The 52482-nt window shown below is 54.6% G+C and carries 53 protein-coding genes and 1 tRNA gene; 30 read left to right on the top strand and 24 right to left on the bottom strand.

Annotation, left to right across the window (positions count from 1 at the left end):
- From fabI to ACKVOS_RS04670, 4 genes are all read right to left on the bottom strand, one after another.
- Positions 1-821, bottom strand: an 821-nt coding sequence (fabI, locus tag ACKVOS_RS04685; protein WP_409210854.1) for an enoyl-ACP reductase FabI, incomplete at its 3' end; no start/stop codon positions are given.
- Position 822: 1 nt separating this feature from the next.
- On the bottom strand, positions 823-1785 hold the full coding sequence (locus tag ACKVOS_RS04680) for a YihY/virulence factor BrkB family protein (protein WP_409210853.1): 963 nt from the start codon (positions 1783-1785) through the stop codon (positions 823-825).
- Entirely contained in the window at positions 1778-2704 is a 927-nt protein-coding gene (locus ACKVOS_RS04675; RefSeq protein ID WP_409210852.1) for a DnaJ C-terminal domain-containing protein, read from the bottom strand. Before ACKVOS_RS04675 ends, ACKVOS_RS04680 begins: the two co-directional genes overlap by 8 nt.
- Positions 2705-2758: 54 nt before the next feature.
- Complete coding sequence (locus ACKVOS_RS04670; RefSeq protein WP_409210851.1) at positions 2759-3226, bottom strand: ABA4-like family protein; 468 nt, start codon at positions 3224-3226, stop codon at positions 2759-2761.
- 51 nt (positions 3227-3277) lie between these two features.
- Between ACKVOS_RS04670 and pdxH the strand changes: the two genes are divergently transcribed.
- Genes pdxH through ACKVOS_RS04650 form a run of 4 tightly spaced genes read left to right on the top strand, consistent with a single transcriptional unit; the run spans position 3278 to position 5938 of the window.
- The gene (gene pdxH / locus ACKVOS_RS04665) at positions 3278-3874 is read left to right on the top strand and encodes a pyridoxamine 5'-phosphate oxidase (protein WP_409210850.1); all 597 of its coding nucleotides are present in this window, start codon (positions 3278-3280) and stop codon (positions 3872-3874) included.
- Positions 3871-4824 (top strand): cation diffusion facilitator family transporter, encoded by a 954-nt coding sequence (locus ACKVOS_RS04660; RefSeq protein WP_409210849.1) that lies wholly within the window; start codon positions 3871-3873, stop codon positions 4822-4824. The genes pdxH and ACKVOS_RS04660 overlap by 4 nt, the downstream gene beginning before the upstream one ends.
- Complete coding sequence (locus tag ACKVOS_RS04655) at positions 4817-5614, top strand: PhzF family phenazine biosynthesis protein (RefSeq protein WP_409210848.1); 798 nt, start codon at positions 4817-4819, stop codon at positions 5612-5614. Before ACKVOS_RS04660 ends, ACKVOS_RS04655 begins: the two co-directional genes overlap by 8 nt.
- 36 nt (positions 5615-5650) lie before the next feature.
- The gene (locus ACKVOS_RS04650) at positions 5651-5938 is read left to right on the top strand and encodes a hypothetical protein (protein WP_409210847.1); all 288 of its coding nucleotides are present in this window, start codon (positions 5651-5653) and stop codon (positions 5936-5938) included.
- Positions 5939-6009: 71 nt separating this feature from the next.
- Here the strand turns inward: ACKVOS_RS04650 and ACKVOS_RS04645 are convergent, their stop codons facing one another.
- The gene (locus tag ACKVOS_RS04645) at positions 6010-6459 is read right to left on the bottom strand and encodes a peptidylprolyl isomerase (protein WP_409210846.1); all 450 of its coding nucleotides are present in this window, start codon (positions 6457-6459) and stop codon (positions 6010-6012) included.
- Between the two features lie 137 nt (positions 6460-6596).
- Between ACKVOS_RS04645 and mgtE the strand changes: the two genes are divergently transcribed.
- On the top strand, positions 6597-8006 hold the full coding sequence (mgtE, locus tag ACKVOS_RS04640) for a magnesium transporter (protein ID WP_409210845.1): 1410 nt from the start codon (positions 6597-6599) through the stop codon (positions 8004-8006).
- Positions 8007-8030: 24 nt separating this feature from the next.
- The gene (locus ACKVOS_RS04635; protein WP_409210844.1) at positions 8031-8435 is read left to right on the top strand and encodes a DUF1489 family protein; all 405 of its coding nucleotides are present in this window, start codon (positions 8031-8033) and stop codon (positions 8433-8435) included.
- Positions 8436-8508: 73 nt separating this feature from the next.
- Here the strand turns inward: ACKVOS_RS04635 and ACKVOS_RS04630 are convergent, their stop codons facing one another.
- From ACKVOS_RS04630 to ACKVOS_RS04615, 4 genes are read right to left on the bottom strand one after another with little or no spacing between them, the layout of a single operon-like run.
- A complete protein-coding gene (locus ACKVOS_RS04630; protein WP_409210843.1) occupies positions 8509-9186 on the bottom strand; it encodes a DsbA family oxidoreductase in 678 nt (225 codons plus the stop codon).
- A complete protein-coding gene (gene nudC / locus ACKVOS_RS04625) occupies positions 9183-10052 on the bottom strand; it encodes an NAD(+) diphosphatase (protein WP_409210842.1) in 870 nt (289 codons plus the stop codon). The genes ACKVOS_RS04630 and nudC overlap by 4 nt, the downstream gene beginning before the upstream one ends.
- A 4-nt stretch (positions 10053-10056) precedes the next feature.
- A complete protein-coding gene (locus ACKVOS_RS04620) occupies positions 10057-11358 on the bottom strand; it encodes a serine hydrolase domain-containing protein (RefSeq protein WP_409210841.1) in 1302 nt (433 codons plus the stop codon).
- Entirely contained in the window at positions 11358-12431 is a 1074-nt protein-coding gene (locus tag ACKVOS_RS04615; protein ID WP_409210840.1) for an A/G-specific adenine glycosylase, read from the bottom strand. Before ACKVOS_RS04615 ends, ACKVOS_RS04620 begins: the two co-directional genes overlap by 1 nt.
- Positions 12432-12441: 10 nt before the next feature.
- Here ACKVOS_RS04615 and ACKVOS_RS04610 point away from each other — a divergent pair, with 10 nt between their 5' ends.
- The 5 genes from ACKVOS_RS04610 to ACKVOS_RS04590 are packed head-to-tail and all read left to right on the top strand — an operon-like array spanning position 12442 to position 18809.
- Positions 12442-12987, top strand: a complete 546-nt coding sequence (locus ACKVOS_RS04610) for a DUF721 domain-containing protein (protein WP_409210839.1) — start codon at positions 12442-12444, stop codon at positions 12985-12987.
- Between the two features lie 6 nt (positions 12988-12993).
- The gene (locus ACKVOS_RS04605; RefSeq protein WP_409210838.1) at positions 12994-13713 is read left to right on the top strand and encodes a thioredoxin domain-containing protein; all 720 of its coding nucleotides are present in this window, start codon (positions 12994-12996) and stop codon (positions 13711-13713) included.
- A 29-nt stretch (positions 13714-13742) separates the two neighbouring features.
- Positions 13743-14480 (top strand): thioredoxin domain-containing protein, encoded by a 738-nt coding sequence (locus ACKVOS_RS04600; protein ID WP_409210837.1) that lies wholly within the window; start codon positions 13743-13745, stop codon positions 14478-14480.
- A gap of 49 nt (positions 14481-14529) precedes the next feature.
- Positions 14530-17943, top strand: coding sequence for a chromosome segregation SMC family protein (locus ACKVOS_RS04595; RefSeq protein ID WP_409210836.1), 3414 nt, complete (start codon positions 14530-14532; stop codon positions 17941-17943).
- Complete coding sequence (locus ACKVOS_RS04590) at positions 17940-18809, top strand: alpha/beta fold hydrolase (RefSeq protein ID WP_409210835.1); 870 nt, start codon at positions 17940-17942, stop codon at positions 18807-18809. Before ACKVOS_RS04595 ends, ACKVOS_RS04590 begins: the two co-directional genes overlap by 4 nt.
- On the opposite strand, the gene ACKVOS_RS04585 is transcribed toward ACKVOS_RS04590, so the two are convergent.
- On the bottom strand, positions 18806-20944 hold the full coding sequence (locus ACKVOS_RS04585) for an alpha-galactosidase (RefSeq protein ID WP_409210834.1): 2139 nt from the start codon (positions 20942-20944) through the stop codon (positions 18806-18808). The two genes, ACKVOS_RS04590 and ACKVOS_RS04585, sit on opposite strands and share 4 nt — an antisense overlap.
- 139 nt (positions 20945-21083) lie before the next feature.
- On the opposite strand from ACKVOS_RS04585, the gene ACKVOS_RS04580 reads away from it, so the two are divergent.
- From ACKVOS_RS04580 to dapE, 4 genes are all read left to right on the top strand, one after another.
- Complete coding sequence (locus ACKVOS_RS04580) at positions 21084-22610, top strand: sodium:solute symporter family transporter (RefSeq protein WP_409210833.1); 1527 nt, start codon at positions 21084-21086, stop codon at positions 22608-22610.
- The gene (locus ACKVOS_RS04575; protein ID WP_409210832.1) at positions 22607-24073 is read left to right on the top strand and encodes a glycerol kinase; all 1467 of its coding nucleotides are present in this window, start codon (positions 22607-22609) and stop codon (positions 24071-24073) included. The genes ACKVOS_RS04580 and ACKVOS_RS04575 overlap by 4 nt, the downstream gene beginning before the upstream one ends.
- 96 nt (positions 24074-24169) lie before the next feature.
- A complete protein-coding gene (locus ACKVOS_RS04570; RefSeq protein ID WP_409210831.1) occupies positions 24170-25498 on the top strand; it encodes a hypothetical protein in 1329 nt (442 codons plus the stop codon).
- Between the two features lie 39 nt (positions 25499-25537).
- Positions 25538-26674 carry a succinyl-diaminopimelate desuccinylase gene (dapE, locus tag ACKVOS_RS04565; RefSeq protein WP_409210830.1) on the top strand — a complete coding sequence of 379 codons (1137 nt, stop codon included), beginning with the start codon at positions 25538-25540 and terminating at the stop codon, positions 26672-26674.
- Positions 26675-26685: 11 nt separating this feature from the next.
- Here dapE and ACKVOS_RS04560 read toward each other — a convergent pair whose 3' ends face one another.
- Genes ACKVOS_RS04560 through ACKVOS_RS04550 form a run of 3 tightly spaced genes read right to left on the bottom strand, consistent with a single transcriptional unit; the run spans position 26686 to position 29153 of the window.
- Complete coding sequence (locus ACKVOS_RS04560) at positions 26686-27240, bottom strand: Smr/MutS family protein (protein ID WP_409210829.1); 555 nt, start codon at positions 27238-27240, stop codon at positions 26686-26688.
- Positions 27241-27248: 8 nt separating this feature from the next.
- Positions 27249-28484: a murein transglycosylase A gene (locus ACKVOS_RS04555; protein ID WP_409210828.1), complete on the bottom strand. Its 1236-nt coding sequence runs from the start codon at positions 28482-28484 to the stop codon at positions 27249-27251.
- A 12-nt stretch (positions 28485-28496) separates the two neighbouring features.
- Positions 28497-29153 (bottom strand): Tim44/TimA family putative adaptor protein, encoded by a 657-nt coding sequence (locus tag ACKVOS_RS04550; protein ID WP_409210827.1) that lies wholly within the window; start codon positions 29151-29153, stop codon positions 28497-28499.
- Positions 29154-29413: 260 nt separating this feature from the next.
- Between ACKVOS_RS04550 and secB the strand changes: the two genes are divergently transcribed.
- From secB to ACKVOS_RS04530, 4 genes are all read left to right on the top strand, one after another.
- Positions 29414-29923, top strand: coding sequence for a protein-export chaperone SecB (gene secB, locus ACKVOS_RS04545; RefSeq protein WP_409210826.1), 510 nt, complete (start codon positions 29414-29416; stop codon positions 29921-29923).
- A 33-nt stretch (positions 29924-29956) separates the two neighbouring features.
- Positions 29957-31531, top strand: coding sequence for a murein biosynthesis integral membrane protein MurJ (gene murJ / locus ACKVOS_RS04540; protein WP_409210825.1), 1575 nt, complete (start codon positions 29957-29959; stop codon positions 31529-31531).
- 9 nt (positions 31532-31540) lie between these two features.
- Positions 31541-32539, top strand: a complete 999-nt coding sequence (gene trpS, locus ACKVOS_RS04535) for a tryptophan--tRNA ligase (RefSeq protein WP_409210824.1) — start codon at positions 31541-31543, stop codon at positions 32537-32539.
- A gap of 82 nt (positions 32540-32621) precedes the next feature.
- Entirely contained in the window at positions 32622-33287 is a 666-nt protein-coding gene (locus ACKVOS_RS04530) for a DUF4136 domain-containing protein (protein ID WP_409210823.1), read from the top strand.
- 36 nt (positions 33288-33323) lie between these two features.
- On the opposite strand, the gene ACKVOS_RS04525 is transcribed toward ACKVOS_RS04530, so the two are convergent.
- From ACKVOS_RS04525 to mutM, 4 genes are all read right to left on the bottom strand, one after another.
- On the bottom strand, positions 33324-34352 hold the full coding sequence (locus tag ACKVOS_RS04525; protein ID WP_409210822.1) for a hypothetical protein: 1029 nt from the start codon (positions 34350-34352) through the stop codon (positions 33324-33326).
- A 388-nt stretch (positions 34353-34740) separates the two neighbouring features.
- Positions 34741-36099: a chromosomal replication initiator protein DnaA gene (gene dnaA / locus ACKVOS_RS04520; protein WP_409210856.1), complete on the bottom strand. Its 1359-nt coding sequence runs from the start codon at positions 36097-36099 to the stop codon at positions 34741-34743.
- Positions 36100-36618: 519 nt separating this feature from the next.
- Positions 36619-36882, bottom strand: a complete 264-nt coding sequence (rpsT, locus tag ACKVOS_RS04515; RefSeq protein ID WP_409210821.1) for a 30S ribosomal protein S20 — start codon at positions 36880-36882, stop codon at positions 36619-36621.
- 119 nt (positions 36883-37001) lie between these two features.
- Positions 37002-37814 carry a bifunctional DNA-formamidopyrimidine glycosylase/DNA-(apurinic or apyrimidinic site) lyase gene (mutM, locus tag ACKVOS_RS04510; RefSeq protein ID WP_409210820.1) on the bottom strand — a complete coding sequence of 271 codons (813 nt, stop codon included), beginning with the start codon at positions 37812-37814 and terminating at the stop codon, positions 37002-37004.
- Positions 37815-37860: 46 nt separating this feature from the next.
- Between mutM and ACKVOS_RS04505 the strand changes: the two genes are divergently transcribed.
- The 7 genes from ACKVOS_RS04505 to ACKVOS_RS04475 are packed head-to-tail and all read left to right on the top strand — an operon-like array spanning position 37861 to position 43241.
- A complete protein-coding gene (locus ACKVOS_RS04505) occupies positions 37861-38592 on the top strand; it encodes a class I SAM-dependent methyltransferase (protein WP_409210819.1) in 732 nt (243 codons plus the stop codon).
- A 52-nt stretch (positions 38593-38644) separates the two neighbouring features.
- Entirely contained in the window at positions 38645-40195 is a 1551-nt protein-coding gene (ubiB, locus tag ACKVOS_RS04500; protein WP_409210818.1) for a 2-polyprenylphenol 6-hydroxylase, read from the top strand.
- Between the two features lie 48 nt (positions 40196-40243).
- The gene (locus tag ACKVOS_RS04495; RefSeq protein WP_409210817.1) at positions 40244-40489 is read left to right on the top strand and encodes a type II toxin-antitoxin system CcdA family antitoxin; all 246 of its coding nucleotides are present in this window, start codon (positions 40244-40246) and stop codon (positions 40487-40489) included.
- Complete coding sequence (locus ACKVOS_RS04490) at positions 40489-40785, top strand: CcdB family protein (RefSeq protein ID WP_409210816.1); 297 nt, start codon at positions 40489-40491, stop codon at positions 40783-40785. Before ACKVOS_RS04495 ends, ACKVOS_RS04490 begins: the two co-directional genes overlap by 1 nt.
- A complete protein-coding gene (locus ACKVOS_RS04485) occupies positions 40785-42050 on the top strand; it encodes a bifunctional phosphopantothenoylcysteine decarboxylase/phosphopantothenate synthase (protein WP_409210815.1) in 1266 nt (421 codons plus the stop codon). Before ACKVOS_RS04490 ends, ACKVOS_RS04485 begins: the two co-directional genes overlap by 1 nt.
- On the top strand, positions 42031-42480 hold the full coding sequence (dut, locus tag ACKVOS_RS04480) for a dUTP diphosphatase (protein WP_409210814.1): 450 nt from the start codon (positions 42031-42033) through the stop codon (positions 42478-42480). Before ACKVOS_RS04485 ends, dut begins: the two co-directional genes overlap by 20 nt.
- Positions 42477-43241 (top strand): HesA/MoeB/ThiF family protein, encoded by a 765-nt coding sequence (locus ACKVOS_RS04475; protein WP_409210813.1) that lies wholly within the window; start codon positions 42477-42479, stop codon positions 43239-43241. The genes dut and ACKVOS_RS04475 overlap by 4 nt, the downstream gene beginning before the upstream one ends.
- Here the strand turns inward: ACKVOS_RS04475 and ACKVOS_RS04470 are convergent.
- Positions 43238-43951 carry an NAD-dependent deacylase gene (locus ACKVOS_RS04470; protein WP_409210812.1) on the bottom strand — a complete coding sequence of 238 codons (714 nt, stop codon included), beginning with the start codon at positions 43949-43951 and terminating at the stop codon, positions 43238-43240. The genes ACKVOS_RS04475 and ACKVOS_RS04470 overlap by 4 nt on opposite strands.
- Positions 43952-44050: 99 nt before the next feature.
- On the opposite strand from ACKVOS_RS04470, the gene dapB reads away from it, so the two are divergent.
- Positions 44051-44776 carry a 4-hydroxy-tetrahydrodipicolinate reductase gene (dapB, locus tag ACKVOS_RS04465; RefSeq protein WP_409210811.1) on the top strand — a complete coding sequence of 242 codons (726 nt, stop codon included), beginning with the start codon at positions 44051-44053 and terminating at the stop codon, positions 44774-44776.
- A 5-nt stretch (positions 44777-44781) separates the two neighbouring features.
- Here dapB and ACKVOS_RS04460 read toward each other — a convergent pair whose 3' ends face one another.
- On the bottom strand, positions 44782-45219 hold the full coding sequence (locus ACKVOS_RS04460; RefSeq protein WP_409210810.1) for a type II toxin-antitoxin system HicB family antitoxin: 438 nt from the start codon (positions 45217-45219) through the stop codon (positions 44782-44784).
- Positions 45195-45386, bottom strand: a complete 192-nt coding sequence (locus ACKVOS_RS04455) for a type II toxin-antitoxin system HicA family toxin (RefSeq protein WP_409210855.1) — start codon at positions 45384-45386, stop codon at positions 45195-45197. Before ACKVOS_RS04455 ends, ACKVOS_RS04460 begins: the two co-directional genes overlap by 25 nt.
- 165 nt (positions 45387-45551) lie before the next feature.
- Between ACKVOS_RS04455 and nth the strand changes: the two genes are divergently transcribed.
- Positions 45552-46220 (top strand): endonuclease III, encoded by a 669-nt coding sequence (gene nth, locus ACKVOS_RS04450; protein WP_409210809.1) that lies wholly within the window; start codon positions 45552-45554, stop codon positions 46218-46220.
- 43 nt (positions 46221-46263) lie between these two features.
- A complete protein-coding gene (locus ACKVOS_RS04445) occupies positions 46264-46653 on the top strand; it encodes a hypothetical protein (RefSeq protein ID WP_409210808.1) in 390 nt (129 codons plus the stop codon).
- A 19-nt stretch (positions 46654-46672) separates the two neighbouring features.
- On the opposite strand, the gene ACKVOS_RS04440 is transcribed toward ACKVOS_RS04445, so the two are convergent.
- The 3 genes from ACKVOS_RS04440 to ACKVOS_RS04430 are packed head-to-tail and all read right to left on the bottom strand — an operon-like array spanning position 46673 to position 49634.
- A complete protein-coding gene (locus ACKVOS_RS04440; RefSeq protein ID WP_409210807.1) occupies positions 46673-47446 on the bottom strand; it encodes an enoyl-CoA hydratase in 774 nt (257 codons plus the stop codon).
- Positions 47443-48492, bottom strand: a complete 1050-nt coding sequence (locus tag ACKVOS_RS04435; protein ID WP_409210806.1) for an enoyl-CoA hydratase/isomerase family protein — start codon at positions 48490-48492, stop codon at positions 47443-47445. Before ACKVOS_RS04435 ends, ACKVOS_RS04440 begins: the two co-directional genes overlap by 4 nt.
- Positions 48489-49634 (bottom strand): acyl-CoA dehydrogenase family protein, encoded by a 1146-nt coding sequence (locus ACKVOS_RS04430; RefSeq protein WP_409210805.1) that lies wholly within the window; start codon positions 49632-49634, stop codon positions 48489-48491. Before ACKVOS_RS04430 ends, ACKVOS_RS04435 begins: the two co-directional genes overlap by 4 nt.
- A 167-nt stretch (positions 49635-49801) precedes the next feature.
- Between ACKVOS_RS04430 and ACKVOS_RS04425 the strand changes: the two genes are divergently transcribed.
- Positions 49802-49878 (top strand) — tRNA-Arg (locus tag ACKVOS_RS04425).
- Positions 49879-50061: 183 nt separating this feature from the next.
- Here the strand turns inward: ACKVOS_RS04425 and ACKVOS_RS04420 are convergent.
- On the bottom strand, positions 50062-52482 hold a 2421-nt coding region (locus tag ACKVOS_RS04420), incomplete at its 5' end, for a hypothetical protein (RefSeq protein WP_409210804.1).

Raw genomic sequence — 52482 nt, 5'->3', positions numbered from 1 at the left:
AGGGCGATATCAGGAGCATCCTCCTGCTTCATGCCGACGGTGTGATAGCCTGCATCCACATGATGCGTCTCGCCTGTCACGCCCTTGGACAGGTCGGACAGGAAATAGAGCGCGGATGCACCCACATCGTCGATGGTCACATTACGGCGCAGGGGCGAGTTATACTCGTTCCATTTCAGGATATAGCGGAAGTCACCGATACCCGAGGCCGCCAATGTCTTGATGGGACCGGCCGAAATCGCATTCACGCGAATGCCGTCGGGTCCCACATCATTGGCCAGATATTTGACCGATGTTTCCAAAGCCGCCTTTGCAACACCCATGACGTTATAATGCGGGACGACCTTTTCCGCGCCATAATAGCTGAGCGTCAGCATGGAACCGCCGCCCTCGCCGGTTTCCGGATCAAAGGGCTTCATCAAGGCAGCGGCGCGCTTGGCAACCGCGGTGAAGCTGTAGACGCTGATGTTCATGGTCATGAGAAAATCGTCGAGACGGACATCGAAATATTTGCCGCGCAGCGCTTCCTTGTTGGTAAATCCGATGGCGTGCACGACGAAATCGATGGTCGGCCATGTATCGGCGAGCGTTGCGAAAGCGCGGTCAAGATTTACCATATCGGAAACGTCGCAATCGATCAGGAAATCGCATCCCAATTGCTCCGCCAGCGGGCGAACCCGCTTTTCCATCACTTCACCCTGATAGCTGAACGCCAATTCGGCCCCTTCTGCCTTCAATCGTTGGGCGATCCCCCAAGCCAGCGATTTGTCGTTCGCAAGGCCCATTATCAGCCCGCGTTTGCCAGCCATCAATCCGGTCATATCATCCTCTTATTTTAACAGGGTCAGTTTGGCCGCCTCTTAATCCATTTTCATGCGCGTTGGCCAGTGCCGCGTTCAATTGCGCGCCGGTAACCATGCCCAAACCAATCAGATAGAAGAAAATGAGTGCAACCATGACGCCGGCAAGGCTGCCATAGGTTACATCATAATTGGTAATGGTGGACAAAAACCATGGCAGCACCGCGGTACAGCCAAGCCACCACAGGCTGACCAGCGCCGCACCCGGCCATTTGGGATAAACCCGTCCGCGATATTTCAGCGGCGTCAGACCGCGGAAAATAAGATAGATGGCGGCAAATAATATGAGAAAGGGCACAAAGCGGCCCAACGCAAAATAGCCAGCGACATTTTGCGCCGAAGGGACAAAGCGATACACAAGATCTTCGATGGCGGTAACAAGCACCTGCGCGCTGAACGCCGCCATTGCCAGAAAGACTGAGACGACCACCGTGCCCAACGAACTTAACCGGTATTTCCAGAAATGAAGATGCGGTTGGGTGCCATAAGACCGGTGCATCACGTCACGGATGGTTTCTATCAGGCTGGCGGTGGTCCAAAGGCTTACAGCTCCACCGAACCATAAAAGCGGGCCCGATCGAGCCGCCATCGCGCTTTCAACAGGACTGCGCAGGGCTTCGGCAACGCCCGGCGGTACCGTCAGAAAAAATGCATTGATTAACGCATGACCCGATTGTGTCTGCCCGAAAGCTCCTGCGATTGCTGCCGCAACAATGCAAAAAGAAAACAGCACGACCAGAGAGAGATACGCGAAGTTGCCAGCATGGACAAATCCTTCGCTATACACACCAACAAAGACGCGTTTCAGCACTTCCCATATCTGTTGCGGCGTATTGAGATGGGAAAACCATCTCGCTTCACTCTCGTCATGCGGCGTCGCAATTTTGGCCCGAGCCTCCGGAGAGAGGGGGGATTGTTCAGACACTCATGTTTACCCGCACGGGCTGGTCGGAAAGGCATTCATTCAATTTGGCCAATTCTGTGGGATCTTGGGGCAGATGAATCATCAGGCTGACCAATTGATCGCCGCGCTCCCCCAGTTTGTCCGTGAAGCCACGGCCCTTGATCCGCAAAGTAGCCCCTGAATTCGTCCGCGGCGGAACGGTGAGCAATATGGGGCCATCGACCGTTGGCACTTTCACTTTGCCGCCTGCCACTGCTTCTTTCAGAGAAATCGGCAGGTCGATACGGATATTATCCCCATCACGCGAAAGATATGGATGTTTGCCGATCTTCAAGGTCACCATCGCATCGCCATGCCCCGCTGGGCCGGGCTGGCCTTTGCCCGGAATTCTTATCTGCTGCCCTGACACGACGCCCTTGGGCAGTTTGAATTCAACGGTTTTGCCGTCGCGCAACGTAATGCGTTGCGGAGCCAAGGTTGCGGCATCGGTAAAGGATACCAGATGTTCATAAGCAATATTGGCGCCCTTGGCCAAAGGCGGCTGTTGCGGACGCGGCCCCGGATTTGGACGGGCACCGGCTGTACCACCGCCCCCGAAAATGCCGTCAAATATATCTCCAAGGTCAATACCGCTGCCTGCAAAATCGAAATTGGCGCTATTGGGGGTTTGGCCACCCCCGCCAAAGCCGCCGCCGCCATATCCATAAGCCGCGCGCGCCTGCCCGTTTTCATCAATTTCGCCACGATCATATTGCCCGCGCTTTTTGGCGTCGGACAACAAATCATAGGCACGGGTCACCTCGCTGAAACGGTCTGCAGCCTTGGGATTGTCGGTATTTTTGTCGGGGTGCAGTTCCTTGGCAAGCTTGCGATAGGCGGTCTTTATCGCCTTCTCGTCCGCGCCTTTTGATACGCCCAAAATCGAATATGGATCGGCCATTCTTTTCCCTGTGTTAGCACTCTACCACTCTAAATCGGGATTGTTGCACATAAGTCAACTCGGTAGCGTTGAATTTTCGGGTTTTCCCTTAGTTGTTGTTCGCAAAATCAGGTATAAAAGCAGCCCGATGGGACCGAGCATGAAGACAAAAAACAAAATCGGTACCTGCACAATGCGAAGATAGCCATGCCGGTCGGCGTTGCGTGCCACCCAGATTCCGACAAACAGATCAAACGCCAGATAATGAATCCATCCGATTGTCGCGCCGCCGGGGCTCGCGAACAGGGACATGACACCCGACAGTTTTGTAAAATCTGCCGGCGCTCGACCAACGGGACCGCCATCGTCAATCCATCCCGCCATCAACGGCAGGATAAGTGATGCATAAGTGAGCGCCAAGACCCCGCATCCCAGATAAAAAACATAAGGAAGAACCCGGTCCCGATGCGGTGCAAATGCCAAAATAAGCCAGCACACCAAGGCCCAGCTGTTCGTCCAGGTAAAGATGTTTTCCCAAGGCATAAAAATGTCTTCCCTCTTTCAACTGACGCCAGTCTAGCCTATCGCGGCGATATGGAAAGACCCGATCCCTTTGTTCTGTTCGACGACTGGTATGCCGAAGCGCGGGCCAGCGAAATCAATGATTCCAACGCAATGGCGCTTGCGACAACGGGGGCGGATGAACAGCCGTCGGTTCGCATGGTCTTGCTGAAGGGGCATGGCGCAAATTTGGGTTCGCACGGCGGATTCATTTTCTACACCAATTTCGAAAGCCGCAAAGCCGGACAACTGATCGAAAACCCGCATGTCGCGCTTCTGTTTCACTGGAAATCGCTGCGCCGCCAAATCCGGATCGAAGGGGCAGCAAGCCCTGTCGAAGACGCCGTCGCCGACGCCTATTTCGCCACCCGTTCGCGTAATTCGCAATTGGGCGCTTGGGCGTCTGACCAATCACGTCCTTTGGCAGATCGCGGGACATTCGAAGGACGCTTTGCCGAAGTTGAGGCGCGATTTTCCGGGCAGGATGTCCCGCGTCCGCCGCATTGGTCAGGCTGGCTGATATCCCCCACCCGCATCGAATTCTGGCAAGACCGCGAATTCCGTCTGCACGAACGCTGGCTTTATGAACGGACGTCCGACGGTTGGTCCTGCGGAATGCTTTATCCGTGAGCCTTGCCCACAACCATCATCACGAAACGCATGGATCGCTGACCACAAGGGCAGCGATTGCGAGCGTTTCGATGGCGCTATTCCTTTTGGCATTGAAGCTGTTTGCCGCCGCTGAAACCGGTTCGGTTGCGCTTCTCGGATCTCTGGCCGATACCGGATTTGATGTGCTCGCGTCTTTGTTGACGTTGTTCAGCGTGCGCTACGCGGCCCGTCCGGCGGATGACAGTCACCGCTTCGGGCACGGCAAGGCTGAAGCGCTTTCGGCCCTGATTCAAGTTGTTCTGATCATCGTATCAGCGATATTGATCGGTTGGCGTGCGATGTTGCGGCTTGGTTCGGGCGAAACGACAGCGCACCCCGAATATGGCATCGGGGTATCGATTATTGCGATTGTCGCAACATTGGCGCTGCTCGCTTATCAGCGACAAATTGTCCGCAAAACAGGTTCGGTCGCCATCCATGCGGACCATGTCCATTACCAGTCCGATCTGCTGCTCAACATTGCCGTCATTGTTGCGATCCTGTGCGAGACCGTGCTGCGTATCCGCGGTGCTGACCCCGTTTTCGGGATCGGCATTGCGCTGTGGTTGTTGTGGGGTGCATTTCGTGCCGCCCAGATGGCGCTTGACCAATTGCTTGACCGAGAATGGCCGGAGGAAAAACGGAAGCAGTTTATCGAGGTCGCGATGCGCCATCCCCAATTGCGCGGTATCCACGATATGCGAACACGGTCGAGCGGCGTGCATGATTTCTGTCAGTTCCATGTCTGGGTCGATCCCGACATGACCATATTGCAGGCGCATCGCATCATGGATGAGGTAGAAGAAGCCTTGATGCAGGAATTCCCCGGGGTCGAGGTGCTCATCCACCCTGATCCGGAAGGCCATAAGGATGAACTGGGCTATGTCCCGTCCGAAACAATTGAACATCAGGATCACAACCATGACTGAATTACCCTATTTCCATGTTGATGCCTTTGCAGACCGGCCGTTTACGGGTAATCAGGCGGCGGTCATGCCGTTGGACGCGTGGCTTGATGATGCCGTGATGCAAGCGATTGGCGAAGAAAATAACTTTGCCGAAACCGCGTTTACAGTGCCTGACGCAACAGGCGCGGCAGATTTTGAATTGCGCTGGTTTACACCGGCCGTCGAAATCCGGTTATGCGGCCATGCGACATTGGCGAGCGGGCATATTTTGCTGGAACAATTTCCAGATAAAGACCGCGTTACCTTTCGCACACGTAAAGCCGGAATATTGGAAGTCCGCCGTGAAGGCGATGGCTATGCGGTGGCGCTTCCCGCTATTTCCACCGATGCCGTCGCTATCCCTGAAATGATGGCAGCTATGGGGGGCAAGCCATTGTCGATGCGGCGCAATCCGGATCACTACAATCTGTTCCGTTATGAAAGCGCGGCCGAAATTCTCGCGCTGAAACCTGATATGAAGGCATTGACCGCCTTTGGCGATGACAGCTTCACCGCCACAGCGCCGGGAACCGACACCGATGTGGTCAGCCGTGTTTTCGTACCCGGCGCAGGCGTGGATGAAGACAGCGTCACCGGCAGCGCGCACGCCGTCCTTACCCCTTATTGGGCCGAAGAACTAGGGCGCGACACGTTCACCGCGCATCAGGCATCCGCACGCGGCGGTTATCTTGGTTGCCGCATGGATGGCGATAAGGTCTGGCTATCGGGAAAATGCGTCACGGTTGTAAAGGGCACATTCAGCCTCGCGTGATCAAAAGACACATCTCACCAAAATGAAGGATATCATATGCTGAAATCAATCACCATCGGCGCGGCGTTGCTGTGCACAACCGCCGCGTTCGCGCAGCAGCCGCCTGCACCGCCAGCCGGCGGCATGCCGAGCCCGGAGCAGATATTTGGATTTCTGGACGCCGACAAAGACGGCTTCATCGCCAAAACCGAGGCGCAGGGCCCGATGGTCCAGCATTTCGATTTCATCGATTCCGACAAGGACGGCAAAATCTCCGTCGCCGAGCTGAAGACCGCCATGGAAGCCATGCGCCCGCCAGAACCGCCAAAGAGTGACGCTGAGTAAGGATAGGCGCTGGGGACAGTCCCCGGCGCAGTTCTACGGGGACAGTCCCTTTAGGGACTGTCCCCAACAGCTTAGCCAATAGTCGCCTTACGGATTACGCCGGGATTTGCCGGTGGCTCGCCCTTGGGCAGCGCGTCGACATGTTCCATACCGCTGATGACCTGACCCCAGACGGTATATTGCCGATCGAGAAAAGTCGCATCGTCAAAGCAGATGAAGAACTGGCTGTTGGCGGTATTTGGATCATTGGTCCGCGCCATCGAACATACGCCGCGCACATGCGGTTCGGCGTTGAATTCCTGCACCAGATTTGGCTTCGACGACCCGCCCATGCCGGTGCCATTCGGGCATCCGCCCTGCGCCATGAAGCCGGGGATGACGCGGTGGAATTTCACGCCGTCGTAAAAGCCTTCGCCAACCAGTTCCTTGATACGTGCAACGTGATTTGGTGCCAGATCGGCACGCAATTTGATAACAACATCGCCGTCATCAAGGCTTAGGGTAAGGGTTTCATCTGACATAGCGTGCTCCTTCTGGAATGAATGCCGCAAGCCCTAGGGCAAGCAAAGGCTATGGCCAAGCCAAAATCATTGCATTTTGAACTTGGACGCTTAGGAGGATGCCAACCTGCATCCAACGTCCCGAGGGGAGGCCGCATATGACCAGCGAACAAGCCGAACCCGTCACCATCGACGATGAAGTCATGGAAACACTGGACGAAGACAATATCCTAAACCGTGACTTCGTCGCCCGCGTGCTTGAAGCGGTGCAAGACGGCGACACTGATGAGGTAAAACGCCTCGTCGAGCCATTGCACGAAGCCGATATTGCCGACCTTTTGGAACAGACATCGTCCGAACGGCGCGGACCGCTCGCCGTCGCGATGGGCGATTTGATGAGCGCCGAGGTGCTTGCCGAAATCAACGACTGGGTGCGCGATGATATCATCGACGCGCTGCCCGCTGCACAGGTCGCCGATCTTGCGGGGCAACTCGACACCGACGATGCCGTCGCCATTATCGAGGATATGGAGGAAGAGGACCAGCAAGCCGTCCTTGCCGAACTCGACCCCGAAGACCGCGCTGTCATCGAAGATGCGCTGTCCTATCCCGACGAATCCGCCGGTCGTATCATGCAACGCGAGCTGGTCGCGGTACCCGAACATATGACGGTCGGACAACTGATCGATTATCTGCGTGACAATCAGGATCTGACGACCGAATTCTGGGAAGTGTTCGTCGTCGACCCGCAGCACAAGCCAGTCGGAACGTGCAAGCTAAGCTGGATCATGCGGAGCCAGCGCAAGGTTCCCGTCAGCGAAATCATGGTGCATGAGCAAACCTTGATTCCCGTCGATATGGATCAGGAAGAAGTTGCACTACGCTTCCAAAAATACGCCCTGATATCGGCGGCCGTCGTCGATGAAGGCGGGCGGTTGGTCGGTGTTATCACCGCCGATGATATCGTCCACATCATTCAGGAAGAAGCCGATGAGGATTTCCTTCAGCTATCAGGTGCGGGCGAAGGCGACATTAACGAACCGATTGCAGACAGTTACAAGGCGCGCGTCCGCTGGTTGATTGCCAATCTGGGCACGGCGATGGTCGCCAGTTTCATTATCGCGCAATTTGGCGCGGCCATTGAAACAATGGTGGCGCTCGCGATTTTGATGCCGATTGTAGCCTCGATTGGCGGCAACGCGGGCACCCAGACATTGGCGGTGACCGTGCGCGCACTTGCCACGAACCAGTTGACCCAATCAAATACGATGCGATCCATTTGGCGCGAGATTCGCGTCGCGTTACTGATCGGCGCAACGATCGCAATCATCGCTGGCCTTGGCGCCGGCCTGATTTTCAGCAATTGGTTGCTGGGCGGCGTCATAGCGGCAGCCATATTGTGCAACATTGCGCTGGCCGGGCTGTCCGGCGTCGCCATTCCCGTTCTGCTCGACCGGCTCGATCAGGATCCGGCAGTTTCAAGCTCGATTTTTGTGACGATGATCACCGATTCCATGGGCTTTCTTATTTTCCTTGGGCTGGCCGTGTTCAGCGGGCTTGCCGGGTAAAGCTGCGATAGACATATTGCATTGATGCCTTTGAACATGACCAAAATTGCCTTTGGCGCAACAGGTGCCGCCGATTTGCGGGACCGCCTTGTCCATTATGCAGAGGCAGGCGAAGTAAGGCTTACGACGCGCTATTTGCCAAAACGGATAGCGGAAATGGCCGGTGGATCACTCTACTGGATTCATGCACACACCATGATTGGCCGAAGCCCGATACTCGGTTTCATGGAAAATGGCGCCGGTCGCCACTGGATTCGGATAGAACCGCGCCTCATTCCCGTCCGCGGCATCCCCAAACGCGCGCATCAAGGCTGGCGCTACCTCGAAGAAAATGACGCCCCGCCCGATTTGGGTGACGGCGAAGCCGACGCCCGCGACGTGATGCCTTCCAAGATGTTGGGCGATCTAATGAAGATGGGGCTGGTTTAGGAGGAGCAGGCGCACCGAGGGTCAGGACCTAGCTCCCCTCCCGCCTGAGGGAGGGTGACGGGGTGGATTGAATTCAATTTTGGGGACGGTCTACTTCGTTCCGCTTTGCCAAAACCTTGCCAATTACCCCTGCAAATGTCTCCGCGCTCTGCGCGCCGGGGACCATGAATTTCTGATCGAAGACGATCGCAGGAACGCCGGTGATATTTTCGTCCAGCCATTGTCGCTGTTCCGCCCGAACACCTTGTGTCAGGCTTTCATCGAGCATCCATGCGTGTGCGACGGACGCCTCCATAGCCTGTTGTTCCGCGATTTCCGCCAGCACCGCCATATCGCTGACATCACGGCGTTCCTGAAAATAGGCCTTGAACAAAGCCATTTTCAAACCGGTCTGGGCTTGCCAACCCCGCTCGGCCCCGAACACGGTCAACAGCTTGTGCGCCTTGAACGTGTTGTAAATCCGCATCCCTTCACCATAATTGAAGGCGAAGCCAACGCTTTCCCCAATGTCGGAGAGCCTTTGCCGGTTGGCGCGGCTTTGTTCGGGCGTACTGCCATATTTGCGGGCGATATGTTCGGCCGTATCCTCGCCCTCGGGCGGCATATTGGGGTTCAGTTCAAATGGATGCCACCATGTTTCTGCCGCCACGGGCTGGTCGATCATGGCAAGCGCCATTTGCACCTGTTGATAGCCAATAATGCACCATGGGCAAACCACATCGGATATGATGTCGATCCGCAACGGCGTCATGTGGTCGCCCAATGTTTCAGCAAACTATGTGCGATGGCAAAGGACGGCGGTGCGTTAAAGGTCCGGGAATCCGCGTTTTCAAGTGCGGCGCGGGCGTCTTCCTTGCTGATCCATTTTGCATCCTCTAGCTCGTCGGTGTCGAGCGTGATGGCGTCGCCCAATGCCTCTACTATGCATGCGATCATCAATTGCGCGCCGCCAAAGGGCCAGGGCTGGCTGGTCACGTATCGCACTGCACCGCAGAACACGCCTGCCTCTTCATGGATTTCGCGGCGCACTGCTTCTTCGATGCTTTCGCCCGGTTCGAGGAAACCGGCCAGCGCCGAATAGTTGCCGGGGGGAAATCGCGACTGACGACCGACGAGCGCCTTGCCTTCATATTCGGCCAACATGATCACGACAGGATCGGTGCGCGGAAAATGCTCCTTGCCGCAATTGCCGCACTTACGACCCCAGCCTGCGCGAAACAAAGTCGTCAGATGCCCGCATTTTCCGCAGAATCTGTGGCCGTTATGCCATTCAATCAAGCTGCGCGCGGTGCCGTATATCGCCGCATCTTCGGCAGGTAGCATCGAAAGCGCGCGCCATATCGCAGGGGACCGGAAAACATCGCCTTCTGCCTCAGCCAAAGCGACAAAATGCGGCTTGCCATCCGACAGACCCAGCAGAATGAGCTCTTCGGAACCGGACAGTTCGGCCACCGAATGCCACATCAATCCGCCATCGGCGGCGACAACCGGATCAAGACCGTCCAGACCGAGAATCCGCGCACGCCAATCCCCCAAAAGCGCGTCATAAGCTTCGGCGTCATTCCGCACCCTGTCGGCACGGTCGAGAGGTGATCCGGTAAAGCCTGGGCTCATCATCGGATCAGGCCGTTATGCCCAGATCCTTCAGCACCCATTTGGCAAAATCCTCATGGAAGGGATATACATTGCTCGGCACATATTGCGCCATGCACACGGCGCGCACCTGACGGCGGGTGTCGACAAAAGCCACCGTGCCGGCCGCGCCGCCCCAGCCAAATGTTCCTTCAAACGCACCTTTGCCAACGCGGCCACCGGCGCCATTACCTGCGCCTGCAACAAATGTACCTTCGGTCTTGATACCAGCAGGTAGCAGATCAGACATTGCCAATGCCGCCGTTTCGGACGCCATCACCCGAACGCCATCCAGTTCCCCGCCATTTTGCAGCATATGCAAAAAGCGGTCATAATCACGCGCCGAGCACACCAGCCCGGCACCGCCAAATGCAAAAGCAGGCTTGTCGAGATAAATACTGGTCGGTGCGGGATCGATGGGGATCAACACGCCGTTGACCGGCGCATAGTTGGTGACAAAGCGCTTTGTTTCGGCGGCGGGCACTTGGAAATAACTGCTCGTCATTTTCAATGGATCAAACAAACGGGTTTTCAAAAAAGATTCAAATTCCATGCCGCTGGCGGCTTCGATCACTCTGCCCAGAACATCGAGGGAAATAGAGTAACTCCACTTTGTTCCCGGTTCAGCAATCAATGGCAGCGCAGCCACACGTTCGGCAAATGTCTTCAAATCGGGGGTGGGTGCCGGGGTTTCAAATCCGGGCAGCGGAAAACGGCTCACAATACCGGGATTGATGCCCTGCTCGTTATACGCCTTCAATAACGGCCCCTTGGTAATGATATTATACCCAAGCCCCGCCGTGTGGGTCAGCAAATGCCGCACCGTAATCTGGTTTTTGGCAGGCACAGCCGAAAGACTGTTTTCCGGATCGGTTAGAACCGTCATTTTTGCAAATTCGGGCAAGAAATCGGCAATAGGTTGGTCAAGTTTCATCTTGCCATCACCCACCAACAACATGGCCGCAATGCCGGTAATCGGCTTTGTCATCGAATAGACCCGCCACAGCGTATCGAAATCAACAGGCGTCTGGTCGCCTTGGGCAATGGTACCGACCGAAACCACGTCAGTCGCAATTGCGCCTTTACCGATCGACGCCAGAACGCCGGGTAATTTCCCCGACGCGACATAGCTGTCGAATTGCGCTTTTATCGTTGGATATTTCTCGGTCGCCAATGCCCATGCTTTGGAAGGCATAAACGCAGATGCAGCACCTGCCATTGTAAGCGCGCCGCCCCAGCCCAAAAAGCCGCGCCGATTTAGTGCCGCTGCGCTGATTGCCTGATGTTCCATTACGTCTCTCCTGAAGCGATTGCCACTTTTGCTGCTTTACTGAATAGTGTTGGAAGACCGGCCTTGTCGAGCGAATTTGCATCCCACCACTCGCCGACCAAAGGCGGATCATCCTTGCCCCGCCATGCCGTAACGGTAACAACGACATTCAGCGAAAAATGGGTGAAGATATGCGAAACGGGTGTTTGGCATACAGTCCAGTCGGCCGCAAACGGCGGTGATTGACTACCGTCGCATCGCGCCGTCCAGCCGTCATCGGGCAAAGCCCGCATTCCCGCCAGCATTCCCTTGTCTTGGCGGCGGACAAGCCAGACCAACTCGCCTTTGGTGATCCAATATATGGTGCCTGTTCGCACAGGCTTGGCTTTTTTGGGCGACTTCACGGGATAATCCTGCGGATTTCCGGCAATTGACGCAGAACAATGGGCATTTAGCGGGCATGATGGACAAGACGGCGTCTTGACCGAACATATACCGGCGCCCAGGTCCATCATTGCTTGGGCAAAGTCGCCCGACCTCAGCTTTGGGGTAATTTCCGACGTCGCATTATAGATAACGGGCTTTGCCTGCGGTAAAGGCGTTGAAATCGACTTCAGCCGCGAAACGACGCGTTCAATATTGGCATCAACCACAACGGCATTTTTGCCAAAGGCAATCGCGGCTATTGCGGCGGCGGTGTAAGGGCCAACGCCCGGTAAAGTCCGCAATTGCGCTTCTTCTTCCGGCATGACCCCGCCAAAATCAGACATGATATTGCGCGCGCAACGGATCAGATTGCGCGCCCTTGCATAATATCCAAGCCCCGCCCACGCCGCCATGATATCGGCGTCATCGCAGGCGGCCAGTGCGGCGAAGTCGGGCCATTTTTCGGTGAACTTTTCAAAAAAGGGTATGACGGCAGCCACCGTGGTTTGCTGCAACATAATCTCCGATATCCACACATGATATGGGTCGGGCAAGCCCTGCCCCGGCAATTTGCGCCACGGCAATTTCCGTGCGTGCCGGTCATAATGGTCAAGCAGCTGCGCCGCGATATCCCCAATTTTCTGGCCAGAATGTTGGACGCCGTTCATCAGAAATGGCATGGATGAGACAATGGACAAAGGCAAGACTTCTGACCGGGGATCGAAAAAGACGATCACCCCCAAACCCTATCAGCGTCCCCGGGGCGGTGAAGCAAGGGCTGTGTCGGCATTGATGCCCGAAATAGGGCGCGCCGCATTCCGCCGGTTCGGATTTGTCCAAAGCTCGGTGGTCAGTCGCTGGGATGAAATTGTCGGCACGCGCTACGCATCGGTGTCCGCGCCCGAAGCGATCCGGTTTCCCATAGGGCGCAAGTCGGACGGAACGCTGGAACTGACCGTTGAAGGCGCGCATGCCACGATGATCCAGCATGTCCTTCCCGAGATTATCGAACGGGTAAACCGCTTTTTCGGATATGCCGCCGTCGCGCGCGTCAAGGTCCGCCAGGGGCCGGTTTCACGACCCTCTCCCGCCAAGCTGGCCGCTCCGTCAATCTTAAAGCCGGTGCCGTTCGAATTGGGAGAATCGTTACGGGAGATCGGCGATCCGGAATTGTTCGCGGTGCTCGAAAGTCTTGCGAAAAGCCTTGCCAAAGACGGTGAGTGATTCCAGATGTTCCGCGACTTAATTACAGGTAAAGCTTTTCTCATGTCCCATACCGGAAAATATTTCGCGATTCTGATAACCGCCGGGTTGGTTTTTTCGGCAGGGTCGCTCGCCGCACCTGCGAAAAATAACTGGCTTTTGACGTTTAACGTCAGTGACAAGGGTGCACATATTGTCGGAAACCCGTCCGCCCCCAACAAAATCGTGGAATATTTGAGCTACACGTGCAGCCATTGTGCCGATTTCGAATTGAAAGAATCACCCCAGCTGAAGGCGCAATATGTCGCAACTGGCAAAGCCAGTCTTGAAATTCGCAATCTGCTGTTGAACCCGATCGATTTGACCGCGGCCATGTTGGCCCGGTGCGGCGGAAAGGCCCGGTTCTTTGGCAACCAAAAGCATTTATTTGCGACCCAATCGATATGGCTGGGCCAGACCAAAAATATTTCCGCAGCTACCGAAGCGCAGCTGAAAAGCGCGGATTATGTTGGTTTCATGACGGGCGTTTATCAGGAAATCGGGTTGGTGCCGATTATGCAGCAACGCGGAATTTCGCCTGCACAAGCCAAGACGTGCCTTGCGGACAAGGCCGCGTTAAAGACGATCCTCGCCATGACCGACGATGGCACTGCCGCCGGAGTGCAAGGCACGCCGTCATTCATGGTCAACGGCGTATTGCAAGACCATGTCCATAGCTTCGACGAGTTGAAAACAAAGTTGAAATGATCGTGAATCGAAAGATTGAAGGAAACCCTATGCGTATAAAATCACTCTTGGTTGCTGCCACAGCGACACTCGCTCTCTTGGCGTGCAGCGGCGGCGATACGGCAAGCGCGCCGAAAGGTGAACCGATTGCAAAAGTGGCGGCACCTGCCGGAAAGGCCTGGACCGACACAGTCAGCAAAACCGCGGCGGGCGGCTTCAAGATCGGCAATCCAGAAGCCAAGCTACAGCTGGTCGAATATGGCGCAATCACGTGCCCGGGCTGCGCCCAATTTTCGGTCCAATCGACCGAAGAACTGAACGGGTTGATTAACACCGGGGTCGTTGCGATGGAATATCGGCCCTTTCTGGTGCACGGGGTGCAGGATATTCCCGGTTTCCTCTTGGCATCATGCAGCGGACCAGAAGCCTTCTTCCCGCTTGTCGAGCAACTTTATGCCGAACAGCAAAGCTGGTTGAGCAAGTTGAGCACCGTAACGCCAGCCGACCAGCAAGCGATGCAAAAAATGACCCCGGCAGAAATCGCCACGCTACTTGGCACAAAAATGGGTTTGATCGAATTCGTCAAATCCCGCGGGATCAGCGAAGATCAAGCCAAATCATGCCTCGCGGACAAGGCGGCCATCGATGCACTGATTGCTGCAACCGAAAAAGCCACAAATGACGATGGCGTCAGCGGCACACCTTTTTTCACTCTCAACGGCGCAAAGCTTGACGTGAATGGTTGGGTCCAGATTAAAGGCAAGCTGGTCGAAGCAGGCGCGCGGTAGTCGGTTTGCAAGGAACGGGAATGCGTGTTTGTAATCCACGAGATAGAATTTGCGGATAAACAGGCTGAAACTTGTCGGCTTCAAAAGCTTTGTCGAGCCTGCCGAACTCAAGATTGAAACCGGCCTTACCGGCATTGTGGGGCCGAATGGTTGTGGCAAGTCCAACCTTTTGGAGGCGATTCGCTGGGTCATGGGCGAAAGCAGCCCCAAGTCGATGCGCGGCGCGGGGATGGAAGATGTCATTTTTGCCGGCACGGCTTCGCGTCCGCCGCGCGATTTTGCCGAAGTCACAATTTCGGCGGAGCGGCATTATGACGATGTGGCGAATGACGACGATCATGAACTGGAGGTAACCCGCCGGATCGAACGCGGGGCCGGGTCGGCTTACCGGTCAAACGGACGCGACGTGCGTGCCAAAGATGTGGCGCTGATTTTCGCCGATGCAGCCACCGGCGCACACTCACCGGCCCTCGTCAGTCAGGGCCGGATCGGCGCGATCATATCCGCCAAGCCGCAGGAACGGCGGCAAATGCTGGAAGAGGCAGCGGGTATTTCCGGTCTGCACGTGCGCCGTAAAGATGCCGAGCAAAAGCTGCGCGCGGCCGAGGCCAATCTGGCGCGGCTATCGACCATATTGGCTGACATGGATGCAAGGGCGGGGCAACTTCGTCGTCAGGCAAAACAAGCGGAACGCTATCGCACACTCAGTCGCGATATCCTGCAGGCCGAGGCCCAATTGATATATGTACGCTGGCAAGAGGCAAAGGCCGCCGCGGATGCCGCCCGCGCCGAAGCCAACGCGGCAACGGCAGAAGTGGAAAACGCCACCGCGCAGCAACGTGACCTAAGCGCGGCGCACCAAAAGGCAGTGGGCGAACTCGCCGAAGCGCGATCCGTCGCCTTGGCCGCGCGCGATGCGGCAAGCGATCTGTCGAATATGCTGGTCCAGTTGAAAAGCGATCTGGACCACATTTTGCAACGACAGAAGGATTTGACCACACAAGCGGCCCGAATGGCCGAAGATGGCGCGCGCGAAGACAGGCTGACTCACGACGCCGCCGACGCCCTTGCCAGGTTGCAAAGTGAAAGCGGGTCCCTGAGCCAGACGATAAAGGTACAAGAAGATAAGCGCCCCGCGCTGGTGAAGGCTGCCGAAAACGCCGAACGCCAGGTGCGTGAGAGCGAAGTTTCCCTTGCCAAGGCGTTGGCCGAACAGGCCCGTGCCGATGCCGAAATCCGGGTCGCCGACGCCGCCCTCGCTTCCGCCTCTGCTCGAGTTGAGCGTACCGAACGGGATGCAGGCCGGATCGCAGAGGAGCAGGCACGACTTGGCGATGAAGCCGACCTTGCCGCTGCCAAACAGGATGCTGATCGGGCAGTTGCCGCGTGTCAAAAGCAAACCACCGACGGTTTGGCGGCACTTGAAGCGGCAGAGGCGCAGCGCCTTAGCCTGATGGCACAGCGCGATTCCGCGCAAAGTGCATTTGCCAGCGCCAAAGCCGAACTTGCCGCGCTTCTGTCGGAACATAGCGCGCTATCGCGGGCGTTGACCAAAAGTATCGGCGCACAGGCCATCAACCACATCATGGCCGCCCCGGGATATGAACGCGCACTCGCCGCCGCCTTGGGTGAAGATGTCAATGCGGTCATCGGCGGCGAACAGGGGCGCAGGTGGCTTGGTCGTAACGACGAATTAGCATCAACATCGGGCACCCGATTGATCGACCATGTTACCGCACCGGATGAGCTACGCGCCCGGCTTTCGATGATCCGGGTCGTCGATGCCGACCACGGCGAGACGCTATTGCCCGGTGAACGGATCGTGACCCGCGACGGAAAGATGCGCCGTTGGGACGGATTTTTGGCGGATGACGATGGCGCAACCACAGCCGAACTGTTAATACGGCAAAACCGACTGGCGGAGCTGGATGAGCAAATCCCGGTGGCCCAATCCACCCTATCGACCCATTCGCAAGCCGCAGAAGCGGTTGCGGGACAAATCGCAGTTGCGCAAGACACGCATCGCACGCTTTTGGCCGCGCAACAAAAACTTGATAGCGAACTTCGACAGGCCTTGCGGGCAACCGATCAAACCGAAGACGCGCTAAACCGGCTGCATTTTGCGCGCACCGCCCTGCACGAGCGCATCGTTGCAAGTGATCGCGATATCGCGACCGCGCAAACCGAATTGCGGGACGCACAGGATGTGAGGGCGAAACTGCCCGCCGGTGACATAAATGCAGAGCTGGTCCAAAGACTAACCGCAGAAAATGACGCATACCGGCAATATCTGATGCAAAGTCAGGCCGATGTGTCGGCGCATGAACAGCATGTGTCCCAAATGCGTGAACGGCGTGCAGTGACGATGGCTGAGATTCGCGGCTGGCAAGAGCGCGCCGGAGAGGCCGATCGCCGGATTGCCGAAATGAAAAAGCGGGCTGCTGAAATCGCACATGAGCTGCAGAGTCTGGACGGTCGACCTACCCAGTTGGAACAGCAGATCGCGCGACTGGACGCGGATCGCGTTCGCATCGCCGAAAAACTGGCCCAGTTACAGACGGCTGAAAACACCAGTGAAGCCGCGCTCAAATTACTGGAACAGGAATTGGCCGAAGCTGCAGAAGCCCTGTCGATAGCGCGTGAAGCCCGTGCCGGTGCAGAGGCACGTGCGGAAAATCAGGATCAACGCCGGATCGAAATGGGGCGCATTTCGGGTGAGCGGTTTGAATGCCCACCTCCGGTTTTGCCAGAAAAGCTGAACTTTGACGAAAGTGCCCTGGGTGATGCGGCGATGCAATCGGGGCGGCTTGACCGCCTGCAACAGGAACGGGAGCGGATTGGCCCGGTCAACCTGATCGCCGCCGACGAACTGGCCGAATTGGAAGAACAGCAAGGCACAAGCCTGAAAGAAAGCGAAGAGCTAACGCAAGCCATCAACCAGTTGCGCGGCTCGATCGGTAGCCTCAATCGGGAGGGGCGCGCGCGTCTGCTGACGGCATTCGAGGCGGTCGATGGCCATTTCCGCCGGCTGTTTTCGACTTTGTTCAACGGGGGGCAAGCCCATCTGGCGTTGATCGACAGCGATGATCCGCTTGAGGCTGGGTTGGAAATATTTGCTCAACCGCCGGGCAAAAAGCTGCAATCCTTGACTCTTCTATCCGGCGGCGAGCAAGCGTTGACTGCGGTCGCCCTGATTTTTGGGCTATTCCTGACCAATCCGGCACCCATTTGCGTGTTGGACGAAGTGGATGCGCCGCTCGATGACGCCAACATCGAACGCTTTTGCGATTTGCTGGACGCGATGACGAAGGAAACGGATACACGCTATCTGATTGTCACCCACAACGCTGTCACCATGAGCCGAATGCACCGGCTTTTTGGCGTGACGATGATCGAACAAGGTATCAGTCGCCTTGTTTCGGTTGACCTTGGCGGGGCGGAGCAATTACTGGCCGCCGAATGACTATTCACGGCCCGATCACCAACAGCTTCATTTCGCAGCGCCTGCGGCTCAATTATGTCGATTGGGGCAATGCCGACGCGCCACCGCTTTTGCTGGTGCATGGCGGGCGCGATCATGCGCGCAGCTGGGACTGGGTTGCTGAGGAATTGCGCCACGATTGGCACATCATCGCGCCCGATCTGCGCGGCCACGGCGACAGCGCATGGTCGCCGGACGGCAATTACGAAATGTCGGCTTTTGTCTATGATCTGGCCCAGTTGATCCATCAATTGGGTCTGGCACCTGTGACTATCATAGCCCATTCGATGGGCGGCAATATCGCCACGCGCTATGCCGGTATCTTCCCCGAAAATGTCCGCAAGCTGGTCAATATCGAAGGACTCGGCCTATCGCCGCAAATGCAGGCCGAACGCGACGCCATCGGCATCCAGAAACGGTTCCGCCAATGGATCGAAGACAAGCGCAATGCCGCTGGTCGAACCCCCAAACGCTACCCGACCATCGAAGCCGCCTATGACAGGATGAAGGCGGAGAACAGCTATTTAACAGACGAACAGGCCCGTCATCTGACCGTTCACGGCATCAGACGGAATGAAGACGGCACATGGAGCTGGAAGTTCGACAATTACCTCAACATCTGGGCCATTTTCGATATGCCGCGCGAGGAATTGTTGAGCATCTGGCAATCTATCACTTGCCCTATGTTGCTGCTCTATGGCGAAAAAAGCTGGGCCTCCAATCCCGCAAAAGACGGACGAATCGCGCATTTCCCGACGGCCAGCGTGATCGAATATGAAAATGCAGGGCACTGGTTGCACCACGACCAGTTCGATCGTTTCATCGCAAACGTGAAGGCGTTTCTTTAACCAAGAATCGCCTTCAAGTGGAACAGCAGGCATGTCTCCGGTTGGGCATGGGGCAATTGCATCCCCGCCTGCATCAAGGCTGCCCCGTTAAAAACAGCGCCAGCGCCGGAAAGATCAAGTTTCTCGATAAGTGAAGGTGCCTTCACCGCCGGCCACCCTTCGGGCCAGATGAGGGCGAGATGATAGCGGCGTGCCGGATCAAGACCTGCAAATTGCAGCCTTCCCGGCAAAACATGCTGGTCACCGGTCATATAGCTTAACGAAAAAAGGGCCTCCGATTTGTCCCGCGCCACAACTCCGATGGCCAGATGGTGCGGAGCGGTGTCGAGACGATAGATATCGCCATCATGCAACAGACTGCGGTGCTGCTTATGCAGCGTAATGGCGGCTTTGAGCTGGAAAAGATCCGCCTCCCGCTCGGTCAGCAGGTTCAATTCCAATCCCATATGACCGGTCAGCGCCGTCGCCGCACGCATCGCCATCGAAATGCGGCGCCCTGTGACGTGACAATGGGCTGGCCCGACATGACAACCCATAGTCTCGGGCGGCAAAAAGAAGCTCGCGCCGCGCTGGATATTTTGGCGGTCCAATGCGTCATTGCTGTCGGAAGTCCAAACCCGGTCGCTATGCGCCAACACGCCCATGTCCGCCCGTGCCCCGCCCGACGAACAGCTTTCGATTTCAACCTGCGGATGAGCTCCGCGAATTCTGTCCAACAATGCGTAAAGCGCGTGCACCTGCGCCACAGCCCGCACCGCGCCATCCACGCCACCGGGGTGACTGAGATCACGGTTCATGTCCCACTTGATGTAACGGATGTCATGGTCCCGCAAGACGGCGTCAATCCGGTCGAACAGATAGTCGGCCACTTCGGGCCGGCTGATGTCGAGCACATATTGGGTGCGGAAGGGGACCTGATCGACGGCCTCAGCGCCGAGAACCCAGTCCGGATGCGCCCGATAGAGATCGCTGTCCGGATTGACCATTTCAGGTTCGAACCAGATGCCCATTTCCATGCCCAGACCGGTGACATGGTCGACAAGCGGCCGGAGGCCCAGCGGATATACATCGTCCGAAACAACCCAATCACCCAATCCGGCAAGGTCATTGCGCCGTGCGCCGAACCAACCGTCATCCAGAACAAAGCGCTCGACGCCCAGCGCAGCCGCCTTGGTTGCAAGCTCTTTCAGCCTGTCGGTGTCATGGTCGAAATATACGGCTTCCCATGTGTTATAATGGACCGGCCTTGGTTTGGCCCGCATTTCGGCGCGCAACAGTTTTGTGCGGACGTGCTGATGAAATTTTCGGCTAAGCGCGCTGAAACCTTGTGCGCTGTAGGCGCCGACGATTTCGGGGCTTGCATAGCTTTCGCCGGGCGCCAAGCGGATTTCGCCGGGAAAAAGCAGCGCGCCCAAGTTCGCAATTACACGCCCGTCGGTCAGCGTGTCGACACGCAGCCGGTGATTACCGCTCCATGCCAAGTGCAAGCCATAGACTTCTCCGGCATTTTCGTTGGTATCCGCTGTGGCAAGCAAAAGAGCGGGATAGCTGAAATGCGAGGTCCGTCCGCTGCGATTTTCGCGCACATAGCTACCCGACGTCCGGGCAATCCGTTCACGGCCAAATTCCTGCGTCCATCGTCCACTAAAGCCGATGATATCGGTCATGTTTTGCGGCAGTTCGAGGCATGCCGTGGCCATCTCGTTCAGGTCAAGCGGGGTAGCACCATAGTTGGTCAGGGTCGACGCGATGCGCAGCACACCACTTTCGGGGTCGAGCTCAACGCGGTATTCCAGCCCCAATCGGGTCTGCTCGTCGCGGCAAATTATTTTAGCGCCATGTGGCAGCGTCTCCACTTTTGCTCCACGGAAAAGACTACCCCAGTCCTTACCTTCGCGGTGCGCGGACAATCCTTGCACCATCGGGTGCCCAAGCCCCGCCTCCATCGCCAGGGACAAAGGCATGGAAACATCGGCGACCCCATGCATCCCCTGCCGAAGGGAAAGCTTTGCAAGTTCGTCAACGGAGACATTTTTCGCCAATGCCTTGCCCCAATACAGCAGAGAGGGCGGCGCGTCCTGTTCGCAGGAAAACACGACCATGGTGTCGGCGGAATCAAGGCGAAGATATTGCAAGCGACTCTCCTGCGATGCGAATTGAGTTTGCACCAATTTTTGAATTGTTTGATTGTCTTTTCAGGCTGCTTGTCTAGTTTCGCAAATCACAAAAAAGCGCAAGTCCGAACTTGTGTAGAATTGCCAGACGGGAGCGGAAATGTTTGAAACCACCAACAGTGCGGGCCAGATCGCGATATTTGTAGCACTAACCCTGTTGATTGCCGTCCTGACATATTGGAAAGTGCACGGCAAAGGCGCCAATCGCACCGAAGATGCCGGGTCGACGAAAGAGGTTTTCCTTGCCGGCGGCGGGCTCACTTGGCTTTTTGTCGCAGGGTCAATTACGTTGACCAATCTGTCGACCGAACAATTGGTCGGTATGAACGGCAACCAGATGCTGTTGCTCGCATGGTGGGAAATTTCGGGTTTTGTAGGCTTGATGATCCTGGCCTATGTTTTTGTTCCAATCTATTATCGCAACAAGTGCACCACAGTGACCGAACTGCTGGAACGGCGCTATAAGGGCGGCAGTATCCGCACGGTTATTTCGGCGCTGTTTCTGCTCGGCAATATTCTGATCTACCTTCCCGCAGCGCTCTATTCGGGAAGCCTTTTCCTCAAATCCATGTTTGGCGTCGATTGGTCATTGCTATGGTTTGCGGCTCCGATGGCCATCATTGCCGCGATCTATACGATCACCGGCGGGCTTCGGGCTGTTGCGGTGATGGACACTTATTCCGGCATCGGCGTGCTGGCGATAGCGTTTCTGGTAGTTATCCTCGCGCTAGCCGCCGTGGATTTTGACCTTTCGACGGTGCCCGCCGAACGGACGTCAATGATAGGCAGTATTACGTCGCCCATTCCCTTTCACACATTGTTTACCGGCATGATTTTCATCCAGATATTCTATTGGTCGACAAACCAGAATATCACCCAGAAAGCGATGACCGCCCCCACGGTAAAAGAAGCGCAAAAGGGTGTACTTGCCGCCGCTGTGGTCCGCATTCTTATCATTCCCGCGATTGTCGTTATACCGGGCGTCGTGGCCTATAAATTGTTCGGCAGCTTGGGCGATGCAGCCTATGGTAAACTCGTTGCACATGTCCTGCCCGGGTGGATGTCGGGCGCGTTCGCTGCGATGATGATGGCAGCGGTAATTGCCCATACCAGCGCGATATTGAACAGCTCCGTCGCGCTCTATTCCGTCGATTTTCATGACAAATTCATTCGTCCAGTGGCAAACCATTGGCGGCTGGCGGCGGTGGTTTCGGTGGTTCTGACAATCACCTCAATTCTGCTTGTTCCGGTTTTCGAAAACGCGAAAAGCATTATCAACCTGTTGCAGCAACTTAACGGCTTGTCATCGATGCCCATTTTATCGGCTTTCATCGCCGGACTACTATTCCGGAATATGGATGCCCGCGCTGCAATCGCGGGCTTAATCTGGGGCGTTGCGCTTTATGCGTTCCACAATTTCATTCTTTATGTTCCCGACACGCTTTATGCTGGGGAGACATTCTACCAGCATATCGGCATTGGCTGGCTTCATTATATTGATGTTATGGCCATTGTTTTGGTTACATGTGTTTTGATGGCTCTGGCTGTCAACCGGTTCCTTTTCGGGAACAGGGCTGTTTTTATCTGGAGCAAGGAAGGACGCCGTATTGCGGCGCTTGAGGCATGAGCAAAAGCATATTGGTCATTGATGAAGGGACTACTTCAACCCGCGCAGTGCTGTTCGCGGCCAGTGGCGAGGCTCTCGGCAGTTGCCAACGTCCGCTGACGCAACATTATCCCGCACCGGGGCTGGTGGAACATGATGCGGAGGAAATCTGGAACCTCACGCTCGAATGTGCGCGCGAAATGGTCGCAAAGGCGGGTGGTGCGGACCAGATCGCAGGCATTGGTATTACAAACCAGCGTGAGACCATTGTGTTCTGGGATGCACGCACCGGAAAGCCGCTCGCTCCTGCCATCGTCTGGCAAGACCGGCGCACGGCGGACCAATGCATGGCCCTGCGCGAGCGCGGCGAAGAACCGGTCGTTCAGGCAAAAACAGGGTTGTTGCTCGATCCCTATTTTTCAGGTTCGAAAATTGGTTGGGCGCTCGCCAACTGGCCCCAACTGACCGAGGCTGGTACGCATCTACGGGTCGGTACTATCGAGAGCTATCTTGTCTTTCGCCTGACAGGTGGCGCGCATATCAGCGACGCGAGCAATGCATCACGGACCGCATTGATGGCGATTGGCAGCGGCGGCTGGGATGACGGCCTGACCGACTTATTTGGTGTTCCCCGCGATATATTGCCCGAAATCACGGATTGTGCAGGACAACTTGGAACTACTACGCCGGAAATGTTCGGTTCTTCGATTCCCATTACAGGGATGGCAGGTGATCAGCAGGCCGCCACGATCGGTCAGGGATGTTTTACGATCGGCCAAACCAAGGCAACATTCGGCACTGGCGCTTTCGTCCTGACCCAAACAGGAACGACGTTGCGGCAATCGAAGCATCGACTGCTATCGACCGTCCTGTACCAGATTGCGGGCGAGCGGCATTATGCGCTGGAAGGTTCCGTCTTTGTGGCAGGCAGCCTGGTACAATGGTTGCGCGATGATTTGGGATTGATTGGCAGTGCCGCGGAGACAGAACCTCTCGCACGAAGTGTAGCCGACAATGGCGGAGTTTATCTGGTTCCGGCGCTATCCGGGCTTGGTGCCCCGCATTGGCAGCCTAATGCACGCGGGACCATCGCAGGGCTAAGCTTTTCGGCAAAGAAAGCGCATATTGCCCGCGCCGCGTTGGAGGCAATGGCGCACCAAACGCACGATCTGAAAACCGCCTTTGCCGCCGATGGTGCGGATTGGGCCGAACTGCGCATCGACGGTGGCATGGTTGCGAACGATTGGATGGCGCAGGATCTGGCAGACATATTGGCCATTGATGTCGAGCGTCCGGCGTTCATCGAAACAACGGCATTAGGCGCGGCGATGCTCGCTGCCATAGGGGCAGGGCTCTATCCCTCACTCAAAACAGCGGCCATAATGCGAGGCGGGGTAACACGATTTACGCCAATGCTCCCATTGGCCGAACGTCAGACCCGACTCACAGGTTGGGCCGATGCCCTATCGAGGGTCCTGCAATAGCGGCGCGGCATTTGGTCCAAAAGTTTACGGCATTTTAACCATCCTTGGGCAATGTGGAGCGGACTGAGAAGTCGCGACTTGCATCGACAGGACCCAATGATGGATAATTTGCGCGGATTTGAGCCATTTGGATCGGACTATAACGCCGACTTGCCTGGCTATGACGTCTTCGAACAAGAAGATGCCGCCATCGAAGCACCGCCTGTGGTTTCGACCGATGAGCGCCGGATGCAAGTCCGTGCCTATAATTTCTGGACGGCGCAACTTCACGACAAAAACTACCCGTCGATTGAAGAACTCGATCCATCTGCCGTCGAGGATTTCCGGGATTACAGCGTATTACTGGATTTCACGTCAGGGATCGAAAACCCCTCAATCGAATTTCTAGGTGACAAATTGCGGTCCGAATGCGGATTGGGCGATGAGGTCACTTATCTTGATGAAGTGCCTAGCAGGTCGCTGCTATCACGCATCACCGACCATTATCTGCAAATAATTGCAAACCGGGCACCCATCGGATTTGAAGCGGAATTCGTGAATGATCGCGGTGTCAACATCATGTACCGTGGCATATTGCTGCCCTATTCATCGGATGATGACACTATCGATTTCATTTACGGTGTCATCAATTGGAAAGAAGCCATAGCATCCGATTTAGCTGCGCCACTTCAATTGGAAGTCGAACAGGCATTGGCCGCTGCACCACCGAGACAGGAACATGTCCCTGTTTGGGCGGATGGTCCAACTGCAGGACATCTTGATGAAGAGCCCGAAGAAGAGCTGGAATTGGGTCAAGAATTCGCTTTTGTCGAATCTCAGCCCGATGAAAATTCGTCGCTCGCGGATTGGCTGGATGCTGCCCGGCAAAGTGCCGATAGCGCACGCGATGCAGACCTGCGTACTCGCGAAGCTTTGTATCAGGCAATAGGACGGGCTCATGATTTTGCACTTGTTGCGGCAAAGAACCCCTCGGATTACGCGGACTTGCTGTCCGATGCCGGGCTTGTCGCACAGGATCGCGCTCCGTTTACGCCGATTGTGAAGCTGGTTTTCGGCGCAGGCTATGATAAAACCCGGTTGACCGAATTTGCGACCGCGTTGCAATTTGCGGATCGTAACGCCGTATCGATGGGCGGCCTTGCCGAGATATTGGGCAAATATGATGGCGGCTTGAAAGGCATTATCGCGGCCGAGCGCCGCGCCAAAAAGGTGGCTGCCGGCCAACATGTTGCCGCTGTTCCCGTCGACCCGCGTTTGCGTCTGCGAACCGCAAGAGCGCGCGACTTGACCGAATTTTCAGGTGAAGGCGAAGAGTTTGTGTTGCTCGTTGCACGCCGCGATGCCGACGGTACGGTTGCAATCATTGGTGCAGTAGAAGGCGATGCAGTTTTGACAGAAAAGGCATTGCGTAAAACCTCTGTCTGACTTGTCTCGCGTTCGATAAGTCCTTAACGCTGCTGTCCGATGACAGACAGCCTTGCCTTGCAATATACCCAACACCTGATCGCATGCGAAAGCATCACCCCGGCCGCCGGTGCCGTGTTTGATACGCTGGAGGGGATGTTGATCCCTCTTGGCTTTGCCGTGCATCGATTCATTGCGGGTGAAGGCGACGAGAATCCTGCCCATGGCGCTCCTGTGGAAAATCTTTTCGCTATCCGCAAAGGGCCCGGGCGCCATTTTGCCTTCGCCGGACATCTCGATGTCGTACCGCCCGGCGAAGGCTGGCATACTGACCCATTTGTCCCCGCGATAAGGGGTGACTTGTTGTACGGCCGTGGTGCCGTCGACATGAAAGGCAGTATTGCAGCGTTCGTCGCGGCATTGCACGATATACCCGCCGAAGCAGGCACCATCAGCCTGATTATCACGGGCGATGAAGAAGGCCCGGCAATTTATGGCACGCGCGCGCTGATCGACCATATGCATGCACACCAGTCCATTCCGGATGCCTGTCTCGTCGGTGAACCTACCAGCGTCCACAGGCTGGGTGATATGATGAAGATCGGGCGGCGTGGGTCCGTAAATATGTGGATCTCGGTCGACGGCGCGCAAGGTCATGTCGCTTACCCGCACCTTGCGGACAATCCGATCCCAAAACTCGTGGCACTATTGGCACAAATTGAGGCTATTCAACTGGATAGCGGCACAGACTGGTTTCAACCGAGCAATATAGAAATTACCGACATAAATGTGGGGAACAAGGCGACAAACGTCATTCCTGCTAAAGCCGAAGCACGGCTGTCGATCCGTTTTAACGATTTGCAAAATGGGACGGATTTGGTTGAACATATTCGCACATTAGTCGAAACCGGCGGCGGAACCTTGACCGCAATGATCTCGGGGGAAGCTTTTCTGACGCCTCCTGGGGAGTTTTCGGCTATTATATCGGAAGCCGTAAAGTCAGTAACAGGTATCGAGCCGGAGCCCTCTACCACCGGTGGGACGTCCGATGCGCGGTTCCTGACCAAGATTTGCCCGGTTGTGGAATTTGGTCTGTGCAACGCGACAATGCACAAGCTTGATGAAGCTGTCGCAATAGCCGATCTTGACGCATTGACCGAAATCTACCGTAATGTCGTGCTCAAATTCTTGGATTAAGGGCTCTGCGCCTATCCCTTTAGGACAATATACAAAGCGCCTGCACCACCATGCCGGGGATGTGCATTGCGGACAGCCGAAATGTGACGCGCATGGCGTGATGCCGCCAGCCAATCACGAACCACTGAAGCGATAGCGCCGCGCCCCTCACCCGAAGCGCGATCATGTGCACGAGGCTTGCCCGTAACGAGCAGGATCACCTTGAACTTCTGCGCGATCGATTGCTCCAATGCGCCGTCCAGTCGCGTGTAAGCGCGCGACAGGTTGGCATCATGTAAATCAATGCTGATATCGGGAACAATGCCGCCCCGGTTTATTCGCCGATCCCAATGCCCATCCAGATTTTGCCGCGGCGGCGGCGCTTTTGGCTCGCTTCGTAAATTGGGGGTAGCGGTTTTAACAGCCGCCGCTTTGGACGGCATCCGCCCTGGCGGATTGGGGGCAGGCTTTTCAGGTGGCGTTGCGACTTTGATATCTGTTTTCGGTCTGACAATATGCAATGGCCTGACCGTTTCGATCACCCTGCCCCAAAGCATCCTTTCATGTGTATCCAGCCGCCGCGCCATAGCACGGCCTAAAGCCCGAGCCGCGCCACGGCAGATTTCGGCAAGAAAACAAGAGCCGCCCCGCGCGCCGCCATGCCGCCTGCTATTGCCTTGGCACGGTCCCCGGCGCCCCAAAAAGTGTCGATCCGGTTGGCACCTTTAATCGCGCCGCCCGTGTCTTGTGCAATCCAGATGCCGTTTGGCTCCGCCCGATCCATCGACAACCATATAGGTGCGCCTAGCGGGATAAACTTGATATCAACTGCCACGCTGGCCTCCCCCACCACAGGATAGCCCATCGCACCCAGAGGCCCTGCTCCGGTCAATTCGCGAAAGAAGATGAAGCTTTTGTTTTCCTGCATGATTTTGCGCCCTGCGTCCGGGTTGGCGCGCAGATAGGCAACAATGCCTTGCATCGACCCATCGGTTATCAGGCCGCGATCCTTCATCAGCCGTCCAATGCCGGTATAACTGCGACCGTTCTGGGTTTCATAGCCGATCCGCATCACACTGCCATCGGGCAATTTGAGACGCCCCGAACCCTGGATTTGCAAAAAGAAGAAATCGACCACATCACGCGCATATGCGATTTCGAGTCCACGCCCGGCGAGGGAACCGCCTTCGATTGTGGCACGGTCATCATATTGAACAAATTTGGTCCCGCTTACCTTGCCGCGAATATTTTTGCCTTTCAGTTCATCCGAAAAGGCACCCAAATCGACATCGATCAGATCCGTTGGGCGTTTATAGATCGGGACTTCACACCCCGCCTGCCGTATCCGGCACCCCTGAATTTCGGGTTCGTAATATCCCGTAGCAAAAGCCTTACCATCGCCCACCTGAACCGCATCCATATAGGCGGCAAAGAATGAAATCGCATCGCCTGTCCAGGTTTTTGCGGCATCGCACGCGGCAACCCAATCCTCACTTTGCGAAAGGCCGCTGGTATCATTGCGGCGGACAAGCCCGGGACAGCTTGTACGAAAACTGTCCATGGCCAACTTCGCTTTGCGGCGATCCACCGTCAAAGCGCCGATTTCCGGACCTCGCACCACACCCAATGTTGCTGCGGTAGTTCCATCGCCTGCAACGGCCGCGGCGGGCAATGTTGCTTCTGCGGTAGACGGCACCGGCTTTGCCGGCTTTTCATTGATAGGGCGTTCCGGCGCAGTCGGCGGAGACACTCCCCCATTGGGAATGATGCTCCCCGAACAGCCGGAGAGAATTGTCAAAGACAAAGCGAGAATGACAGCAGCGCGTTTCATCGCGCCGGTGAATCAGACGGAGTCGGTTTCGTCAAGCTTCCAATTACGGTCGCCCGATTTCACATCGCGCATGAATGTCCAGATATCATGCGTTTCAACCGCATCGGTCATCGAACCACCAATGATGTTGCCATCGGAATCTTTCACCAAAGAAGCGATGTCGGCGTCAAAGCGGACCGTAACCCGGGCCGTCGGATGTTCCAAGCTTGCATCTACAACGCGCACCTCTTCGATACGAACAAGCCGATTTTCCAGAGTTTCCCCCCTTGCGACGCGGCCATCAATTGCTTCTGCAAAACTTGCATAAACATCATCATCGCACAGAAAGCGCAACGCTTCCTTGTCGCCTTTCCAATAAGCTTCGAGCACCATTTTATAGGCCGATTTTGAACCTTCAATAAAGAGGCCGAGATCAAAGCTGCGATCGGCATTGGCGATCGAACGAACGCCGCTCTGCGCGGCTACTTCGACGGCATCACTATCACCTTTTGGCAAAGCCGACCCCGAATCGCCAACAAGAAGAGGCTGGCGGATAATAGGTGCCGTGTTGTCTATAGGCTGACGCGCGACGGGTTCTTGTTCATGTCCCGTGCGTTTTCCAAGCACCGAATAGAGGCGTAAGCCTAGAAAAGCAGCAACAAGAGCAAGCAATACGATAGTGAAAGTCACAACGCCTCCATGCGCGAAAAACGTGGACGAATGGTTATCGCTGAATTCATAATATTTGAATTCAGCTCCGCCCTGCGTGCCATATAAGCATTATACGGGATAGTTTCAAAGGGCTTTACCTAAAGAATCGTGCAACCCACGATAACGCAACACAGCGATTGCCCTTTTTTCATGCCCCTGCTAGGCGCTGCACCCAATTGTCGACGCATACATTGTGTCGTAATTCAGGTTTAGGCTCACAACAAGAAAGCACGCATCACATGGCCGAAGAAGCAGGCACCATCGTTTCTGAAAATGTAAAAGCCAATGGCGAAGATACCGCCCCTGCGGTTGGTATGTTGAGCCAATATATCAAAGATCTGTCGGTAGAGAACCCGCATGCTCCACACAGTCTGCAATGGGATGCACAGCCACAGATTGATGTACAAGTGAATATCCAAGTCGATGCAATCAACGATGAAATTCACGAAGTCGGACTAAAGCTGTCGGTTAAAGCCGAAAGCGACAATGGCGTCCATTTTTCGGTCGAACTGGAATATGGCACACTTTTCGGTCTTCGTAACGTACCAGACGAGCAGGCTCATCCATTCTTGTTTGGCGAAGCACCGCGTTTGATGTTCCCGTTTGCGCGTCGTGTTGTTGCCGATGCGGTAAGAGATGCCGGTTATCCGCCTTTGGTTTTGGAACCGATTGATTTCAACGCGCTCTATATGCAGCAAATCGCCCAAGCCCAGCAAATGGCAGAAACTCAACCCGCTGGCGAAGCTTGATCTGACGATTCCCTTGAAAAGGAACGCAGCGGCGTGAACTTGCTCAAATCAACTGGCATAATCGGCGGCATGACGTTGATAAGCCGGGTTTTTGGTTTCGCGCGCGATATGATGCTTTCGCGCATCTTAGGTGCGGGAACCGCAGGTGACGCTTGGCAACTGGCTTTCCAATTGCCCAACATTTTCCGTCGGCTATTCGCGGAGGGTGCATTTTCTGCAGCTTTTGTTCCGCTATTCAACCGAAAAATGGCCGATGAAGAGCAAGGCGAAAGCACCGCCGCGCGCATATTCGCAACAGATGTACTTTCGATATTTGTTCCCGTCTTATTGCTCTTTTCAGCCGTAATGATGCTGATAATGCCGGGGTTTATTTGGCTTATTGACGATTTCGGCCAAGGAGGGCGCACCAGCGACTTTTCGATTGCTCTGGCACGAATTACATTCCCTTATCTTGCGTTGATAAGTGTCACGACGCTGTTCGCTGCAATTTTGAACTCGCTCAGCAAATTTGCGGCGGCGGCATTTGCGCCCGTTCTTTTAAACCTGTGCATGATTAGCGCGCTGCTTTTCGCTTTATGGATAGACGGTGGATCAGACCCTGAGCGCGCGGCCTATTACCTCGCATTTTCGGTATCGCTGGCCGGGCTGATGCAAATGATATGGCTCGGCTATTGGGCACGGAAAGCCGGGTTCAGGCTTTCCATTGGCAAGCCAAAACTAACCAGCGACGTGCGTCAGCTCGGTGTTCTGATTTTGCCGGCTATTTTCGGCGCAGGCATTTATCAGATAAGCAGGTTCATCGATCTGTTTTTTCTGGGCAGATTGGAAGAAGGCTCTTTCGTATTTCTTGCACTTGCAGACCGACTCAATCAGTTACCGTTGGGAATCATTGGCATCGCACTTGGCACAGCGATTCTACCTGCACTTTCACGCTTCATTGCCCAAGATGACCAGGGCGGCGCACAGCGCGTTCAAAGCAATGCTATCGAACTTGGCCTTTTACTGACTGTACCGGCGGCAGTCGGACTTTTCGTTGCAGCCCATCCTTTGGTGAGCGCGTTTTATTTTGGCGGTAAATTTGGTGCCGATGATGTGACCAGCACCGCTTCTGTCGTGGCAATGCTCGTCATCGGACTGCCTGCTTATGTCCTAGTAAAAGTGCTCACTCCCGGTTTCTTTGCCCGCCGCGATACCAAAACACCCGTATACACAGCTGGTGCATCGTTGATTATAAATATCGTGCTCAATATCATCCTCATACCCCAGATGGGCGTTGCAGGATTGGCACTGGCCGGTGCCATAGCGGCTTGGGCAAATTGCTTTATGCTATATGCCGTTCTGCAGCGCCGTGGGCATTTCCATGTCGAGGCGGATCTGCTTTCACGAATTGGACGCATTTTTGTTTCAGCAGCAGCGATGGGCGCGGCAATCTATGTTATCACGCCTTTCGGTTCGACATATTATGCCGCTGGCGCGTTGATGCGCGTGGGAAGCATTTTGGCGCTGGTCAGCTTAGGTGGCGTCGTTTATTTCGGTCTTGCATGGATTACCGGCGCAATTGATCGCAGCAAAATCGAAATGTTGACCCGCCGGCAAGCAGCTAAATAGGATAAGATTATGCGCGTCGTTTCCGGCATCCAGCCTACCGGCAATCTCCATCTCGGCAACTATCTTGGCGCGATCCGTAATTGGGTGAAAATGCAGGACGAGATGGAGTGCCTGTATTTCCTCGCTGATTTACATGCATTATCCATGCCGCACGACCCGGCTGCTCTGACCGCAAATACTCGCGAAATGGCGGCGGCACTGATTGCCTGCGGGCTGGATATCAACAAGGCAATTTTGTTTAACCAAGCTCAAGTCCCTGCCCATGCGGAATTGCAGTGGCTGTTGAACGGTACAGCCCGAATGGGCTGGCTGAACCGGATGACCCAGTTCAAGGACAAATCGGGCAAGAACCGGGAAGGCGCGAGCATTGCCCTGTTTACATATCCAGTGCTGCAGGCCGCTGACGTCTTGCTGTATCAAGCGACCCATGTGCCGGTGGGGGAAGACCAGAAGCAACATCTGGAGCTTGCCCGGGACATCGCGCAGAAATTCAACAATGATTATGGCCAAGGCACAGAGATTTTCACATTGCCTGACCCGATCATTCCCAAAGCGACTGCACGCATCATGTCGCTGCGTGATGGCAATGCCAAGATGTCGAAATCCGATCCGAGTGACATGAGCCGGATCAATCTGATCGATGATGCCGACGTGATTCTGTCCAAAATCAAAAAGGCCAAAACGGACGCTGAACCCTTACCAACCGAACCAGCTGGTTTGGAGGGTCGGGCGGAAGCCCAGAATCTCGTCGGTATATACGCGGCCTTTGCCGATGAAACCACAGAAGCCACGCTTCGGCAATTTGGTGGACAGGGATTTGGAGCGTTCAAACCCGCGCTTGCAGAGTTGGTTATTGAAAAGTTCCGACCGATTTCCGAACGGTTCAAGGCGCTCAAAGACGACCATGAACAGATCGACGCTGCGCTTGCAAAAGGCGCCGCCAAAGCGCGGGAATTGGCAATGCCGACGTTGAAATCGGCCTATGCAGCGTTGGGACTTTTACGCTGATATTTGTTCGCCGCTGTTAAACAACGGTTCATCGACATAGTAGCAATATGCGAAAACAGCGACTGGGAAATAAGTCGAGGAGATGATGATGAAAAAGTTCGTGATTACGCTAACTCTATCAGCGGCAATGTTAACATTAGGTGCGTGCGCCACCCCGTTTAAAGCCGATGTATCGCGCTTTCAGGAGCTTCCCGCGGCCAAAGGTCAATCTTTTGCGGTTCGCGCATCGGATCCGGCTTTCGCGGGCGGCATCGAATTTGACCAATATGCATCGCTGGTCGCCAACGAATTGGAAAGCATTGGCTATACGCCTGCTGCGCCTGGAACCAACGCCGATATGACGGTCACCCTTGGCTATGGTGTGGACGAAGGCAAGGAACGGACCATTGTCCGGCAGGATCCATTCTACGATCCCTATTGGGGTTTCGGCAGATCCTATCGCCCCTATGTCGTTCGCACCCGTCGCGGCCATCGCTATGTTGTGGGCTATTATGACCCGTTTCTGTTCAGCGGCTTCAACCGTCCTTATGATGTCGACAGCTTTACTGTTTACACTGCCAACATTGATATGAAAATCGATCGTGCTGCGGATGGGAAGCGGTTATTCGAAGGAAAAGCTGAAGCAAAATCACGATCCAACAAATTGCCGTACCTTGTGCCAAATCTGGTTGAGGCAATGTTCACCGGTTTCCCGGGGAACAGCGGCGAAACGGTTCGGATTTCGGTGGCACCCGAAGAAAAGAAATAAACCTTTGGCCTGGGATCAGGATCTGGGGTCCTGATCCTAGACACCACAACCCAGGTCGGTCTTGCCATATGCAGCGCCCTCACCCCGTGTTGGCGCAATGGCGGCATAAAGGTCTGTAGAGGGAAATGTACCGTCTTTCCCGATTGCGAAACCTTTGCGGCGAAACACGTCAATGACTTTGGCAGGCGGATCGGCAAAGTAGACCGACTGCGCCTCATAATGCTGTGCAATCGCCGTGATTGACAGGCCCTCAAACGAACGTTGAAATTTCATAAAAGTGCTTTTGCCTTCTACTGAAGCATAAGCTTTGTCACGGGCTTCCTCATCGACAAATTCCTTGCTTTCGAGTTCGGCCCATTTGGCACGAAGACGCGCCCCTATTTTAGCAAATTCCGTATCCAGCTCTTTGCCAAAACTACAATTTTGGGGACTAAAACTGATAATCAGCGGTTTCCCGCCCAGCCGGTCGAGTATTCCTGCACCATCCGCCAGATACCCAACGCCGCCTTTTGGCAATTTGACTTCGATATAATTGGTTGCCGTCAACCCGAACAAGGTAAGTGCCGTACCAGCCTTTACGCGGTCGAGTAAGCCGCTTGCTGTGTCGGGCTGGGCCCAGATATCGATCGCTTGATCCGTTGTCCAAATCTTGTTGCCTAGTTCTTTTGTAATAACGGGCGGCTGGGTTTCCGATAGATTGATATCGGCAATATAGCCTTTTCCGTCTGCCAGTTCGAACCAGCTGCTGGTCCCGTCCATCCCCATTTTCAACGTGCCGGTAACAGCGCTCCCCCTCGGAAGCTTGCCTAAAATCGCACTGTCCTGTGTGGTTGGCCGATCCCGAATGTTCACTTCAGTCACAGCGAACAACTGCCGAGAGGCCGCATATTCCGCTTCTGATTTGGAAAGGCTTGCGTCCGGCTCGTCACCGGAGGAACGGACGTCATCGGCTAAGAATAGCCAGAAATAAAGTACTCCCATTACCAGCAATGCCACCAACACAAGAGCTATACGCTTCCATGAACGGACAGACCCATCTTGCGATAACTTGGTTTTACTCGGCATCGATATGCTCGCTTCCTTCGGTACGGCCAAAGCTCCCCGAAATCGTCCGTCGAATCATGACGGTTCAGTGGATAAGCTGTCGACTGCTTGCTGAAAAGCGGTGTTTAGGGTCAGGACCTATTAAAAGCACTTGCGAGGCGTCAAAATGGCAAAGACATCGGACCAAATTGCGCGCCGTCAGGCAGCCATTCTACCTGCAAGCGCAATTTGGTTCGAGATCGAAGCCATTTTGACGTCCGAAGGATTTGACCCATTTTGCCCATGGCTGCGTCAGAAAGCCTTGAGATATATTGATATCCCTGCGGCTTCCTTCCTTGCCTTGTGCAAAATGGCTTCAAACCTCGCAAGTGCTTTTAATAGGTCCTGACCCTAAGCTGACAACAAAATCTTATGCTTCCAATTGCCTCAACAAAGCCCGCACATCATTGTCCATATCGCTGTCTTGTTTCCGCAAATCTTCAACTAGCCGTACAGCGTGAATGACGGTCGAGTGATCGCGTCCACCAAATTTGCGGCCAATTTCGGGATAGCTGCGCGGTGTCATTACCTTGGCAAGATACATCGCAACCTGACGCGGGCGGACCACAGCGCGCGCACGGCGTTTTGAGGACATTTCGCTGCGGTCGATACGGTAATATTCGCAGACAGCACGCTGGATTTCATCAATAGTGATACGGCGGCGGCAGGCACTGAGAATATCTTTTAGTTGCTCTTCCGCCAAGGTACGCGTTACCGGCTTTCCGGTCAGCTGTGCATAAGCGAGCAATTTGTTCAAACCACCTTCCAATTCGCGGACGTTGCGGCTGATGGTGCGGGCCAGAAACTCAACAACGTCTTCGCCAACTTGCGCGTCCGGCATTTGCGCCAGACGTTGCTGCAGTATCAGGCGGCGCAGTTCGAGATCAGCAGGCTGTATGTCCGCAACCAGACCCATCGAAAGTCGCGACAATATGCGTTGATCAACACCATCCAGTGCTTGTGGCGCGCGATCAGCGGCAACGACCAAGCGTTTACCTGCGCCAATAATCGCGTCAATCGTATGCAAGAATTCTTCCTGCGTCGACACTTTGCCGATGATGAATTGAATGTCGTCAATCAGCAAAACATCCACAGCGCGAAGTCGCGCCTTGAATTCCATAACTTCCTTGCGCCGCATCGCGGTCACAAATTCCATCATGAATTTTTCGGCTGACATGTAAATGATCTGTGCGTCGGGGTTCACCTCGGCATAGGCATGACCTATCGCGTGCATCAGGTGGGTCTTGCCCTGACCAGTTGCCGCTTGCAGGTAAAGCGGGTTGAACAACGGCTTGTCTTTCGCGGCCACCCGCTCGGCCGCACTATGTGCCAAGACATTGGTTTGGCCTTTCACAAAATTCGCGAATGTCATCCGCGGGTCAAGCGCAGAGCGGACAGGCAGAATTTCAGCCATATGTTGAGCCGCGGGACGTTCTGTAACGCCCGACGAACGCAGCATTTCAACGCGCGCAGCACCGGGGCGTGTGCGGATCTTGAGCTGCTTTACATTTTTGTTGGTTGAGGTCCAAGCCAGACGCAGTCGGTCGGCATAATGGTCCGCGACCCAGCTGGCCGAAAAATCCGACGGCAGGAGAAGTTCAAGCGTTCCCGTCAGATCGCAAAAGTCGCCGAGCGCAATCGAACGAATCCATTGGCCATAAATTTGTGCCCCCAGGTCACGCCGCAACCCGGACGAAATAATCTGCCAATCGGCTTCAAATCTGGCCATTAACGCGCTCACGGCCTGGCCGTCTGCCGATTGACCGGAATTGTCCTGCGATACAAAATTGTTAACGGTCACCGTCTTGCAAACCCCTCATGTCCACCCCTTTCCAGTCAAGCGAAACCGTGAACTATCTGCCCCGACATCAAGCCACAGAAATAGAGAGCCCATTTGCCGCCAAATGAAGCCCTGTCTGCGTCCAAATCTCAATGTGAGGCATTGCTCGACTGTCGTCACGCGATGCTGGAAACCCGTTCTTAGACGTCCGCAAACGAGTCGAGCAAGGGGTGGCCTGCAAAAAAAGTGAAATAAATGCTGTTGACTCTGTGTAAGCCAAGCAAACGCGTAAATTTATTTTTAACTCTTTGTTAAACAGTTTTTTTTCACAATTTTGGTCGTTTCGTCCGCCCGAATCGCGGGAAAACCATGCATTGCGTATGAAGCAATCTGGCAAAAGAAAAACCCGCCACGATTGGGGCGGGTTTAATCGTCTTATCCGGAGCCAACCGGATCGTCAAAAAGCGTTCAGGAGATCGACCCGACAGCCTTTGTTAAACGGCCAAATTTACGCGATGCCGTGTTCTTGTGCAGAACGCCTTTAGAAACGCCACGGGCCAATTCCGGTTGCGCCGCAGCCAATGCTTCGGTCGCTGCGGCCTTGTCGCCTGCTTCAATCGCCGATTCCACTTTCTTGACGAAAGTGCGGATGCGGCTGACGCGAGCGCCATTAACTTCGGTGCGACGCGCATTGCGACGGATACGCTTTTTTGCTTGCGGCGTATTGGCCATTTTAGTCCTCGAATTTCGTTAGATGACGGAACGCATTTTGCAATGCTAGCCCGTTGAAGGAGCCGCCCTTAGCGGTGGCTTTCAGATTCGTCAACCTTCAAAAGCCGCAAATTTGCACGCTATCGCTGGCATTTCGCGCAATAGAAGGTGGAGCGACCCGAATCAATCCGGCGTTTTACAGGTGCGCCGCACAGACAGGCTTGGCCTTCACGGCCGTAAACCCGCCAATCCTTTGCGAAATATCCAAGTTCTCCATCTGGAGCCGCAAAATCGCGCAGCGTCGATCCACCGACCGCTATCGCAGCCGTCAGCACTTCCTTTATGGCAGTGACCAGTCGTTCCAGACGGGGCCGACTGACCTTGGCTGCTGCCATAGTCGGAGAAATGCCCGCCATATGCAGCGCCTCGCACACATAGATGTTGCCCAAACCGGCAACAATATTCTGGTTGAGCAACATCGCCTTGATGGGGGCTGCGCGCCCGTTAAGTGCGGTTTGCAGAACGGAAGCATCAAAATCACTTGATAGAGGCTCCGGCCCCATGCCGACAAAAGCCTTGTAACCACCTATATGTTCCGATGGCATTATATCGAGCGATCCGAAACGGCGCGGGTCGTTCAGCGCAGCCAAGCGTCCGTTTTGGGTTTCTAGGACGAAATGGTCATGCTTCTCCATTTCCGGCGGATCCACCCGCCAGCGTCCCGACATACCCAAATGGAATATCAGCACATCATCGCGGTCGGTATAGATCAACCCGTATTTTGCACGTCGGCCAAGACCGGTGACCCGCGCGCCTGTAAGACGTTGGCGAAGATCAACAGGCATCGGCCATCTTAGGTCCGCCCGAAACGCCTCGGCCCGGGCAATGACCTCTCCGTCGAGTATCTTTCGCAATCCGGCGACCGTGGTTTCGACTTCGGGGAGTTCTGGCATGCGAATCCGCTAGCGACGTGCGCGGCACTTGGCTAGAGGCTGAAGTATGACAGAAACCGTATCCTTTGGCTATGAACAGGTTAGCCCAGAAGAGAAAACTGCGCGCGTCGGCGGCGTGTTTTCCAATGTCGCTCGAAAATATGATATAATGAACGATGCCATGTCGGGCGGCATGCACCGACTGTGGAAAGATACGTTCGTTCGCAGGGTTAAACCGCAATCGGGCGAAGACATTCTCGATATGGCAGGCGGCACCGGCGACATTGCCTTTCGCATGGAAAAATCGGGCGCTCAGGTCACTGTGTCCGATATCAATGAAGATATGTTGGACGTCGGGATGGACAGGGCCATGAAGCGTGGCATCGACAGTCTGATCTGGTCCCGGCAAAATGCGGAGACGCTTACTTTTCCCGACCGTCATTTCGACGCGTACACGATTGCCTTTGGTATTCGTAACGTGACCGATATTCCCGCCGCATTAAAAGAAGCCCACCGCGTGCTGCGTTATGGCGGACGTTTTTTCTGCCTCGAATTTTCAACGGTAGAGTGGCCCGGCCTGGCACAGATCTATGATGTTTATTCCGAAAAGCTGGTTCCTAAGCTAGGCAAAGCGATTGCTGGTGATGAAGATAGTTACCGCTATCTGGTCGAATCAATCCGTCGCTTCCCCGACATGCAAAGTTTCAAACGCATGATTGGCGAAGCGGGATTTGTTCAAACCAAAGTCGAACCGATCATGGGCGGATTGGTCGCCATCCACAGCGGATGGAAGGTATAAGAATGCGCTCTGCGAAATCTCCCTTCCTATATGCGGGAGGGTTCCGAAGAACATGACCCGCCCTGCGACCCACATTCTCCGCCTTCTGAAATGGGGGCGTATCCTTGCAAGGCATGGCGCGTTGCGCGCTATCGAGGCAGATCGCAATACGCCCGCGCAAGTCAAACGTCTTTGCAGGATTGCGCGTCTTGGCACGATCCAGCCAAAGTCACCCGATTATGCAGGCGCGTTTCGCGCTATCGGACCCGCCGCAATCAAGCTGGGGCAGACATTGGCCACAAGGCCGGACATTATCGGGGTCGAAGCCGCGCATAATCTGTTGACCTTGCAAGACCAATTACCGCCAGCACCGTTTGAATCTGTTTTCGCAGAGATCGACACCAGTTTAAACAAACCGGCAGCGGAATTATTCGAATATATCGATCCCATTGCCGTCGGTGCTGCTTCCATCGCGCAAGTTCATCGCGCCCGCACGACGGACGGCAGGGACGTTGCTGTCAAAATATTGCGCCCGGGCATTCGCGAACAATTTGCCCGTGACATTGAAACCTATGAATGGGCGGCGGCGCATCTTGAGGCGTTGGGCGGAGAAGCCGCCCGCCTTCGTCCGCAACTGGTTATCGCCAACCTCAAACGCTGGACATTACGCGAGCTCGATCTTCGTCGCGAGGCAGCGAGTGCATCCGAATTGAAGGACGCGATGGTTGCTGTCGACGGCTATATTATTCCAGCCATCGATTGGGACCGCACATCCGGACGCGTTTTGACGCTGGAGTGGGTCGATGGCATCAAGATTGCCGACTTGGCGGCGTTGAAGGACGCCGGGCATGATCTGAAAAAACTGGCCGAGAAACTGGTCCTGACCTTTTTGCGTCAGGCGATTTCCGAAGGCTATTTCCACGCAGATATGCATCAGGGAAATTTATTTGTCAGGGCCGATGGAACCATTGTTGCCATCGATTTCGGCATCATGGGGCGCATCAACCGACAGGCCCGGTTTTGGCTAGCCGAGATTCTCTATGGCCTGACCACCGGAAATTATAAGCGGGTGGCCGAGATTCATTTCGAGGCACAATATGTGCCCAGCTACCATAATGTGGACGAATTCGCGACGGCCCTGCGCGCGGTGGGTGAACCAACACGCGGAAAGCCGGTCAGTGAATTGTCTGTCGGACAAATGCTCGACAGCCTATTTGCCATAACGCGTGATTTTGACATGCAAACCCAACCACATTTGTTGCTGTTGCAAAAAACAATGGTGATGGTCGAGGGCATTGCGACGTCATTGAACCCGGGCATCAACATGTGGGATGTTGCCGCGCCTTTTGTCCGCGACTGGATACGCGGCGAACTGGGACCCGAAGCAATGCTCGCCGACGGCATCAAGAAACAGGCGGATACGTTGAAGATGATCCCCGACATCATCCGCCGACTTGATGAACAGCTGCCGCGCAAAGGTGGCGCGCCGGAGGCACCGCCTTTGCCCCATGTGGAATTGATTTGGGAACGGCGTGCCGGTGACGGCAGGCGTTGGTGGCGCTATGTTTTGGTGGCAGTAGTTGCGGCCGGAATCGGGGCGGCCTTAATGAGCAATTGGGGTTGAACATCATAAGTTATGCACATATAGTATGCGTATTAAAGGAGCGAAGTGATGAACATTCCGATGCGCCACGAAAAAACTAAAAAGCCGACGAATGTCTCACTGGACTCTGAGCTTGTTGCAGAGGCCCGGCAGTTGGGAATAAATATTTCTCAAGCCTGCGAAACCGGTCTTTCGGAAAAAGTGCGTAAAGCAAAGGCTGAGAAATGGCTCCGCGAAAACAAGGAAGCTTTGGATTGGTCGAATGCGTATGTCGAAAAACATGGCATTCCGCTTGCACGGTACCGGATGTTTTAATGGCACGTTTTGATGTTATCAAAACAAAGTCCGACGCCTTGGTGGTCGACTGTCAATCCGAATTCCTGGAATATTTACAGACACGCTTCGTAATCCCTCTGCTACCGCCTGATCTCGAGCCAAAGATTGCCGAAAGATTGAATCCCGTATTTTTGATCGAAGGTCAAAATTACGTTTTATATCCTCAATTTTCTGCCTCAATTGCTGTTCGAGAATTAGGAACTCCTGTGGCATCACTGGCTAATCAACATAGCCGGATCATTGAAGCGCTGGACATGTTGGTCAGCGGATTTTGATGGAAACCAAGCGCATCCTGCTGATCGTCTCTGGCGGCATTGCTGCCTATAAGGCGCTCGAACTTGTAAGATTGCTCAAGCGGCAGCGCATTGCCGTCCGCGCGGTCATGACGAAAAGCGCGACTGAATTTGTCACGCCTTTATCGATGGGCGTGATGACCGAAGATCAGGTCTATGGCGACATGTTCGACCTGAAAGAAGAACGCGAGATCGGGCATATCCAACTCAGCCGTCAGGCCGACGTCGTCGTCATTTGCCCGGCGACCGCGAATATCCTCGCCAAAATGGCAGCAGGCATCGCCGATGATCTCGCGACCACCATATTGCTGGCCACAGACAAGCCGGTGTTGGCTGTTCCCGCCATGAATGTCCGCATGTGGCAACATCCGGCTACACAGCGCAATTTGGTACAGTTGCGCGCCGATGGTGTGACCATCATGGAGCCAGACTCGGGCGCAATGGCGTGTGGTGAATATGGGCCGGGACGCTTGCCTGAACCGCCGGCAATCGCCGAACGGATTTGTGCGATGCTTGGGCATAGTTTTGATTCGGCACTGACAGCAGGGCGCGCGCCTTCAACATTGGAAGCGCAGCCCGATTTTGCGGATATCACGCATCGCCCACTTTTCGGAAAACGCGTTCTTGTAACGGCTGGCCCGACCCATGAAGCCATTGATCCTGTGCGGTACATCGCCAACCGTTCGTCTGGACGGCAAGGTTTTGCCATAGCCACTGCCGCGGCGGAAATGGGAGCTGAAGTAACTCTTGTTGCTGGCCCGGTCCATTTGGTTACGCCGCCCGGCGTCATTCGCATCGACGTGGAAACCGCACGCGAAATGCAGGCGGAAGTTGAAAAGGCCCTGCCCAGCGATGTCGCAATCATGGTCGCCGCCGTTGCCGACTGGCGCGCAGCCGAGGCGCCTGATCAAAAGATAAAGAAAGATGGCAAAGGCATCCCGCCCCTGAACTTAACCGAAAACCCCGACATCCTTGCCAGTCTTGCTCTGCACAAAGACAGACCGGGACTGCTCATCGGCTTCGCCGCCGAAACCGAAAAGATTGTCGAACATGCGCAAGCCAAATTGTCCAAAAAGGGGTGCGACTGGATTGTGGCAAATGACGTATCGGGCGATGTCATGGGGGGCGCGAACAATGCCTTTCACATTGTAACCCGCGACGGAGTCGAAAGCTGGCCGGACAGTCCCAAGGATGTAATCGCCCGCAAATTGATGGAAAGGGTCGCAGATGCGCTCGCCCAAGGTTGAAATACAGGTAAAGAGGCTCAACCATGGAGCAGGCTTGGCAATGCCCGATTATGCCACGGCAGGTGCGGCGGGCATGGACATTTGCGCCGCCGAAAGCCTGATGCTGCGTGTCGGTAAACGCCATGCTGTCGCAACCGGCTTCGCCTTTGCCATTCCCGATGGCTATGAGGTTCAGGTCCGCCCACGTTCGGGCCTCGCCTTGAAACATGGCATCACCTGCCTCAACACACCCGGAACAATCGATAGCGATTATCGCGGGGAAGTGAAAGTCATTCTGGCTAATTTGGGCGAAGACGATTTCCCCATTTCCAAAGGCGACCGCATCGCGCAAATCGTCGTCGCCCCGGTGACACACGCATCCATGACAGAAGTTGAGGATTTGGACGATACCGCGCGGGGTGCCGGAGGCTTTGGTTCAACTGGCGTATGACGCTGAACGATCAGCAGCTTGACCGCTATGCCCGTCACATTGTGTTGCGCGATATCGGTGGTTCGGGACAATCCCGGCTGTTGAAAAGCCATGTGCTGTTGATCGGTGCAGGCGGCATCGGTTGTCCCGCCATCCAATATCTCGCCGCGGCGGGAATCGGAACAATCAGCGTTGTGGATGATGATATCGTGTCATTGTCCAATCTGCAGCGGCAGATACTCTATAGCCAAGCGCAAATTGGCGAGCCCAAGGTGCAGGCGGCGGCGGCGGCAGTGCACCGGTTGAATCCGGACGTAACCTTTCACGCCTGGCAGATCCGGATTGATCGCAGCACCTCGTCCGATTTTCTGGACGGCGTCGACGTTGTCATCGACGGCAGCGATAACTTCGCCACCCGCCTGATCGTCAACGATCTATGCTTGTCGGCTCAGGTACCTCTCGTAAGCGCCGCCATCGGGCAATTTCATGGTCAGATCGGCACCTTCACCGGGTGGCAGAATGATGCCCCATGTTATCGCTGTTTCGTGGGCGATGCCCATGACCCCGACGATTGCGACGACTGCGCCACCCAAGGCGTATTGGGAGCGATGTGCGGCCTGATGGGCAGCTTTGCCGCGATGGAAGCAATACGTGTCCTCACAGGCTTTGGTGATAGCCAAAAAGGCAAGCTGCACATCATTGACGGCATGACGCCGTCGATGCGGAGCATTAGATTGCCCAAAGACCCCGAGTGCAACAGCTGTGGCATGCCATCGTCCTAACCGGATTGCTGGCGCAATAACGCGTCGACCCACCCCGGAACCACTTCGGTCGCAGGGCCGTGCCGTGCTTCGTCGAACCAATGGCTTCCCTGACTAGGCTCAAGATTTAGTTCGAGAGTTCGAACACCCTGCTCGCGTGCTTCACGGACAAAACCAGCGGCAGGATATACCGCACCCGAGGTTCCGATGCTGACAAACAGATCGGCCCGGTTCAACGCGGTATAGATTTCATTCATCCTGTACGGCATTTCGCCAAACCAAACGATGTCCGGACGCATCTGCCCCGATGTGCCGCAAGTTGGACAGGCCGGACGATCTATAAGCGTCCCGTTCCACCGGTGCCGTTCGTCACACGATAGGCACCACGCGTTCAAATGCTCGCCATGCATATGCAACAGCCGCTTCGCCCCTGCCCGTTCGTGCAGGTCATCGACATTTTGAGTCACGATCAACAATCCGCCATGCCACGAAGCATCCAGCCGTGCCAAAGCGTCGTGGGCCGCATTTGGCACCACCTCTTGAATGCGCGCACGCCGCATATCGTAAAAGCGCAATACAAGCTCAGGATCACGGGCGAAGGCTTCGGGTGTGGCGACATCCTCGACCCGATGCTGTTCCCACAATCCGCCTGCGCTGCGAAAAGTATCGATGCCGCTTTCCGCGCTAATGCCGGCGCCAGTTAGAATTACGATGTTTCTAATGTTGGTCACTTTTCATTCCGTCGTCATGCCGAACTTGTTTCAGATACCTAATCTAGTAAGACCTTCGATTGAAATCACCAGTGGTGAAACAGGTTCGGGATCCGGGATATGAAAATTGGTATTATCGGCAGCGCAGGGCGCATGGGGCAAGCGCTTGTAGAAGCTATTACGGCAGCCGGGCAAAGCCATGCTGGCGGCGTCGACAAGGGTGGTGATGTTGCATCACTTGTGGCGGCATCCGACGTGCTTGTGGACTTTTCCAGCCCTGTTGGACTGGAGGCAAATCTCGACGCCTGCATCGCCGCCGGAAAGCCGATTGTCATCGGCACCACCGGCTTGGAGGAACGGCATCATTATCTGATTGACGATGCTGCGCGCGACATTCCGGTTTTGCAGACCGGCAACACCTCGCTTGGGGTAACCATGCTGGCCGCGCTGGTGCGTCAGGCAGCGGCGCAACTGGGCGACGACTGGGACATCGAAATTTTGGAAATGCACCACCGGCACAAGGTGGATGCCCCTTCGGGCACCGCGCTTTTATTGGGCGAGGCAGCCGCCAAGGGCCGCAACATCGATCTGAAAACCAACAGCGAGCGTGGACGCGACGGCATTACGGGCGCACGACAGCCAGGCACAATCGGCTTCGCCAGCCTGCGAGGCGGAAGCGTCGCTGGCGACCATGTTGTCATTTTCGCATCGGACAATGAACGTATCGAACTCATCCATCGCGCCGAAAACCGCGCAATCTTTGCCAAGGGGGCGGTGAAAGCGGCAATATGGCTGACGGACCGGAAAGCAGGGCGGTTCGGTATGAATGAAGTTTTGGGGGTTTGAGCCAATCAGGGTAAGGAACCACTGCCAAGCAGCGCCGCTCGCGCTGCATCGGCAAGAAAGCCAGAGCGGTTTTTTGCGACTTTATCGATTGCCGCCAGTAATCCTTCATCCAGTGTTACATTTACCCTGATCGATTTACCGGGAAGCTCAGCTCTTACCAGAACACGCGCAACTTCATCGATTTCCGGGTCATAGCCTATCAAATCAAATGGTGTTGGTGATGCCACATCCTCTCCGAATTGACCTGTCACCAACAAATGCCCAGCCAGCGCAGCTTCGGCATTTTCCGCCGCTTGTTGTTGCGTTTTGCCTGCGGATACACAACCGGGTAAATCCGGGAAGAAGACGCTAAATCCTTCGAGCGATTTTTCAATGATTGCAGGATAATAAACCGTTGGCATCATTACTTCCTCTGCATTTATTTCCTGAATTTCAGCCCACATTGTCGCTCGATACTTTTCAATGTACCAATCGCAAGATCGGATTTAGGATGCGGAACGGTAACCGTTCCGGGTCTTTCGGGATGTCTAAAATGCTTATGACTTCCCGTTTGCCTGACTTCCGTCCAACCTGCTGCGATCAGTAATCGAATAACTTCGCGGCTTTGCATCACTATTCGACCCGTTATTAGTGTGTATCTATACACATATTAGAAAAATTCAAGATTGGTTCTGATGATTTTCGATATTAGCAATTTTAGCCATTAAAAGACATTTTTCCTTTTATCTTTATATATTTAGGAAACTTTTTCATAAGATCATGGAAAAAGGAACCCATGAAAAAAGCCGACATTTTCGAATTTTACCGCCGTCTCGCCGATGCCAATCCGTCGCCGGAGACGGAGCTTGCCTATGGCAATGTCTATCAGCTGCTGGTCGCGGTGGTCTGTTCGGCGCAATCGACGGATGTCGGGGTCAACAAGGCGACACGGCAATTATTTGCGAAAGTAGAGACTCCCGATCAGATGCTCGCCTTGGGCGAAGCCGGGTTGAAAGAGCATATCAAGACCATTGGCCTGTTCAACGGCAAGGCGAAGAATGTCATTGCGCTGTCCGAAATATTGGTTCGAGATCACGGCGGCGAGGTACCCGCCGACAGGGATAAGCTGGAGGCTTTACCGGGCGTCGGGCGCAAAACCGCCAATGTTGTCATGAACACCGCATTCGGGGCAGAGACATTCGCAGTCGATACCCATATTTTTCGCGTCGGAAACCGCACCGGACTTGCACCGGGGAAAACCGTTCTGGCGGTTGAAAAAGCGCTCGACAAACGCACGCCGCAACCATTCCGCGTTGGCGCACATCACTGGTTGATCCTGCATGGTCGTTATATTTGCAAGGCGCGGACACCCGAATGCTGGCGCTGTCCGGTGAGGGATTTATGCCGGTTCAAGTCGAAAAGCCCGCCGCCCAAAAGCAACTCAGTTGCTGTTCAGGTAATCTGAGATAAGGACATGAAGCGGCCCAACCTATCTCGGGAGAGAATCGATGAAAGCCTCTTTGCTAATTTTAACCGCCCTGACCGCGATGACGGGCAGTGCCGCGGGACTTTCGGCTAAAAAAGAACCGACACCCGTTCGGGCCGTTGGTGAGCCCGTCAATTGTGTTTCGTTGAACCGGATCCGATCGACAGACGTGATCGACGACAGCACCATCGATTTCAAGATGGCGGGCGGCAAGACCTATCGCAATTCATTGCCTTATAGCTGCCCCGGTCTGAAATTCGAAGATCGTTTTTCCTATAAAACTTCGATCAGCCAATTGTGCAACGTCGACATCATACGCGTGCTGAACAATTATGGTGGGCATCTGACCGAAGGCGCAGCGTGCGGCTTGGGCAAGTTCCAGCCGGTCGAAAAGATAGCCGCACCGAACTAGGGTCAGGACCCAATCGCGCCTATTTGCCGGTCCAGTTGCCCGGCCGCTTTTCAACGAAGGCGGCCATGCCCTCTTTTTGGTCTTCGGAACCGAACAGCCCGTGGAACAAGCGGCGTTCGAACACGACGCCTTGTTGCAACGTGGTTTCATAGGCCGCATTGACCATCTCTTTGGTCGCAATCGCCGCAAGCGGAGCCATGGCCGCAATCGCGGCTGCGGTTTTCATCGCTTCCTCAACCAGATCAGCCGCCGGAACCACCTTGGCGACCAGGCCTGACCGCTCGGCTTCTGCGGCATCCATCATGCGGCCGGTGAGGCACATTTCCATAGATTTCGCTTTGCCGATCGCGCGCGTCAACCGCTGCGACCCCCCCATTCCCGGAGTGACCGCCAGCTTGATTTCAGGTTGCCCAAATTTCGCATTATCCCCTGCGATGATAAAGTCCGCCATCATTGCAAGTTCGCACCCGCCGCCCAAAGCGTAACCATTGACCGCCGCAATCCAGGGCTTGCGGGTGGCCGTTACCCTGTCATATCCGGCAAAGAAATTGGCACCGTACATTTCAGCAAAGCTCTGCGTTGCCATTTCCTTGATATCGGCCCCGGCGGCAAATGCCTTTTCGCTGCCGGTAAGAACGGCACAGCGCTGGCTATCATCCGCATCAAAGGCGGAAAAGGCGGCAATAAGGTCGCCCAAAACCTGACTATTGAGCGCATTTAACGCTTGTGGGCGGTTCAGCGTGATCAGGGTCGCAGCCCCGCGTTGTTCAACCAGTATCGTTTCATAACTCATAATGGCTTCCATTCTTCCGTTGCCGGCAAAGGCGCAAAAATTGCATCCAGATATTCATCTGTCACGTCTCCCGGCGCTGCCGGGTTCCATTGCGGGGCATTATCTTTATCGACGATTACGGCGCGAACACCTTCGGCAAAATCGGGCCGGACAATAACCCGACTCGCAATGCGGTATTCCATTGCCATATTTTCCGCAAAGTCCCCACATTTCAGGCTTTCGGCCAGTTGCCGCAGCGCGACCTTGCACGTTTGTGGGCTTTTGCTGCGGAGCGCCGCACTCTCCCGCATCGCCCAATCGCCATCATCTGCATCAAGGCTAGCCAGAATATCCTCAAACCGGTCAGATGCAAAATGGCGATTGATCTGGAAAAGTGTTTCAACAATTTTGGACGGCGGGGGCGTAACAGACACAGTTCCAAGGATTCCGTCGATGCGATCAACATCTTCAGTCCCTATTCGTGCCTTGGCATCCGCCAACGCTTCGCTCGGTACATAATGTGTGGCCAGTCCGAGTGACAGGCAACCCGACCCGGCAATGCGGGCACCGGTCAGCGCAAGAAATTGTCCGACCCGTCCTTCCAGCCGCGACAAATACCACCCGCCGCCGACATCGGGGAAAAGCCCAATGCCCGTTTCTGGCATGGCGAAACGCGTATTTTCTGTTGCGACCCGAAATTTTGCGGGCTGGCTTATGCCAACTCCGCCACCCATCGTAATCCCGTCCATGAAAGCCACAACGGGCTTTGGATAAGTGAATAGCAAATGGTTGAGTTGATATTCATCGTGGAAGAATGTGCGCCCCGATTTCCCGCCGTCGGTCAAGGCCGAATTACGTAAGAACGCGATATCACCGCCTGCACAAAAACCGCGACCTTCGGCATGTTCAATGATGACGCATTTTACGGCACGCGAACTGCGCCATTTCACCAGCGCGTCGGTCATGGCGTGCACCATGTCCAACGTCAGAGCATGTAATGCCGATGGGCGATTCAAACTTATGATCCCGGCATGGCCTTCCACGCGGGTCAAAATATCCTGTGTCATTGGCGTAACAAGTCCCGACCAATAATCATTCGCATGACCTGATTGGTTCCTTCCAGAATCGAATGGACGCGCAAATCTCGCCAGAATCTCTCGATGGGATAATCACGCAAATACCCATATCCTCCAAATAGTTGCAAGGCGTTGTTGACAATCTCGCTACCGCTATCTGTCGACAACCGCTTTGCCATAGCCGAAAAGCGGGACTTGTCGGGTGCGTTCGCTGTCACCTTGGCGGCGGCAATATACAATAACGCGCGTGCAGCTTCCAAGTCTGTTGCCATATCCGCGAGCATGAATTGCGTATTCTGGAAATCGGCGACCGGTTGCCCGAATTGCTGCCGGTCTTTGGTGTATTTGATCGCTTCATCCAAACAGCGTTGCGCCCCGCCCAGCGAACAGGCACCGATATTCAGCCGTCCGCCGTCCAGACCCATCATCGCAAAACGGAAACCATCGCCTTCGGCGCCAACGCGGTTTGCAACAGGAACCCTGCAACCTTCGAAAATAACCTGGGCGGTGGGTGATGCGTTCCAACCCAGTTTCTTTTCAGGCGCGCCAAAGCTCAAACCCGGCATATCCTTTTCAACAACAAGGCAGCTGATGCCCTTTGCCCCATTATCTCCGGTTCTGACCATAACGACATAGACATCATTATAACCCGCGCCCGAAATAAACTGCTTCGTGCCATTCAAAACATAATGGTCGCCGTCCAGCCGAGCGCTCGTTTTCAGCGCAGCCGCGTCGGAACCGCTTCCCGGTTCGGTCAGGCAGTAAGATGCGATTTTTTCCATGCTTACCAAATCTGGCAGGAAACGGGATTTCAGCTCTGCACCGCCAAAACAATCGATCATCCATGCCGCCATATTGTGGATCGAAATAAACGCGCTGGTCGCCGGACAACCATAGGCCATCGCTTCCATTATCAAGGCCGCCTCAAGCCGCCCAAGGCCGGTACCGCCCGATTCTTCCGATACATAAATCGCGCCAAAACCAAGTTCGCCTGCGGCTTTCCAGACGTCTACCGGATAATGGCTGTGCTCGTCCCATTCCGCCGCAAAGGGGGTTATGGCATCGGCAGTGAATTTGCGTGCCATATCCTGTATGGCAACTTGATCTTCGGTCAGGTCAAATTGGTTCTGCATGGCGTCGCCCTAGCATCGCGATTTCAACATATCCAGCCAATAGCGGGAGGCCTTTACATAGTGATAGGCAACCGCCTTGCTATTATCCCCCTGCATATCCCGGCATCGCGCCAAAAAAGAACTTGGCGAACCACCCCCCACCCTGCTAATCGCGCCGCACAACGAAAGCACCCATAGCTCAGCTGGATAGAGCGCTGCCCTCCGAAGGCAGAGGCCAGAGGTTCGAATCCTCTTGGGTGCACCATATTTTCAATGACTTAGTATCTCCCAAAAGGAGATGTATGGAATGAATATGTAAAGCATGGGGCAAAACCCTATCTCCCATATCAAACCCGTAGACAGTTGCATCACAGACCATGCGCGAGTTGATTTGATATTTGACTGGTAGCCTTCGTAGGCCAGGGTATCCCCCGCTTAACACAACATACTAAAATCCCTTACTCTTATTCCGTATTTTTGCCTTTATCTTGTCGATGATGGCCATAATTGACTGGTACATGTAGCTTAAGTTTTTGAATGTTTTTGAATGCTCAAACCCTCGGATTTTATACCATAAAGAGCGGGTCATTTTTTCTTTTGCTAAAATCCATAATAGCACTCCAACAATTGCAAACGTCAAAACAAAAATTGGCAACATTCTGCCAAATGCCATCTTTTTGTCGTCTTGTTTCAAGGACCGTTTTGCCAGCTCATCAAGGGCTGCCATGCCGGACACAAGATTAGTGATTGATGACGGCCTCGCGCCAGCAGGGGCGCACGCTCCGTTGGCAAACACGCCCAAATCTTGCAGGTATTGGCGAAGTATCGACGCATCACTTAGCGCTGGATTTTCAAAACGCCGCCACAGGAGCTCTGTGATCGCCTCACGAGTCTCAAGCATTTGAACTCGAACGAAACATAGCTCGTTTTCTACTCCCGATATCTCTCTGACCCTTGATACGTTTTGTACAATCAGGCCGAGTTTGGAGAGGCTTTCCGATATATGCTCATAATGATCGAAAAAGTCTGAGTATCGCGGCTTCATCCGCGCGCTTGCTTCAACGAGGGCCAATGGAAGCGGTATCAGCAATTTCTGATTTTCTGGGCCCGCTGCTTCCACTAAACTTTCACTAAAGGCAGGGGCAAATTTACCTAAGCGGTTTTGCCAGATAAAGGCACGATCTTTTAAGATTTCGGTAACGAGTTTTTGTCTGACCAGCGCAAAGATCGTTTGACTGTACCTATCTGATAATGATTTACTCGTTATGACAAAATTTTCACTGAACTTTACTGCGAGGTTTTCTCCAGGTTCAGATATCGGATAGTAATTTCCATCGATTCTTTGACGATTTGAGAAACAAGTATATGGATGGTTTCCACAGGGATTTTCACTATTGAAAAGTCGTTGAGCCCAACGATTTGCTGATTTCCGAGCAGCATCCTTATCTGCAGATAGAGGCCCTATCAGATGATAGTGAGTCGTGCTGACAGTTCCGGAGAATATCGGGATCGGTTTTAAATCGCGGAGATCTTTAGACAAATTAACTTCGGAACGTCCGGACTGTATAAGCGATTTGATATACTTGGAAATTTGGTCATTGTTGAAACCATAAGCCTTCGAGGGCAGTTCGGGGTACCGTATCGGAATATTGGGAACAAACTCCATAACGACCGTTACATCAATTTTCGAGTTAACCTGATTGGTGGACCGTGCCTCATCAAAATGAAGGTACTCATCATCTAACGTATCCCACCACGTCTCAGCCTTATAACAGGCTGTTACTTTTCCAAGTTCAAGAGATTCTAATATCCAAGCATCGCGCGGAACATAAGACCGAAAAGTCTTGGGGTTCTTCAGCCATATTCGTTCATCGTCGGAGCCTCCATTACACGGCAACAGCCCCTCATCGAATTCTCGCCCCAGCTTACTACCCGACTTAGCCCCAAGGCTTCCCTCTGCCTCCAGTATCCCATTCAAAGAATCATTCATTGCGAGTATTGATTGTGCCAGTTGACGTTGTTTATTCTGCATCGCAGCTCCGAGGCTGCGTGACTGAATGACTACATCCATGAACCTGCTGATTTGCTCACCTTTCTCAGCAAGTTCCCGAGCCTTACCGTTCTTCAAACTTTCGAACTCCGGTTCAAAAGGCGCTAGAGCAAAAAACGTTGCCGTGGAATCTTGCCAAGTTAAGACATGAGGGACAACACTCGGCATCAATTTTTCGTCGGTGAATTCAAATTGTTTTTTAATCCCCAAATTCAACGCGTTTAGACTTGAGGCGGAGTCGATGAATGACGCCGGTTTCGATAAATTTGCTCCGAGCGCTCGAAATATTCCGTCCTCGTCATCACTTGATGACACGCGGATATTAGCGAAATTTACGCTATCATATATTCCTATTATAAAAGCCTTTTCCATGCACTCCGACGAGCGAGAAGGCGAGACTTTCCTTTCGTACAGTAATGGCCGGTAACAATTCTGGCGTAGTTCTGCACGTGCTCGATCGCTCTGCGATTGCGCGAGCTTAAGTTGTAACTCGATTCCGTAATTGATGCTTCCACTCGCAGCTTCGAGATCACGTTCTATTTTAGCAGTGTCGATGCGAATGTTTTGATTACTCTTTGCAAGAGCTTCAAAATTTTCAATAGATATTTTTGTAAGACGAAACAACCTTCTGTCAATGGTTTGAAGCTGATCCTGAATTGAACTGAGCATCTTGACCAGCGCTTCGAACTGCAGCGTACCTACATCCTTTTTGTTCTTTTTAAACGCAGAAGACACCATCAGCGCGCCAGCAATATAGTTTTGAGTAAATGCTGCTGCGCCCATCTGTTCCATGCCCACCGGCGCCTGAGAATGGTTTAT

Source organism: Sphingorhabdus sp., assembly GCF_046154385.1.
Taxonomy (GTDB): Bacteria; Pseudomonadota; Alphaproteobacteria; order Sphingomonadales; family Sphingomonadaceae; genus Sphingorhabdus_B.
Note: the sequence above shows the minus strand (reverse complement) of the source record. Positions and strands in the feature narration are given on the sequence as shown.

Excerpts from the sequence above, each read along its gene's own strand:
- ACKVOS_RS04675 (WP_409210852.1), bottom strand. The coding sequence starts at position 2,704 with ATGGCCGATCCATATTCGATTTTGGGCGTATCAAAAGGCGCGGACGAG.
- ACKVOS_RS04670 (WP_409210851.1), bottom strand. The coding sequence starts at position 3,226 with ATGCCTTGGGAAAACATCTTTACCTGGACGAACAGCTGGGCCTTGGTG.
- pdxH (WP_409210850.1), top strand. The coding sequence starts at position 3,278 with ATGGAAAGACCCGATCCCTTTGTTCTGTTCGACGACTGGTATGCCGAA.
- ACKVOS_RS04655 (WP_409210848.1), top strand. The coding sequence starts at position 4,817 with ATGACTGAATTACCCTATTTCCATGTTGATGCCTTTGCAGACCGGCCG.
- ACKVOS_RS04650 (WP_409210847.1), top strand. The coding sequence starts at position 5,651 with ATGCTGAAATCAATCACCATCGGCGCGGCGTTGCTGTGCACAACCGCC.
- ACKVOS_RS04645 (WP_409210846.1), bottom strand. The coding sequence starts at position 6,459 with ATGTCAGATGAAACCCTTACCCTAAGCCTTGATGACGGCGATGTTGTT.
- mgtE (WP_409210845.1), top strand. The coding sequence starts at position 6,597 with ATGACCAGCGAACAAGCCGAACCCGTCACCATCGACGATGAAGTCATG.
- ACKVOS_RS04635 (WP_409210844.1), top strand. The coding sequence starts at position 8,031 with ATGCCTTTGAACATGACCAAAATTGCCTTTGGCGCAACAGGTGCCGCC.
- ACKVOS_RS04630 (WP_409210843.1), bottom strand. The coding sequence starts at position 9,186 with ATGACGCCGTTGCGGATCGACATCATATCCGATGTGGTTTGCCCATGG.
- nudC (WP_409210842.1), bottom strand. The coding sequence starts at position 10,052 with ATGATGAGCCCAGGCTTTACCGGATCACCTCTCGACCGTGCCGACAGG.
- ACKVOS_RS04620 (WP_409210841.1), bottom strand. The coding sequence starts at position 11,358 with ATGGAACATCAGGCAATCAGCGCAGCGGCACTAAATCGGCGCGGCTTT.
- ACKVOS_RS04615 (WP_409210840.1), bottom strand. The coding sequence starts at position 12,431 with ATGAACGGCGTCCAACATTCTGGCCAGAAAATTGGGGATATCGCGGCG.
- ACKVOS_RS04610 (WP_409210839.1), top strand. The coding sequence starts at position 12,442 with ATGGATGAGACAATGGACAAAGGCAAGACTTCTGACCGGGGATCGAAA.
- ACKVOS_RS04605 (WP_409210838.1), top strand. The coding sequence starts at position 12,994 with ATGTTCCGCGACTTAATTACAGGTAAAGCTTTTCTCATGTCCCATACC.
- ACKVOS_RS04600 (WP_409210837.1), top strand. The coding sequence starts at position 13,743 with ATGCGTATAAAATCACTCTTGGTTGCTGCCACAGCGACACTCGCTCTC.
- ACKVOS_RS04590 (WP_409210835.1), top strand. The coding sequence starts at position 17,940 with ATGACTATTCACGGCCCGATCACCAACAGCTTCATTTCGCAGCGCCTG.
- ACKVOS_RS04580 (WP_409210833.1), top strand. The coding sequence starts at position 21,084 with ATGTTTGAAACCACCAACAGTGCGGGCCAGATCGCGATATTTGTAGCA.
- ACKVOS_RS04575 (WP_409210832.1), top strand. The coding sequence starts at position 22,607 with ATGAGCAAAAGCATATTGGTCATTGATGAAGGGACTACTTCAACCCGC.
- ACKVOS_RS04570 (WP_409210831.1), top strand. The coding sequence starts at position 24,170 with ATGATGGATAATTTGCGCGGATTTGAGCCATTTGGATCGGACTATAAC.
- dapE (WP_409210830.1), top strand. The coding sequence starts at position 25,538 with ATGACAGACAGCCTTGCCTTGCAATATACCCAACACCTGATCGCATGC.
- ACKVOS_RS04560 (WP_409210829.1), bottom strand. The coding sequence starts at position 27,240 with ATGGCGCGGCGGCTGGATACACATGAAAGGATGCTTTGGGGCAGGGTG.
- ACKVOS_RS04555 (WP_409210828.1), bottom strand. The coding sequence starts at position 28,484 with ATGAAACGCGCTGCTGTCATTCTCGCTTTGTCTTTGACAATTCTCTCC.
- secB (WP_409210826.1), top strand. The coding sequence starts at position 29,414 with ATGGCCGAAGAAGCAGGCACCATCGTTTCTGAAAATGTAAAAGCCAAT.
- trpS (WP_409210824.1), top strand. The coding sequence starts at position 31,541 with ATGCGCGTCGTTTCCGGCATCCAGCCTACCGGCAATCTCCATCTCGGC.
- ACKVOS_RS04530 (WP_409210823.1), top strand. The coding sequence starts at position 32,622 with ATGATGATGAAAAAGTTCGTGATTACGCTAACTCTATCAGCGGCAATG.
- ACKVOS_RS04525 (WP_409210822.1), bottom strand. The coding sequence starts at position 34,352 with ATGCCGAGTAAAACCAAGTTATCGCAAGATGGGTCTGTCCGTTCATGG.
- dnaA (WP_409210856.1), bottom strand. The coding sequence starts at position 36,099 with ATGGCCAGATTTGAAGCCGATTGGCAGATTATTTCGTCCGGGTTGCGG.
- rpsT (WP_409210821.1), bottom strand. The coding sequence starts at position 36,882 with ATGGCCAATACGCCGCAAGCAAAAAAGCGTATCCGTCGCAATGCGCGT.
- mutM (WP_409210820.1), bottom strand. The coding sequence starts at position 37,814 with ATGCCAGAACTCCCCGAAGTCGAAACCACGGTCGCCGGATTGCGAAAG.
- ACKVOS_RS04505 (WP_409210819.1), top strand. The coding sequence starts at position 37,861 with ATGACAGAAACCGTATCCTTTGGCTATGAACAGGTTAGCCCAGAAGAG.
- ubiB (WP_409210818.1), top strand. The coding sequence starts at position 38,645 with ATGACCCGCCCTGCGACCCACATTCTCCGCCTTCTGAAATGGGGGCGT.
- ACKVOS_RS04495 (WP_409210817.1), top strand. The coding sequence starts at position 40,244 with ATGAACATTCCGATGCGCCACGAAAAAACTAAAAAGCCGACGAATGTC.
- ACKVOS_RS04490 (WP_409210816.1), top strand. The coding sequence starts at position 40,489 with ATGGCACGTTTTGATGTTATCAAAACAAAGTCCGACGCCTTGGTGGTC.
- ACKVOS_RS04485 (WP_409210815.1), top strand. The coding sequence starts at position 40,785 with ATGGAAACCAAGCGCATCCTGCTGATCGTCTCTGGCGGCATTGCTGCC.
- dut (WP_409210814.1), top strand. The coding sequence starts at position 42,031 with ATGCGCTCGCCCAAGGTTGAAATACAGGTAAAGAGGCTCAACCATGGA.
- ACKVOS_RS04475 (WP_409210813.1), top strand. The coding sequence starts at position 42,477 with ATGACGCTGAACGATCAGCAGCTTGACCGCTATGCCCGTCACATTGTG.
- dapB (WP_409210811.1), top strand. The coding sequence starts at position 44,051 with ATGAAAATTGGTATTATCGGCAGCGCAGGGCGCATGGGGCAAGCGCTT.
- ACKVOS_RS04460 (WP_409210810.1), bottom strand. The coding sequence starts at position 45,219 with ATGTGGGCTGAAATTCAGGAAATAAATGCAGAGGAAGTAATGATGCCA.
- ACKVOS_RS04455 (WP_409210855.1), bottom strand. The coding sequence starts at position 45,386 with ATGCAAAGCCGCGAAGTTATTCGATTACTGATCGCAGCAGGTTGGACG.
- nth (WP_409210809.1), top strand. The coding sequence starts at position 45,552 with ATGAAAAAAGCCGACATTTTCGAATTTTACCGCCGTCTCGCCGATGCC.
- ACKVOS_RS04445 (WP_409210808.1), top strand. The coding sequence starts at position 46,264 with ATGAAAGCCTCTTTGCTAATTTTAACCGCCCTGACCGCGATGACGGGC.
- ACKVOS_RS04440 (WP_409210807.1), bottom strand. The coding sequence starts at position 47,446 with ATGAGTTATGAAACGATACTGGTTGAACAACGCGGGGCTGCGACCCTG.
- ACKVOS_RS04435 (WP_409210806.1), bottom strand. The coding sequence starts at position 48,492 with ATGACACAGGATATTTTGACCCGCGTGGAAGGCCATGCCGGGATCATA.
- ACKVOS_RS04430 (WP_409210805.1), bottom strand. The coding sequence starts at position 49,634 with ATGCAGAACCAATTTGACCTGACCGAAGATCAAGTTGCCATACAGGAT.